General features: G+C 69.9%; 55 protein-coding genes, 2 tRNA genes and 1 riboswitch (1 of these 58 running past the window's edge). Of the genes, 37 read left to right on the top strand and 20 right to left on the bottom strand.

The genetic code is table 11. From position 1 onward, the window contains the following. Positions 1-133, bottom strand: the 5' end (the start) of a protein-coding gene (locus PARN5_RS0105140) for a ribonuclease T2 (protein WP_017998704.1). 491 nt of this gene lie to the left of the window's left edge; only the first 133 of its 624 coding nucleotides appear in the window; the start codon lies at positions 131-133; its stop codon lies beyond the left edge, outside the window. 160 nt (positions 134-293) lie between these two features. Here PARN5_RS0105140 and PARN5_RS0105135 point away from each other — a divergent pair, with 160 nt between their 5' ends. Beyond that, the gene (locus tag PARN5_RS0105135) at positions 294-1,037 is read left to right on the top strand and encodes a cell cycle transcriptional regulator TrcR (protein WP_017998703.1); all 744 of its coding nucleotides are present in this window, start codon (positions 294-296) and stop codon (positions 1,035-1,037) included. Between the two features lie 48 nt (positions 1,038-1,085). Here PARN5_RS0105135 and PARN5_RS0105130 read toward each other — a convergent pair whose 3' ends face one another. Both PARN5_RS0105130 and PARN5_RS0105125 read right to left on the bottom strand, forming a co-directional pair. After that, positions 1,086-2,558, bottom strand: coding sequence for an NAD-dependent succinate-semialdehyde dehydrogenase (locus PARN5_RS0105130; protein WP_017998702.1), 1,473 nt, complete (start codon positions 2,556-2,558; stop codon positions 1,086-1,088). Positions 2,559-2,840: 282 nt separating this feature from the next. Then, a complete protein-coding gene (locus tag PARN5_RS0105125) occupies positions 2,841-3,635 on the bottom strand; it encodes a VOC family protein (protein WP_036744733.1) in 795 nt (264 codons plus the stop codon). Between the two features lie 159 nt (positions 3,636-3,794). Here PARN5_RS0105125 and PARN5_RS0105120 point away from each other — a divergent pair, with 159 nt between their 5' ends. From PARN5_RS0105120 to PARN5_RS0105110, 3 genes are read left to right on the top strand one after another with little or no spacing between them, the layout of a single operon-like run. Then, positions 3,795-4,973, top strand: a complete 1,179-nt coding sequence (locus PARN5_RS0105120) for a class I SAM-dependent RNA methyltransferase (protein WP_157403932.1) — start codon at positions 3,795-3,797, stop codon at positions 4,971-4,973. Beyond that, a complete protein-coding gene (locus tag PARN5_RS0105115) occupies positions 4,952-5,467 on the top strand; it encodes a hypothetical protein (protein ID WP_198289567.1) in 516 nt (171 codons plus the stop codon). Before PARN5_RS0105120 ends, PARN5_RS0105115 begins: the two co-directional genes overlap by 22 nt. Before the next feature lie 3 nt (positions 5,468-5,470). Beyond that, positions 5,471-5,956: a hypothetical protein gene (locus PARN5_RS0105110; RefSeq protein ID WP_036744559.1), complete on the top strand. Its 486-nt coding sequence runs from the start codon at positions 5,471-5,473 to the stop codon at positions 5,954-5,956. Between the two features lie 4 nt (positions 5,957-5,960). Here the strand turns inward: PARN5_RS0105110 and PARN5_RS21650 are convergent, their stop codons facing one another. Together PARN5_RS21650 and ribA are read right to left on the bottom strand one after the other, a co-directional pair. After that, entirely contained in the window at positions 5,961-6,491 is a 531-nt protein-coding gene (locus PARN5_RS21650) for a L,D-transpeptidase family protein (RefSeq protein WP_036744731.1), read from the bottom strand. Then, complete coding sequence (gene ribA / locus PARN5_RS0105100; protein ID WP_017998696.1) at positions 6,491-7,552, bottom strand: GTP cyclohydrolase II; 1,062 nt, start codon at positions 7,550-7,552, stop codon at positions 6,491-6,493. Before ribA ends, PARN5_RS21650 begins: the two co-directional genes overlap by 1 nt. A gap of 133 nt (positions 7,553-7,685) precedes the next feature. On the opposite strand from ribA, the gene PARN5_RS0105095 reads away from it, so the two are divergent. From PARN5_RS0105095 to PARN5_RS0105075, 5 genes are all read left to right on the top strand, one after another. After that, positions 7,686-8,372 (top strand): response regulator transcription factor, encoded by a 687-nt coding sequence (locus PARN5_RS0105095; RefSeq protein ID WP_017998695.1) that lies wholly within the window; start codon positions 7,686-7,688, stop codon positions 8,370-8,372. 311 nt (positions 8,373-8,683) lie between these two features. Next, entirely contained in the window at positions 8,684-9,469 is a 786-nt protein-coding gene (locus PARN5_RS0105090) for an exodeoxyribonuclease III (protein ID WP_017998694.1), read from the top strand. Positions 9,470-9,553: 84 nt separating this feature from the next. Further along, the gene (locus tag PARN5_RS0105085) at positions 9,554-10,465 is read left to right on the top strand and encodes a tetratricopeptide repeat protein (protein WP_017998693.1); all 912 of its coding nucleotides are present in this window, start codon (positions 9,554-9,556) and stop codon (positions 10,463-10,465) included. A gap of 1 nt (position 10,466) precedes the next feature. Further along, positions 10,467-11,105 carry an LON peptidase substrate-binding domain-containing protein gene (locus PARN5_RS0105080; protein WP_017998692.1) on the top strand — a complete coding sequence of 213 codons (639 nt, stop codon included), beginning with the start codon at positions 10,467-10,469 and terminating at the stop codon, positions 11,103-11,105. A 38-nt stretch (positions 11,106-11,143) separates the two neighbouring features. Next, positions 11,144-11,299: a Trm112 family protein gene (locus tag PARN5_RS0105075; protein WP_085999851.1), complete on the top strand. Its 156-nt coding sequence runs from the start codon at positions 11,144-11,146 to the stop codon at positions 11,297-11,299. Between the two features lie 56 nt (positions 11,300-11,355). Here the strand turns inward: PARN5_RS0105075 and PARN5_RS0105070 are convergent, their stop codons facing one another. From PARN5_RS0105070 to PARN5_RS0105045, 6 genes are all read right to left on the bottom strand, one after another. Then, positions 11,356-11,697, bottom strand: coding sequence for a DUF779 domain-containing protein (locus tag PARN5_RS0105070; protein WP_017998690.1), 342 nt, complete (start codon positions 11,695-11,697; stop codon positions 11,356-11,358). Further along, the gene (locus PARN5_RS0105065) at positions 11,694-12,752 is read right to left on the bottom strand and encodes a DNA topoisomerase IB (protein ID WP_017998689.1); all 1,059 of its coding nucleotides are present in this window, start codon (positions 12,750-12,752) and stop codon (positions 11,694-11,696) included. Before PARN5_RS0105065 ends, PARN5_RS0105070 begins: the two co-directional genes overlap by 4 nt. Positions 12,753-12,853: 101 nt before the next feature. Next, positions 12,854-14,380: an aldehyde dehydrogenase gene (adh, locus tag PARN5_RS0105060; protein WP_017998688.1), complete on the bottom strand. Its 1,527-nt coding sequence runs from the start codon at positions 14,378-14,380 to the stop codon at positions 12,854-12,856. A 105-nt stretch (positions 14,381-14,485) separates the two neighbouring features. Next, on the bottom strand, positions 14,486-15,457 hold the full coding sequence (locus PARN5_RS0105055) for a GAF domain-containing protein (RefSeq protein ID WP_017998687.1): 972 nt from the start codon (positions 15,455-15,457) through the stop codon (positions 14,486-14,488). A gap of 155 nt (positions 15,458-15,612) precedes the next feature. Continuing rightward, positions 15,613-21,102: an alpha-2-macroglobulin family protein gene (locus PARN5_RS0105050; RefSeq protein WP_017998686.1), complete on the bottom strand. Its 5,490-nt coding sequence runs from the start codon at positions 21,100-21,102 to the stop codon at positions 15,613-15,615. Between the two features lie 57 nt (positions 21,103-21,159). After that, complete coding sequence (locus tag PARN5_RS0105045) at positions 21,160-22,221, bottom strand: quinoprotein relay system zinc metallohydrolase 2 (protein ID WP_017998685.1); 1,062 nt, start codon at positions 22,219-22,221, stop codon at positions 21,160-21,162. Between the two features lie 139 nt (positions 22,222-22,360). On the opposite strand from PARN5_RS0105045, the gene pqqA reads away from it, so the two are divergent. The 6 genes from pqqA (at position 22,361) to PARN5_RS0105015 (ending at position 26,400) form a co-directional block, all read left to right on the top strand. Continuing rightward, positions 22,361-22,453, top strand: coding sequence for a pyrroloquinoline quinone precursor peptide PqqA (gene pqqA / locus PARN5_RS0105040; RefSeq protein ID WP_017998684.1), 93 nt, complete (start codon positions 22,361-22,363; stop codon positions 22,451-22,453). Between the two features lie 70 nt (positions 22,454-22,523). Next, positions 22,524-23,414 (top strand): pyrroloquinoline quinone biosynthesis protein PqqB, encoded by an 891-nt coding sequence (pqqB, locus tag PARN5_RS0105035; protein ID WP_017998683.1) that lies wholly within the window; start codon positions 22,524-22,526, stop codon positions 23,412-23,414. Beyond that, entirely contained in the window at positions 23,411-24,187 is a 777-nt protein-coding gene (gene pqqC, locus PARN5_RS0105030) for a pyrroloquinoline-quinone synthase PqqC (RefSeq protein ID WP_017998682.1), read from the top strand. The genes pqqB and pqqC overlap by 4 nt, the downstream gene beginning before the upstream one ends. Further along, the gene (gene pqqD, locus PARN5_RS0105025; RefSeq protein WP_017998681.1) at positions 24,184-24,513 is read left to right on the top strand and encodes a pyrroloquinoline quinone biosynthesis peptide chaperone PqqD; all 330 of its coding nucleotides are present in this window, start codon (positions 24,184-24,186) and stop codon (positions 24,511-24,513) included. Before pqqC ends, pqqD begins: the two co-directional genes overlap by 4 nt. Next, a complete protein-coding gene (gene pqqE, locus PARN5_RS0105020; RefSeq protein ID WP_017998680.1) occupies positions 24,503-25,639 on the top strand; it encodes a pyrroloquinoline quinone biosynthesis protein PqqE in 1,137 nt (378 codons plus the stop codon). Before pqqD ends, pqqE begins: the two co-directional genes overlap by 11 nt. Next, the gene (locus PARN5_RS0105015) at positions 25,636-26,400 is read left to right on the top strand and encodes a quinoprotein dehydrogenase-associated SoxYZ-like carrier (protein WP_017998679.1); all 765 of its coding nucleotides are present in this window, start codon (positions 25,636-25,638) and stop codon (positions 26,398-26,400) included. Before pqqE ends, PARN5_RS0105015 begins: the two co-directional genes overlap by 4 nt. Here PARN5_RS0105015 and PARN5_RS0105010 read toward each other — a convergent pair. From PARN5_RS0105010 to PARN5_RS0105000, 3 genes are read right to left on the bottom strand one after another with little or no spacing between them, the layout of a single operon-like run. Beyond that, on the bottom strand, positions 26,388-26,978 hold the full coding sequence (locus PARN5_RS0105010) for an ATP-binding cassette domain-containing protein (protein WP_017998678.1): 591 nt from the start codon (positions 26,976-26,978) through the stop codon (positions 26,388-26,390). The two genes, PARN5_RS0105015 and PARN5_RS0105010, sit on opposite strands and share 13 nt — an antisense overlap. After that, on the bottom strand, positions 26,968-27,738 hold the full coding sequence (locus PARN5_RS0105005; protein ID WP_017998677.1) for an ABC transporter permease: 771 nt from the start codon (positions 27,736-27,738) through the stop codon (positions 26,968-26,970). Before PARN5_RS0105005 ends, PARN5_RS0105010 begins: the two co-directional genes overlap by 11 nt. Positions 27,739-27,741: 3 nt before the next feature. Further along, on the bottom strand, positions 27,742-28,728 hold the full coding sequence (locus PARN5_RS0105000) for an ABC transporter substrate-binding protein (RefSeq protein ID WP_017998676.1): 987 nt from the start codon (positions 28,726-28,728) through the stop codon (positions 27,742-27,744). A 191-nt stretch (positions 28,729-28,919) separates the two neighbouring features. On the opposite strand from PARN5_RS0105000, the gene PARN5_RS0104990 reads away from it, so the two are divergent. The 10 genes from PARN5_RS0104990 to PARN5_RS0104945 all read left to right on the top strand — a co-directional run bounded on the left by PARN5_RS0104990 (position 28,920) and on the right by PARN5_RS0104945 (position 38,939). Continuing rightward, positions 28,920-29,630, top strand: coding sequence for a response regulator transcription factor (locus tag PARN5_RS0104990; RefSeq protein ID WP_017998675.1), 711 nt, complete (start codon positions 28,920-28,922; stop codon positions 29,628-29,630). Continuing rightward, positions 29,627-30,808, top strand: a complete 1,182-nt coding sequence (locus PARN5_RS0104985; RefSeq protein ID WP_017998674.1) for an FIST N-terminal domain-containing protein — start codon at positions 29,627-29,629, stop codon at positions 30,806-30,808. The genes PARN5_RS0104990 and PARN5_RS0104985 overlap by 4 nt, the downstream gene beginning before the upstream one ends. 3 nt (positions 30,809-30,811) lie before the next feature. Then, positions 30,812-32,140, top strand: coding sequence for a hybrid sensor histidine kinase/response regulator (locus tag PARN5_RS0104980; RefSeq protein ID WP_017998673.1), 1,329 nt, complete (start codon positions 30,812-30,814; stop codon positions 32,138-32,140). Between the two features lie 84 nt (positions 32,141-32,224). After that, positions 32,225-32,842, top strand: a complete 618-nt coding sequence (locus tag PARN5_RS0104975; RefSeq protein WP_017998672.1) for a hypothetical protein — start codon at positions 32,225-32,227, stop codon at positions 32,840-32,842. Continuing rightward, on the top strand, positions 32,842-33,177 hold the full coding sequence (locus PARN5_RS0104970; protein WP_017998671.1) for a hypothetical protein: 336 nt from the start codon (positions 32,842-32,844) through the stop codon (positions 33,175-33,177). The genes PARN5_RS0104975 and PARN5_RS0104970 overlap by 1 nt, the downstream gene beginning before the upstream one ends. A 60-nt stretch (positions 33,178-33,237) precedes the next feature. Beyond that, positions 33,238-34,020 carry an SDR family oxidoreductase gene (locus tag PARN5_RS0104965; RefSeq protein WP_017998670.1) on the top strand — a complete coding sequence of 261 codons (783 nt, stop codon included), beginning with the start codon at positions 33,238-33,240 and terminating at the stop codon, positions 34,018-34,020. Between the two features lie 68 nt (positions 34,021-34,088). Further along, positions 34,089-34,177, top strand: a riboswitch (glycine riboswitch). A 132-nt stretch (positions 34,178-34,309) separates the two neighbouring features. Continuing rightward, a complete protein-coding gene (gene gcvT, locus PARN5_RS0104960; protein WP_026155181.1) occupies positions 34,310-35,422 on the top strand; it encodes a glycine cleavage system aminomethyltransferase GcvT in 1,113 nt (370 codons plus the stop codon). A gap of 10 nt (positions 35,423-35,432) precedes the next feature. Continuing rightward, a complete protein-coding gene (gcvH, locus tag PARN5_RS0104955) occupies positions 35,433-35,789 on the top strand; it encodes a glycine cleavage system protein GcvH (RefSeq protein ID WP_017998668.1) in 357 nt (118 codons plus the stop codon). Between the two features lie 137 nt (positions 35,790-35,926). After that, positions 35,927-38,752 carry an aminomethyl-transferring glycine dehydrogenase gene (gene gcvP, locus PARN5_RS0104950; RefSeq protein WP_026155179.1) on the top strand — a complete coding sequence of 942 codons (2,826 nt, stop codon included), beginning with the start codon at positions 35,927-35,929 and terminating at the stop codon, positions 38,750-38,752. 111 nt (positions 38,753-38,863) lie between these two features. Continuing rightward, a tRNA-Ala gene (locus PARN5_RS0104945) sits at positions 38,864-38,939 on the top strand. Positions 38,940-39,117: 178 nt separating this feature from the next. Here the strand turns inward: PARN5_RS0104945 and PARN5_RS24065 are convergent. The 3 genes from PARN5_RS24065 to def all read right to left on the bottom strand — a co-directional run bounded on the left by PARN5_RS24065 (position 39,118) and on the right by def (position 40,502). Further along, on the bottom strand, positions 39,118-39,339 hold the full coding sequence (locus PARN5_RS24065) for a hypothetical protein (protein WP_157403931.1): 222 nt from the start codon (positions 39,337-39,339) through the stop codon (positions 39,118-39,120). A 103-nt stretch (positions 39,340-39,442) separates the two neighbouring features. After that, positions 39,443-39,988 (bottom strand): peptide deformylase, encoded by a 546-nt coding sequence (locus PARN5_RS0104935; RefSeq protein ID WP_017998665.1) that lies wholly within the window; start codon positions 39,986-39,988, stop codon positions 39,443-39,445. Further along, positions 39,981-40,502 carry a peptide deformylase gene (def, locus tag PARN5_RS0104930; RefSeq protein WP_017998664.1) on the bottom strand — a complete coding sequence of 174 codons (522 nt, stop codon included), beginning with the start codon at positions 40,500-40,502 and terminating at the stop codon, positions 39,981-39,983. The genes PARN5_RS0104935 and def overlap by 8 nt, the downstream gene beginning before the upstream one ends. Positions 40,503-40,578: 76 nt before the next feature. Here def and PARN5_RS0104925 point away from each other — a divergent pair, with 76 nt between their 5' ends. From PARN5_RS0104925 to PARN5_RS0104910, 4 genes are all read left to right on the top strand, one after another. Continuing rightward, a complete protein-coding gene (locus tag PARN5_RS0104925) occupies positions 40,579-41,763 on the top strand; it encodes a MalY/PatB family protein (protein WP_017998663.1) in 1,185 nt (394 codons plus the stop codon). Beyond that, entirely contained in the window at positions 41,760-42,401 is a 642-nt protein-coding gene (locus tag PARN5_RS0104920) for a L,D-transpeptidase family protein (protein WP_017998662.1), read from the top strand. Before PARN5_RS0104925 ends, PARN5_RS0104920 begins: the two co-directional genes overlap by 4 nt. Before the next feature lie 89 nt (positions 42,402-42,490). Beyond that, positions 42,491-43,867 carry an MATE family efflux transporter gene (locus tag PARN5_RS0104915; RefSeq protein ID WP_017998661.1) on the top strand — a complete coding sequence of 459 codons (1,377 nt, stop codon included), beginning with the start codon at positions 42,491-42,493 and terminating at the stop codon, positions 43,865-43,867. Between the two features lie 31 nt (positions 43,868-43,898). Next, positions 43,899-44,135 (top strand): Lrp/AsnC ligand binding domain-containing protein, encoded by a 237-nt coding sequence (locus tag PARN5_RS0104910; protein ID WP_017998660.1) that lies wholly within the window; start codon positions 43,899-43,901, stop codon positions 44,133-44,135. Between the two features lie 440 nt (positions 44,136-44,575). On the opposite strand, the gene PARN5_RS0104905 is transcribed toward PARN5_RS0104910, so the two are convergent. Further along, positions 44,576-44,651, bottom strand: a tRNA-Lys gene (locus tag PARN5_RS0104905). 97 nt (positions 44,652-44,748) lie between these two features. On the opposite strand from PARN5_RS0104905, the gene dapF reads away from it, so the two are divergent. From dapF to PARN5_RS0104865, 8 genes are all read left to right on the top strand, one after another. Then, complete coding sequence (dapF, locus tag PARN5_RS0104900) at positions 44,749-45,576, top strand: diaminopimelate epimerase (protein ID WP_026155178.1); 828 nt, start codon at positions 44,749-44,751, stop codon at positions 45,574-45,576. Positions 45,577-45,581: 5 nt separating this feature from the next. Continuing rightward, on the top strand, positions 45,582-46,835 hold the full coding sequence (gene mtaB / locus PARN5_RS0104895; protein ID WP_026155177.1) for a tRNA (N(6)-L-threonylcarbamoyladenosine(37)-C(2))-methylthiotransferase MtaB: 1,254 nt from the start codon (positions 45,582-45,584) through the stop codon (positions 46,833-46,835). A 165-nt stretch (positions 46,836-47,000) separates the two neighbouring features. Continuing rightward, a complete protein-coding gene (locus PARN5_RS0104890) occupies positions 47,001-47,918 on the top strand; it encodes a histone deacetylase family protein (RefSeq protein ID WP_017998657.1) in 918 nt (305 codons plus the stop codon). Beyond that, positions 47,915-48,151 carry an exodeoxyribonuclease VII small subunit gene (locus PARN5_RS0104885; RefSeq protein ID WP_017998656.1) on the top strand — a complete coding sequence of 79 codons (237 nt, stop codon included), beginning with the start codon at positions 47,915-47,917 and terminating at the stop codon, positions 48,149-48,151. Before PARN5_RS0104890 ends, PARN5_RS0104885 begins: the two co-directional genes overlap by 4 nt. After that, positions 48,151-49,014 (top strand): farnesyl diphosphate synthase, encoded by an 864-nt coding sequence (locus tag PARN5_RS0104880; protein WP_017998655.1) that lies wholly within the window; start codon positions 48,151-48,153, stop codon positions 49,012-49,014. Before PARN5_RS0104885 ends, PARN5_RS0104880 begins: the two co-directional genes overlap by 1 nt. Positions 49,015-49,038: 24 nt before the next feature. Beyond that, positions 49,039-50,964 (top strand): 1-deoxy-D-xylulose-5-phosphate synthase, encoded by a 1,926-nt coding sequence (gene dxs / locus PARN5_RS0104875; RefSeq protein WP_017998654.1) that lies wholly within the window; start codon positions 49,039-49,041, stop codon positions 50,962-50,964. After that, a complete protein-coding gene (locus tag PARN5_RS0104870; RefSeq protein WP_017998653.1) occupies positions 50,961-51,893 on the top strand; it encodes a restriction endonuclease in 933 nt (310 codons plus the stop codon). The genes dxs and PARN5_RS0104870 overlap by 4 nt, the downstream gene beginning before the upstream one ends. Before the next feature lie 16 nt (positions 51,894-51,909). Then, positions 51,910-52,536 (top strand): SH3 domain-containing protein, encoded by a 627-nt coding sequence (locus tag PARN5_RS0104865; protein WP_017998652.1) that lies wholly within the window; start codon positions 51,910-51,912, stop codon positions 52,534-52,536. Here PARN5_RS0104865 and PARN5_RS0104860 read toward each other — a convergent pair. Both PARN5_RS0104860 and PARN5_RS0104855 read right to left on the bottom strand, forming a co-directional pair. Then, positions 52,533-53,390 (bottom strand): SDR family oxidoreductase, encoded by an 858-nt coding sequence (locus PARN5_RS0104860; protein WP_017998651.1) that lies wholly within the window; start codon positions 53,388-53,390, stop codon positions 52,533-52,535. The genes PARN5_RS0104865 and PARN5_RS0104860 overlap by 4 nt on opposite strands. Continuing rightward, complete coding sequence (locus PARN5_RS0104855) at positions 53,387-54,373, bottom strand: LLM class flavin-dependent oxidoreductase (RefSeq protein ID WP_017998650.1); 987 nt, start codon at positions 54,371-54,373, stop codon at positions 53,387-53,389. The genes PARN5_RS0104860 and PARN5_RS0104855 overlap by 4 nt, the downstream gene beginning before the upstream one ends. Between the last annotated feature and the right edge of the window lie 67 nt (positions 54,374-54,440).

The raw sequence follows: 54,440 nt of genomic DNA, 5'->3' as shown, positions 1-54,440 counted from the left end.
CCTCGCCCTCGGCCTGGCACCAGCTGGGCGACCAGCTCAGCGACAGCAGGTAATAGTCGAACCGGCCCGCGACATCCTGGGCATGGCCAGGGCCGGGCAGCAGCAGGGCGGCGAGCAGGGCGAGCGTTCTCATGCCCCGAACCTAGCCGCGCCGACCGGCCTACGCCACGAAATTCAGGCTTTATTTCGCCCCGTTCTGGCCCTATATAGCCAGTCAATCCCCCTGAAAATGGAATGGCAGCCGCCGAAAGCCGTTTTCCCCGGCCGGAAGAGATATTGTTAAGGAGAAGGTCATGAACAAGCCGCTGATGGCCAAGGCCACCGCTGTCTGGCTGGTCGACAATACCACGCTGAGCTTCAAGCAGATCGCCGATTTCTGCGGCATGCACGAGCTCGAGGTGCAGGGCATCGCCGATGGCGACGTGGCGGCGGGCGTCAAGGGCTTCGACCCGGTCGCCTCGAACCAGCTCGATGCCGGCGAGATCGAGAAGGGCCAGAAGAACCCGCTGTATCGGCTGAAGCTGAAGCACAACCCCGCCGCCGAGGGCGAGGAAAAGCGCCGCGGCCCGCGCTATACGCCGCTCAGCAAGCGCCAGGACCGGCCGAATGCCATCCTGTGGCTGGTCAAGTTCCACCCGGAACTGGCCGATGCGCAGATCGCCAAGCTGGTCGGCACCACCAAGCCGACCATCGCCTCGATCCGCGAGCGCACGCATTGGAACATCCAGAACATGCAGCCCATCGACCCGGTCGCCCTGGGCCTGTGCCGGCAGTCGGAGCTGGATGCCGCCGTGCAGAAGGCCGCGAAGAAGAAGGCGGCCGAGGGCGGCGCCATGACCGATGACGAGCGTCGCAAGCTGCTCTCGACCGAGACTTCGCTGGCGATGTCGGACGAGCCGCGCCTGCCCTCGAGCATCGCCGGGCTCGAGAACTTCAGCCTCAGCAAGGATGAGGACAAGCCCCAGGCCGAGGATCTGGACGCCGACAGCTTCTTCAACCTGCCCGAGGCGGATGACGACGAGGACGAGGACAACTGATCCCGTCCGGAAGATCGGCCCCCGGAGCCTGGCTCCGGGGGTTTTTCGTCAGATCGACAGGCAGATGTATTTCATCTCCAAGTAATCCTCGATGCCGTGGCGCGAGCCTTCGCGGCCCAGCCCGGATTGCTTGACGCCGCCGAAGGGCGCCACCTCGGTCGAGATGATGCCGGTGTTCACGCCGACGATGCCGTATTCCAGCGCCTCCTGCACGCGGGTGATGCGGCCGATGTCGCGGGCGTAGAAATAGGAGGCGAGGCCAAAGATCGTGGCATTGGCGCGTTCGACCGCCTCTTCCTCGGTCTCGAACTTGAACAGCGGCGCCAGCGGGCCGAAGGTCTCCTCGGTCGCGACCTTCATCTTGTCGGTGATGCCGGTGACGACGGTCGGGTCGAAGAACAGCCCCTCGCGCGGCTTGCCGCCCGTGACGACGGTGGCGCCGCCCGCCACCGCGTCCTGGATATGTTCCTCGACCTTCTCGACGGCGTCGCGGTTGATCAGCGGGCCGGTGGTCACGCCCTCTTCCAGCCCGTCGCCGACGCGCAGCTTGTCCACGGCCGCCGCCAGCCGTTTCGCAAACTCGTCATAGACCCCGGCCTGCACATAGATGCGGTTGGCGCAGACGCAGGTCTGGCCGTTGTTGCGGAATTTGGAAGCCATGGCCCCTTCCACCGCCGCATCCAGGTCGGCATCGTCGAAGACGATGAAGGGCGCGTTGCCGCCAAGCTCCATCGAGCATTTCAGCACCTGGTCGGCGGCCTGGCGCAGCAGGATGCGGCCGACCTCGGTCGAGCCGGTGAAGGTCAGCTTGCGGATCAGCGGGTTCTCGCAGAACTCCTTGCCGATGTCCGAGGACCGCGACGAGGTAACGATGCTGAACAGCCCCTTGGGCACGCCGGCGCGCTCGGCCAGCACGGCCAGCGCCAGCGCCGAAAGCGGCGTTTCGGCAGCGGGGCGGCCGACGAAGCCGCAGCCGGCGGCGATGGCCGGGCCGCATTTGCGGGTGATCATCGCGTTCGGGAAGTTCCAGGGCGTGATCGAGCCCACGACCCCGATCGGCTGGCGGATCACCGTCAGCCGCTTGTCGGGCTGGTGGCCGGGGATGGTCTCGCCATAGATGCGCTTGGCCTCCTCGCCGAACCATTCGATGAAGCTGGCGCCATAGGCGATCTCGCCCTTGGCCTCGGGCAGCGGCTTGCCCTGCTCGGCGGTCAGGATGCGGCCCAGGTCGTCCTGGTTCGCCATCATCAGGTCGAACCACCTGCGCATGATCTGGGCGCGTTCCTTGGCGGTGCGGGCGGCCCAGTCCTTCATCGCCGCGGCGGCGGCCGAGATGGCGCGGGCGACTTCAGCGCGGGACAGGTCGGCCACCTCGGCGATGACGTCGCCGCGCGCCGGGTTCACCACCGCAAAGGTCTTGCCGTCGTCGGCATCGATCCATTCGCCCGCCACATAGGCCCGCGTTTCCAGCAGCGAAGGGTCCTTCAGCATCATCCTCAGGTCGGTCGGTTGCGTGTTCATCGTCGGTCTCCTTGCGGCGGGATTCGGCGCAGGCTTGCGCTTTTGCCAGGCCAAAGCAAGGAAAACCGGGGCGCCCCGGCTTCGCGCAATCGTGATGAACCCGAAGCGCGCGACGGGCGTTGCCCCTCCATCGTCAGGTTTTCCCTCTTGGCGTGTGAGACTGGGGCGGCGCATCTCTCTCGCGCCGCCCCTTTTTCTTTCTTGCCGAAATATCCCGGGGGGGCGCCTCTGCGGCCCCATCGAGGGGCCGCAGAGGCGCGGGGGCAGAGCCCCCGGGCCGGCTCAGCCCTTGGCGGCCACGCGGATCCGGGTGCCCCAGGGATCGGTGAAGTCGCGCGCGCCGAGCGCCGCCAGGGACGGGGCGTCGGCGGCCAGCACCACCTCGGCCAGGCCGGTGGCATCGGCGCTGCGCAGCCCGGCGCCGCGGCTGTTCCAGATATTGCCCGCCAGGTGGTGGTGATAGCCGCCGGTGGCAAAGAAGCTGGCGCCGAAGAGATGCGCGCTGCGGTCCATGCCCAGCCGGTTCATGTAGAAGGCCTCGGCCTCGGCGACATTGCCGACCTGCAGGTGGACATGGCCGATCACGCTGCCTTCGGGCGCCCCGCGCCAGGGCGCATCCGCCCCGCCCGCGAGTTCGTTCAGGTCCAGCGCGAGGGTGTCCATGCGCACCTCGCGCCCGTCGGTCTGCCAGCTGCTGCGGGGGCGGTCGGCATAGACCTCGATGCCATTGCCCTCGGGGTCGCGCAGGTAGAGCGCCTCGCTGACCAGGTGATCCGAGGCCCCGTCCAGCCCGATCTGCCGGTCCGCGACATGGCGCAGCCAGCGGCCCAGCGCCTTGCGGTCGGGCAGCAGGAAGGCGGTGTGGAACAGCCCGGCCTCGCGCGGGCGGTGGCGCGCGGCCCTGTCGCGGCGCAGCACGACCAGCGGCTGGCCGCCGGCGCCCAGCACCCGCTCCTCGCCGCTGCCGGAAAGCCGGTCGAGCCCGATCACCGACTGGTAGTAATCCCCGACGCGGTCGAGGTCGTTGACGACCAGCGCAACCTGGCCGATCTGGATGGGGGCGTCACTTGTGGCCATGATGATCTCCTTGTGCTGCATGGAAGATAGCCCCGGCCCGCCGGCCACGAAATGGCGCCAATCGGGGAACACTGTCGCCCGGATGCAGACAATACCGCCGGATGGACTTTGCCCGTGGCAGGGCGCATGATGCGGGGCCTTTCGCCTTCCCGGATCCCGATGACGCCCCGCCAGACCAAAGCCGCCCGCAAGCCCGCCGCCGTCGCGGCACCGCCCGAAGCCGCACCGCTGGCCGCCGACCCGGCCCGGATGGAGATCTTCCTGGTCGCCACCCCGGGTCTCGAGGAACCCCTGGCCGCCGAGGCGCGCGCCCTGGGCTTCGACGCGCAGGTCCAGCCCGGCGGCGTGACCTTTACCGGCGGCTGGCCCGAGGTCTGGCGCGCCAACCTGCATCTGCGCGGCGCGACCCGGGTGCTGGCCCGCATCGGCGCCTTTCGCGCCATGCATCCGGCGCAGCTCGACAAGCGCGCGCGCCGCTTTCCCTGGGCCGACTGGCTGCGCCCCGAGGTGCCGCTGCGGCTGGAGGCCACCAGCCGCAAGTCGCGCATCTATCACGCCGGCGCCATCACCCAGCGCGTCGAGGCCGCGATCCGCGACAGCATCGGCGCCAGCGTCGCCGACGACGCGCCGGTCACGCTGAAGATCCGGCTCGAGGACGATCTCTGCACGCTCAGCCTCGATACCTCGGGCGAAAGCCTGCACAAGCGCGGCCACAAGCAGGCGGTCGGCAAGGCGCCGATGCGCGAGACCATGGCGGCGATGTTCCTGCGCCAATGCGGCTTCGACGGGCGCGAGCCGGTGCTGGACCCGATGTGCGGATCCGGCACCTTCGTCATCGAGGCGGCCGAGATCGCGTCGGGCCTTGCCCCCGGCCGGCTGCGCGGCTTTGCCTTCCAGCATTTCCCCGGTTTCGACGCCGCCGGTTTCGACGCCTTGCGCGGGACCGCCCCGAAAGCACCGGCGCTGCTGTTTCACGGCAGCGACCGCGACCCCGGCGCCATCCGCATGAGCCGCGAGAATGCCGAGCGCGCCGGCGTCGCGGCCCTGACCCGCTTCGAGACCTGCGCCTTTGCCGACCTGCAACGCCCCGACGGCCCGCCCGGCCTGGTCGTCATCAACCCGCCCTATGGCGCCCGCATCGGCAACAAGGGGCCGCTCTTCGGCCTGCACGCGGCGATGGGCGAGGTGCTGCGCACGCGCTTTTCCGGCTGGCGCGTCGGCCTGGTGACCAGCGAGGCGCCGCTGGCCCGCGCCACCGGCCTGCCGTTCCGCGAACCGGGGCCCTATGTCGCCCATGGCGGGCTGAAGGTGCGGTTGTGGCAGACGGGGGCGCTGTGACCGGCCGCGCCGGAAGCCGGGGCATCGCCGCCCTGATCCTGGCGCTGGCCGCCGGCCCGGCACTGGCCGATTGCGCGCAGCCGGGCGACTTGCTCTTTGCCTGCGAATTCCCCGAGCGCAAGGCGCGGGTCGAGATCTGCAGGCTGCCCGGCGGCGCGCTTGACTATGCCTATATCTCGCCCAAGGGCCGCGAGCTGAGCTTTCGGGCCGACAGCGGCATCGGCGGCGTCAAGGACCATGTGCAGGGCATCCATGGCCCGGCCTATGCCACCGCGCTGTCGAACGGCGGCACGGTCTATGCGGTCTTCGTGGACGGTGCCTTGATGAACCTTGACGGCGAAGGGCAAGAGCTGAACTCGCCCAACCCGGCGGTGCTGCAGGTCTATGGCTCGGAACAGGATTTCAACGAATACAGGCAGGACAGGCCGATCCAGCGCAGGGTCTGCTATCCTCCCTCGATCAGGATCGACGATGAAAATTTCGGGCCGGGCTAAGCGATGACGGCGGCAAGGCAGTTTCTTGCCGGATTGGGCCTGGCCTGCCTGGCCGGGCAGGCGGCGGCGAATTGCGGGCCGGGCATGATGCCGGTGCTGACCTGCGACATCCTGACCGCCGACCAGCGGGTCGAGTTCTGCGCCGAACGGCCGGACGCCAAAGGGCAGTCGAACCGCTACAGCTACAATTTCGCCGAGGCCCTCGATGCACCCGAACTCTATTTCGAGGACACGGGCTATTACTTCTCGACCAAATATTACCAGCCCAGCCAGGATGCCGAAAATACCCAGGGCTTCGGCCTGGCGCATGGCCAGCATGTCTATGCCTTCTTCGTGACCGGGGTGGACGGCGGCCATGTCCGCATGGCGCAGCTGCATGTCTACGACAGCCTCGACGCCTTTCAGAGCGACCGGGGCGAGACCGAGAGCCTGCGGCTTTATTGCGAACCGCGCTCGATCCGGGTGAACTGGGACTTCATTCGCCCCTGACGGCCTAGTCCTTGCCGATCCTGGCCCTGCGGCGGCGGGCCGGCCAGCGCGGCAGGTCCGGCACCTCCAGCAGCTCGCCCGGCCGCACCACCGAGGCGAGCCAGCCTAGGTCGCGCCGGGCCATGGCGATGCAGCCCGCGGTGGGAAAGCCCGGCCGGCGCCATTGGTGCAGGAAGATCGCCGAGCCGGCGCCCGGCCGCGCCTGCGGAAAGTTCCAGTCGGTGACCAGCACGATGTCGTAAAGCGGATCGGCCCGCCGCATCGCCTCGTGGCTGGGGGCGAAGGGCGCGCGCACCGGCTGGTTATAGGCCGGATCCCCCGAGGCATCGCACCACAGGTCGCCCGGCAGGATCGGCCGCGCCCAGCCCGAGGGCCGCGCCACCCGGTCGGGACGATAGAGCAGCCCGACGATGCGGTGCCGGCCGATGGGGGTCGCGCCGTCGCCTTCGCGCTTGGCGCGCGTCAGCCCGCCGCGCCCGACCGAACAGGGCAGCAGCCGGCCGCGCGCCCACAGCCCCAGCGGCGTCAGCCGGATCACAGCAGGTGCCCCGACTTGGCGGCCTTGACGTCCAGGTAGCCGGTGTTGTGGCGGTTGCGCGGCGTGACCAGCGGCACGCGCTCGGCGACCCGGATGCCGTGGCCCTCCAGCATGGCGACCTTGCGCGGGTTGTTGGTCATCAGCCGCACCGATTGAAAACCCATCTCGCGCAGGATGCCGGCGCCGATGCGGAAGTCGCGCTCGTCGTCGTCGAAGCCCAGCCGGTGGTTGGCCTCGACCGTGTCGAAGCCCTGGTTCTGCAAGGCATAGGCCCGCATCTTGTTCGCGAGGCCAATGCCGCGCCCCTCCTGGTTCAGATACAGCAGCACGCCCGAACCGTTCTGGCCCATCGCCTGCAGCGCGGCATTGAGCTGCGGCCCGCAATCGCATTTCAGGCTGCCCAGCACGTCGCCGGTGAAACAGGCCGAATGCAGCCGGGCCAGCACCGGCGCCTCGCGCGGGGGGGCGCCGATCTCGACGGCGTAATGCTCGGCCTCGCCATTGTCGGGGCGGAAGATGTGCAGTTTCGAATTCTCGGCCGCGAGCAGCGGCAGCCGGGCGGCGGCGACCGGCGCCATGGCGGCCTCGGCCGCCATCTGCGCCAGCGCGGGGCCGGGCGAGAGCCGGGTCAGCCCCTCGGGCGCGGCCGCCACCGGGACGACCAGCACCGCCGGCAGCAATTGCGCCGATTTCGCCAGCGCGATCCCGGCGCGGTGCGCCGCGGTATCGCCGCCACGCGGGCTTTGGAACGGCCCCTTCATCGGCGTCATCAGATCGCCCGCCGGATCGGCGACGGCGCGCAGCCAGCCGAGGTCGGCGTCCCCCGGCACCGCGATCCGCGCCAGGTCGCCGTCATAGACCCGGACCTTCAGCGTCTCGGCCCGGGGCAAGGTGATGGCCAGTGTGGCGGGGCCCAGCGCGCGCATCGCCGCCAGCCGGTCCGGGCGCAGCGTCTCGACCGCGGCGACCAACTGGTCGCCGACCACCACCGGCAGGCCCATGCGCAGGTCGGCGCGGGCGCGCGACAGGGTCTCGGTCAGGGTCGGGATCAGGGTCATGGCAGCCGCGCGGTTGAAACAAACTGAAACATAGGGCGGATTCCCGACAACTCCATGTGAGAATTGCTGCAAGGCGCTGGACGCCCGCCCCAGGCCTCATCACCTTTCCGCCATAAAGCCAAAGGAGGCAAGAATGGCCGGACTGAAAAAGATCCTGCTCGTCGATGACGAGGACGACCTGCGCGAGGCCCTGGCCGAGCAACTGACCGCGACCGAGGACTTCGAGGTGCTCGAGGCCGGCTCGGGCCATGAGGCGGTGGAACGGACCAAGGGCGCGATCTTCGACCTGGTCGTGCTGGACGTGGGCCTGCCCGATACCGACGGGCGCGAGCTGTGCAAGAAGCTGCGCAAGCAGGGCGTGAAATGCCCGATCGTCATGCTGACGGGCCACGATACCGACGCCGACACCATCCTGGGGCTGGATTCGGGGGCGAACGACTATATCACCAAGCCGTTCAAGTTCCCGGTGCTGCTGGCGCGGCTGCGGGCGCAGCTGCGCACGCATGAACAGTCCGAGGATGCCATCTTCCAGCTGGGCCCCTATACGTTCAAGCCGGCGATGAAGATGCTGATCGACGGCAAGGACCGCAAGATCCGGCTGACGGAAAAGGAAACCAACATCCTGAAGTTCCTCTATCGCGCCCAGGACGGCGTGGTGCCGCGCGACGTGCTTCTGCACGAGGTCTGGGGCTACAATGCCGGCGTGACCACCCACACGCTGGAAACCCACATCTACCGCCTGCGCCAGAAGATCGAGCCCGATCCCTCGAACGCGCGTCTGCTGGTGACGGAATCGGGCGGCTATCGCCTGGTGGCTTGATAAAGGCTAAGCGGCGGAACCGGGCGCGCCGCTTGGGGTTCTGTCTGCGAAGCCCAGTGGCCGGTGGATGCGGCCACACGACCACCCGGCCCCCGAACAGGTGGCCGGGTTTGTCTTTGCCCTGCCGCAGCCGGGGGTTTCACACCCCCGGACCCCCGTGGGATATTTCCACAAGAGAGAAACACCGAGCCTGGTTCTTTCTTGCGGAAATATCCTCTGGGGGTCCGGGGGGCGAAGCGCCCCCGGCGCCGGGCGTGGTGGACAAGCCGGGCCGTGCCGCCTAGGCTCCGCCCGCGAAAAAGGAGCCGCCCATGTTCACCATCGCCACCTGGAACATCAATTCCGTTCGTCTGCGCGAGGCGCTGGTGACGCGGCTTCTGACCGAGGAGGCGCCCGACATCCTGTGCCTGCAGGAGATCAAGAGCCCGGTCGAGAAGATCCCGCTGGAGGGGTTCCATGCCCTGGGCTATCGCCACATCGTCGCGCGCGGGCAAAAGGGTTATAATGGCGTCGCGATCCTCTCGAAGCTGCCGATCGAGGATGCCGGCGACCGCGACTATGCCAGCCTCGGCCATGCCCGCCACGTTGCCGCACGGCTGGAGAACGGCGTGACCATCCACAATTTCTACGTTCCGGCGGGCGGCGACATTCCCGACCGCGAGCAGAACGTCAAGTTCGGCCAGAAGCTGGATTTCCTGACCGAGATGCGCGACGCCTTCCATGCCGACCTGCCGGCCCGCGCCATCATGGTGGGCGACCTGAATATCGCGCCGCGCGAGGATGACGTCTGGAACCACAAGGCGCTCTTGAAGATCGTCAGCCATACGCCGGTCGAGATCGAGCACCTGGGCGCCGCGCAGGACGCCGGCAAATGGGTCGACATCACCCGCAAGGACATCCCCGACGGCCGGCTTTTCAGCTGGTGGAGCTATCGCGCCCGCGACTGGGATGCGGCCGACAAGGGCCGGCGGCTGGATCACATCTGGGCGACGCCCGACATCGCCAATGCCGGCCATGGCAGCCGCATCCTGCGCCCGGTGCGCGGTTGGGAGCAGCCCAGCGACCACGTCCCGGTGCTGGCGCGCTTCGACCTCTAGCCGCGGGCTGCGGCGGCGAGGCGGCTTGCATCGCCCCGGTCGCTGCTCCATCTAGAAGGCAATCCATTCGCAAGAGGAATCCCGATGCTCGAGCTTGGCCAAGCCCCCGCCGACAAAGCCCCCGCCGACATCATCAAGGACGTGACCGAGGCGACCTTCATGGCCGATGTCATCGACGCCTCGATGACGGTGCCGGTCATCGTCGATTTCTGGGCGCCCTGGTGCGGCCCCTGCAAGACCCTCGGCCCGCAGCTGGAGGCCGAGGTCGCCCGCCACAAGGGCCGCGTCCGCATGGCCAAGATCAATGTGGACGAAAACCAGATGATCGCCGGCCAGCTGCGCGTGCAGTCGATCCCGACCGTCTATGCCTTCTTCCAGGGCCAGCCGGTCGATGCCTTCCAGGGCGCGGTGCCGCAGAGCCAGGTCAAGCAATTCGTCGAGAAGCTGGCCGCGATGGGCGGCGATGACGGCGGGCTGGCCGAGGCGCTGGACGCGGCCGAGGCCATGCTGGCCGAGGGGGCCGCCGAGGACGCGGCCGAGACCTTTGCCGCCATCGCCGAGGAAGAGCCCGAGAATGCCGTGGCCTGGGGCGGGCTGGTCCGCGCCCTGGTGGCGGCGGGCGACACCGCCCGGGCCGAGCAGGAACTAGCCCGGGTGCCGGCCAGCGTCGCCGGCGCCGCCGCGGTCGAGGCCGCCCGCGCCCAATTGCAGCTGGCCCGGCAGGCCGCCAATGCCGGCCCGCTGGACGAGCTGCGCGCCAAGGTCGAGGCCGATCCCGCCGACCAGCAGGCCCGGCTGGACTATGCCACCGCGCTGCATGCCGCCGGCCAGGTCGAGGAGGCCATCGACCAGCTTCTGGACGCCTTCCGCCGCGACCGCGACTGGAACGACGGCGCCGCCAAGGCGCAGCTGCTGACGATCTTCGATGCGCTGAAACCCACCGATCCGCTGGCGCAGAAGGGCCGGCGCCGGCTGTCCTCGCTGATCTTCGCCTGAGATGTCGCGCGGCATCGACTTGCCCGAGGTCATCGCGCTGTTCCCGCTGCCCGGCGCGGTGCTGATGCCGCGCACCCGGCTGCCATTGCAGATCTTCGAGCCGCGCTATCTGCAGATGGTCGAGGACGTGCTGAAGACGCCCTCGCGGCTGATCGGCATGATCCAGCCGGCAGCGGCCGGGCTCGACGCCCTGGCGCAGGTCGGCTGCGCCGGGCGCATCGTCGCCTTTTCCGAACTGGACGACGGCCGGCTGATGATCTCGCTGAAGGCGATCTCGCGCTTCCGGCTGATCGAGCTGCGGCCGGGCTTCACCCCCTATCTGCGCGGGCAGGTGGACTGGGCGGACTATGCCTCGGACCTCAGCCCCGAGCCGGAGCAGGACCCGGGCTTTCACCGCGCCGAATTCATGGCGCGGCTGGGCCGCTACATGGAGCAGCGCGGCCTGTCCACCGACTGGGAATCCGCCGAGGCGACCGACGACGAGACGCTGGTGAATTCCATGGCGATGCTGTTGCCGCTGGCGCCCGAGGAAAAGCAGGCCCTGCTGGAACGCCAGACCCTGGCCGGGCGCCGGCAGCTGCTGGACGGCTTGCTGGAATATGCCCTGCACGGCGGCGACAACGAGGAGACGATCCAGTGAGCGAAGACACCACCACCGAACGCGGCTTCGACCGCCACATGCTCGAGGCGCTGGTCTGCCCGGTCACCCATGCCGGGCTGCGCTATGACGCGGCGGCGCAGGAGCTGATCTCGGACGCGGCGGGGCTGGCCTTTCCGATCCGCGACGGCATCCCGATCATGCTGATCGACGAGGCGCGCCAGACCCGCGCCTGAAGAGACGGGGGCGCACGGAAATCCTGGGGGAGGCCCGTGCGCCCGCGCCCGCGCGGTCAGACGCGGCAGATGTCCGACCGCACGAGAAAGCGTTTCTCGCGCCCGTTGTCCAGGCTGAACATGCCGCCCCGGCCCGGCACGACATCGATGGTCAGGATGGTGTGCTTCCACGCCTCGTATTGGCTGGCCGAGATGTAGAAGGGCATGCCGCCGATCTCGCCCAGCTTCACGTCGCGCGCGCCGATGCGGAACTCGCCCTGCGGATAGCACATGGGCGAGGACCCGTCGCAGCAGCCGCCGGACTGGTGGAACAGCACCGGCCCGTGATCGGCGACGATCTCGGCCAGCAGCTCCAGCGCGGCGGGGGTGGCGCTGACCTGGTCCAGGGCCTGGGTCATGGTTTCAGCCTTTTCTTCAGCAGGCGCAGGACCTGGCGTTCCTCGTCGCGCAGGTCGGTGTCGCCCAGGGTTGCGTCGATTTCCGCGCGCAGGATGATCTTCAGCTCATCGGCCAGATAGGCGTCGATGATCGCGGGATGGACATAGCACTTGCGGCAGATCGCCGGCGTGTTGCCCAGCGTGGCCGCGACCGTGGCGATGGCGTCGCGGACATTGCGTTTCGCCGCCGCTTCGCTGTCGACGGCCTCGGATGCGGCCAGCGCCATGGCGGCCAGCACGGTGCCGGTCCAGGTGCGGAAATCCTTGGCCGTCACCGCGCGGCCGGAAATCTCGCGCAGGTAGTCGTTCACCTCGGTCGAGGTGACGCGGCAGCGTTCGCCCGCTTCGTCCAGATACTGGAACAGCTGCTGGCCGGGCAGGTCCTGCACCTTGCGGATGATGGTCGCGACGCGGCGGTCGCGCAGGCCCAGGTCCCATTCCTTGCCGCCCTTGCCCTTGAAGCGGAAGCGGACCGTGCTGCCCTGGGTCCGGGCGTGGCGGTTGCGCAGCGTGGTCAGCCCGTGCGACTTGTTCTCGCGCGCATAGCTGTCGTTGCCGACCCGGATCATCGTGGTTTCCAGCAGGTGCACGATGGTCGCCAGCACCTTTTCCGCCGGCAGGCCGCGCCGGCCCATGTCGGCATCGACGCGGGCGCGGATCCGCGGCAGGCTGGCGGCAAAGTCCAGCATGTGCTCGAACTTGGCGCTGTCGCGGAATGCGCGGAAACGCGGGTGATAGCGGTATTGCTTGCGGCCGCGCGCATCGCGCCCGGTCGCTTGCAGATGCCCGCGCGGATTGGCGCAGATCCAGACGTCGCGCCAGGCCGGCGGGATCGCCAGCGCCCGGATGCGGGCCAGCATCCGCGGGTCGCGGATCAGCGCGCCCTTGGCGTCGCGATAGGAAAAGCCCTTGCCGCTGCGGCGGCGGCCGATGCCCGGCATGTCGTCGCTGACATGGACCAGCCCGGCAACCTGGGCCGCCTCCTCGGGGTCGACGATGACAGAGTCCTTGGGCATGGCGGTGATCCGGCTTGCGGCGCGATGTGGTGGAACGCCGCAAGGCCGGTCCCGGTTCAGCGGGGTAGCCGGGCGACCGGCAAGGGCCGCCCGCCCGCGCATCAGAAGAAGCCCAGCTTCTTCGGCGAATAGCTGACCAGCATGTTCTTGGTCTGCTGATAATGGTCCAGCATCATCTTGTGCGTCTCGCGCCCGATACCCGACTGCTTGTAGCCGCCGAAGGCCGCATGCGCCGGATAGGCGTGATAGCAGTTGGTCCAGACCCGGCCGGCCTTGATGCCGCGGCCCATGCGGTAGCAGGTATTGGCATCGCGCGACCACACGCCCGAGCCGAGGCCATAGAGCGTGTCATTGGCGATGGACAGCGCCTCGGCCTCGTCCTTGAAGGTGGTGACCGAGACGACCGGGCCGAAGATCTCCTCCTGGAAGATCCGCATCTTGTTGTGGCCACGGAAGATCGTGGGCTGGATGTAGAAGCCGCCCGACAGCTCGCCGCCCAGATCGGCGGCGGCACCGCCGGTCAGCACCTCGGCGCCTTCCTTCCTGCCGATGTCGAGATAGCTCAGGATCTTTTCCTTCTGCTCGCTCGACGCCTGGGCGCCGATCATGGTCGCCGCATCGCGCGGGTCGCCCTGCTTGATCGCCTCGACCCGTTTCACGGCGCGTTCCATGAAACGGTCATAGATCGATTCCTGGATCAGCACGCGCGACGGGCAGGTGCAGACCTCGCCCTGGTTCAGCGCGAACATGGCGAAGCCTTCCAGCGCCTTGTCGAAGAAATCGTCATCCTCGCGCGCCACGTCGGCGAAGAAGATGTTCGGCGACTTGCCGCCCAGCTCCAGCGTGACCGGGATCAGGTTCTCGGCCGCGTATTGCATGATCAGCCGGCCTGTCGAGGTCTCGCCGGTGAAGGCGATCTTGGCGATGCGCGGGTTCGAGGCCAGGGGCTTGCCGGCCTCCAGCCCGAAGCCGTTCACGACGTTCAGCACGCCCGGCGGCAGCAGGTCGCCGATCAGGTCGATCCAGACCATGATGCTGGCCGGGGTCTGCTCGGCGGGCTTGATGACGACGCAGTTGCCGGCCGCCAGCGCGGGCGCCAGCTTCCAGCAGGCCATCAGCAGGGGAAAGTTCCAGGGGATGATCTGGCCCACGACGCCCAGGGGCTCGTGGAAGTGATAGGCGATGGTTTCGCTGTCGATTTCCGAGATGCTGCCTTCCTGGCTGCGCAGCACGCCGGCGAAATAACGGAAATGGTCGATGGCCAGCGGCACGTCGGCGGCCATGGTCTCGCGGATCGGCTTGCCGTTGTCCCAGGTCTCGGCGGTGGCGAGCAGCTCCAGGTTCTGCTCCATGCGGTCGGCGATGCGCAGCAGGATGTTGCTGCGTTCGGCCGGGGCGGTGTGGCCCCATTTGTCCTTGGCGGCATGGGCGGCGTCCAGCGCCGCCTCGATGTCGTCGGCGTTCGAGCGGGCGATCTCGCCGATCTCGGCGCCGGTGATCGGGGTGGTGTTGGTGAAATACTTGCCGGATTTCGGCGCGACCCAGGTGCCGCCGATATAGTTGTCATAGCGCTTGGCGAAAGGCAGGACGTTCACGCCCTTGAAGTCATGCGTCTGGTCGTTCGGCATCGTTTCCTCCTGTCAACCCGGCTCCTCCAGCCGGTTCGTCCAGAAGGGTGGGCCGAGCGGCCTCGCAAATCAACGCCGCAGCCGCGGCGCTGCGCCGAATGTGTTTCAGGGCCGAGACAGTCGCCCCGGATTTTCGTCGATCCCCAGCCGCTGCATGCGGCGATAGAGCGTCGCCCGCCCGACCCCCAGCGCGCGCGCGGCGGCCGAGACATTGCCCTCGGCCCGCGCCAGGGCCCGAATCACCGCGGCGCGCTCGGCCTTCTCGAAGCCGGTGGCCTCGTCGTCGCGGCCCAGCAGGTCCGAGGCGGGACGCGGCCGCAGCCGGCCCTCGCGCTCCAGCCCGAAGGCGCGGCGGGCGGCGCGGTTGGCGCCGATGGCCAGGTCGTCCTTGTCCACGGCGATCAGCAGCGTCGCATCCTCGGCCCCCTCGGCCTGGGCGGCGATGATGCGCGCGCCGGGGAAGCTGACGCGGAAGAAGGCCGCCTCGATGGCGCGCGCGCTATGGGCGACCTGCGCCGCAATCAGCGCATTCCAGCGCTCGGTATGGTCGGACCGGGCCGAGCTCACGTCCAGCGCCGCGATCAGCCGCCCGTCCGGGCCCCAGATCGGTGCGTCCATGCAGGAAAGGCCGGTATTGCGGGCATAGAAATGCTCGTCGCGGTGGATGGTGACCTGGCGGCCCTCGGCCAGGCAGGTGCCGATGCCATTGGTGCCCTCGGCCTGTTCCGACCAGTCGGTGCCGGCGCACAGGCCCCAGTCGCGAAACACCGCCGCATCGGCGGCATTGGCGCGTTGTTCCAGCACGATGCCGGTGGCGTCGGTCAGCAGCACGTTGCAGCCGGTCGGGCAGACCAGCTGGAACAGCTGGTCCAGCTGCGGCCGGGCCACGGCGATGAATTCGTCCAGCCGCCCGCGCCGCTCGGCCAACTCGCGCGCGGTCAGGCGGCGCAGCTGCGGCGGACGGGCCGGGTCCAGCCCGTGCTTGACCATCGAGCGGCGCCAGCTTGCGGCCAGCCGCGTCACCGCCCCCGGCGATTGCGAGGCCGAGGCGACGCGATCCTCATGGCGTTCGGGCAAGGTCTCCTCCCCTCCCTGTCGGTCGCGGGATTATTGCGCGCGGACGGCCATCCGGCAAGCAATGCTTTCCCGCCGCGACCCAGCGCCGCGCCTCCCTCAGTCTTCTTTGCTCCCCAAATACCCACCGGCACCGTGCCACCGGCGCCATGCGGTCCTCAGGGCGTGACGGTCACGCTGCCGCCCTCGCTCCAGGCGCGGAACTCGGGGCGGTACATATCCTCGACGCTGGCGGCCGGGTGGCGGAACTGCCCGGGCGTCACCGCGCGGACGATATAGGCCAGCCGGAAGCTATCGGCCGAGGTCCAGGTCAGCGCAGCCGCGAAACGGTCGGCGCGGAACTCGGTCATCTCGGCCGAAGTCTGCCCGTCCAGCCAGTCCAGCGCCGAGACATCGCCGGCGCGCAACAGGTTCGGGTTGTCGATCTCCCATCCCGCCGGCAGCGGGTCGGCGATGACCAGCCGGCCGCCGCCCTCGGATTGCGGCGCGATTTCCAGCTCGACCACCATGCGGGTGCCCTGGCTGACGCTGGCGGGGTCCAGCGCCTCGCCCTCCATGCTGTAATAGCGCCGGGCGATGCTGTAGCCCTTGCCGCCCGCCGCCACCTGGCCGCGGGGCTTGCCGGTGGCGGTCAGCGTCACCTCCAGCGCCTGCGCGCCGTTGTTGGCCAGGCTCGCATCGGCATCGGGCAGGCTGGTGACCGGCTGGGTCAGCGCCACGCCGTTCAAAGCCGCGGGTGGCACCGATTGCGACAGCGCCTGCGCGGCCATCACCGTCCAGAGCGATTCCTGGGTGGAGAGGCTGCGGCCGTCCTCCTCGGCCCGCTGGATCTGTTCGGCGATGCGGCTGGTCAGGTCGGTCTCGTCCACCGCCCGGCTTTTCGCCTCGGCCGCCAGGGCCAGCACCGCCGTCGCGTCGCGCAGCCGCGTGCCATAGTCGGCGCGGAAGACCTGCGGCTCGGGCGCGCCCAGGTTCAGCAGGTTGCGCGCCTGGGTGAACATGCGGTCCGCCCGCGCCTGATCGCCATATGAGGCCAGCGCCGCGCCCAGATTCGCCGCAGCCATCGGCGTCGAGAACGACCCCGCCGCCGTGTCGGCGTAATAGCGCAGATCGCCCACCGTCGCTGCCCGCTCGCGCGCCAGCACCGCCAGCGCATAGGCCAGCGCCGCGTTCTCCTCGGCCGAGGCGGCGCCGGGTTCGGTGGCGTAATTGGCGCGGTTCCTCAGGTTGTCCACCGCCAGCCGGAAGCCGGTGTCGGGCACCTGATAGCCGGCCGCGCGCGCCCGCGACAGGAAGTCGGTGACATAGGCTTCCAGCCACAGGTCGCCCGAATCGGCAGACCACAACCCGAAGCCGCCATTGCTGCCCTGCCGGGTCAGGATCTGGGTGATCGCCTTTTGCACCTGCTCGGCCGTATCGCCGCCGTCCACGCCCTCCAGCGCGGCCAGGCCGGGCAGATACAAAAGCGGCATCGCGCCCGAGGTCAGCTGCTCGGTGCAGCCATAGGGATAGCGCGAGAGCCGCGCCAGCGCGCCCGCCACGTCCAGCCGCGCATAGGGCCCGACCGCCGCCGTCAGCAGCGCGCCGGGCAGCATGCCTTCGGTCAGCGTCGGCGGCACGGCGATGCTCTGCCCCGGCTGGACCAGGATGCGGTCCTGGCGCTGGATGTCGGCTTCGTTCAGCGCCACCGGGATGGTGATGTCCTTGGTCAGCGCCTGGCCGTCGGGCGTGGTCAGCGTCAGGCGCAGATCGGCATGGCCCAGGGCCTCGCCGGCGGTGACCGGCATCTGGACCTGCGCCTCGGCCTTCTCGGCCAGGGTCACGCTGTCGGTGGGCAGGCTGGTCGTCAGCGGCGCGGCGCCGCCGACCTGTTCGACCGCCAGCCTGACCTCGCCCGCGGGCCCCGAAGCATGGGTCAGCCGCAGCCCGACCTGCGCCCGGTCGCCCGGCGCCAGGAAGGCCGGCGCGGTCACGGTCATCACCACCGGGTCGCGCACCAGCACGCTTGCATCGGCCTGGCCCACGCCCTTGCCGGACCAGACCACGGCCATGACCCGCACCTCGCCGTTGAAATCGCCCACCGGCACCTCGACGGTCGCGGTGCCGTCCGCGCCAACGGTCACCGGGCCGGAAAACCAGCTCATCAGCTTTTCGGTCGGCGGCGGTGCCTCGGCCGTGGCCTGCATGGCGTCGCCGCCGGTCCGCAGCGCGCCGTCCGGGGCGCCGGTCGACAGGATCAGCCGGCCGTAAAGGTCGCGCAGCCCCACCCCCAGCCGGCGCTGGCCGAAGTAATGGTCGGACGGGTTCGGCGGCTGGAAGCCGGTCAGGTTCAGGATGCCCTGGTCGACGGCGGCGATGGTGGCCTGCACCGTCTCGCCCGCCGCGCCATCGACCTTCAGCGTGACCGGGATCACGCCGCGCGGGCGGGTCTCGGCCGGGGCCTCGATGCTGGCGGCCAGCTTGCGCGCGCCGGGATCGACGGCGGCATGGGCCAGGCCCAGCGCCCGCACCGGGGTGCGTTCGGCCTTGGCCTCGCCCAGCGGACGGATGGCGCTGACGGTGACATAGACCCCGGCGCCCCAGGCGTCGGTGACCGGCAGGTCCAGGCTGTTTTCGCCCGCCTTCAGCACCACGGTCTGCATGGACACCAGCCGGTTCGACAGCACCGAGACCAAGCCCAGCCCGTCGGCCAGCGCTTGAACCTTGACCCGGGCGGTGTCGCCGCTGCGATAGGCGGGTTTGTCCAGCACCACCTGCAAGCGGTCCGGCGTCTGCGTGCCGGCATTCGCCACCGCGCCCCAGCCGGCATAGAATTGCGTCGAGCTTTGCCCGCCCTGACCCGAGGCCGGCTCGGCCACCAGCTCGTACTGGCCCCATTCGACGGCGGCGGCGATCTCGGCCGGGGCCTCGCCCGGCTCGGCCACACCTTCACCCACCCGGGTGCGGGTGGTGATCGCCTCCCAGTTCCATTGCCCGCCCAGCGAATACCATTGATAGTCGGTGTCGATGCGGTTCAGCACCCAGCGCACCGGGGCCGCGGCCGGTTTCAGGTCGGGGCCGACCGCGAGCAGCGCGAAACGCGCTTCCGAGCCTTCGCCCACGATGTCGCCTTCGAACAGCGGCTTGATGCCGATCACCGGCGCCTCGGGCATGACCACGCGGGATTCCACGCGCTCGACCGGGCGGCCGGCGCCCTCGCGGATGTCCAGCACCACTTCGGCCTCGAACGGGCGCGGGCCAAGCTCGGTGGCGGGGGGCAGGGTGATCTGCGCCTGGTAATGGCCCTGCGCATCGGTCTGGCCGGGCGGCAGGCTGTCCGTGACGGGCGAGGTATCGTCATCCTCGCGTCCGAAGACATAGCCGTCGAAGCCGGCCAGCGCGCGGGTCGGGGACAGGCGCAGGCTGCCCTCGACCGGCAGGTTCGCGGCCGGCGCCCCGAACAGCCAATGCGCGTTCAGGCTCAGCGCCAGCTCGCCGCCGGCCCGGGCCGGGCCCTCGGGCAGTTTCGGGGTGAAGTCGATGCGCTCGGGCAGGAAATCCTCGACCAGCAGGCGGGCCGTGGCCAAGGCCGGGCCTTCGGCTTCGGTGCGCAGTTCCAGCCGCCAGGTGCCGCGCGGGGCGTTGCCGGGGATGGCCCAGCTGACCACGCTGCCGCCGGCGCCGGCGGGGGTCGCCGGCATCCGGGTCTGTTCCACCCCGTCGGGGCGCAGGATCACGGCGGTCAGCGGCAGGTCCGGCAAGGCGCGCGATTCGGCGTCGCGGGCCAGCACGGTGGCGTTCACCGTCTCGCCGACGCGATAGGCGCCGCGGTCGGTGGTCAGGAACAGGTCGATGGGCGGCGCCGGCGGCTGGCCCTCGACGCCGCGGTCCGACAGGTCGAATTCGGGATCCGACAGCGACAGGAAGGCCATGTCGCGCGGCGCGCGCGCAGCGCCCTCGCCCTGCCAGTCGGTCACCGTGACCAGCGCCGGCGCCGCGCCGTCCTTGCCAAGCGCCAGGCCCGGGGCGAAATGTGCGATGCCCTGGTCGTCGGTCGCGGCCTTGGCCAGCACGTCGTTCGAGCGGCTGACCAGCGCCACCTCGGCCCCGACCTTGGGCGCGGTGTCGTTCAGGCTGCGCACCGCCACGGTCAGCCCGTCGGTGCCGCTGAAGGTGGAAATCCCGAAATCCGAGATCACGAACCATTGCGTCGCCAGCCCGCTGTCCGAGGCGTTCTCGGTCGCGACGCCGGCCTCGACGATATAGATGCCGGGCTCCAGCGGGCCGGCCTCGGCCGGGATGGCGAGGCTGGTGGTCAGCTCGCGGTTCAGGCCGTCCTGGCCCACGGGCTTGGCGACCTGCGCGGTGCCCTTCCAGATCTCGCGTGCCATGCTGTCGCTGAAATAGTTGCTCTGCCAGCTGTCGAGCGGCGTCGCGAACATATCCTCGGCCATGGCGCGGATCAGGTTGCGGTCCGAGATGCGCAGCAGGCGCAGGTCGACCGCATCGGCATTGACCGTGACCATCGACAGCCGCTGGTCGCCCGAGGCGGGCAGGACATAGGCGCGGCCGGGGAAGCGCACCTCGGGGCTGCGGTCGCGGACATAGCCCTTGAGCGTCACGTCGCGGGCCAGCACCTCGCCATCGGCCGAGGGCAGGCCGGCGCGCAAGGTCAGCTCGACCTCCTGGCCGTGGGTCAGCCCGGCGACGCAAAGCCGGTCGTCATTGGCCTCGACCGTCAGGTCGCGGCCGGGCAGGCGCAGGAAGGGCGCGTAATCGGTGCTGGTCGACAACGCGCGCGACATGACGGCGCAGAAGCGCGGCGTCTTGCCTTCGGATTCGACCTGGGTGTCGGTGACGCGGAAACCGTTGCGGGCCTCGGATTCCTCCAGCGCCGAGGCGATCTCGCTGTCGGCGGGCGACAGTTTCGCCGCCAGCCGCAGCGCCGCCAGCGCGTCGCGGCCCCGGCCCTGGCGTTCCCAGGCCATGGCCAGCCAGGACAGCGCGCGGCCTGCGACGGCATCTTGGCCCGCGCGCAGATAGCCGTTGATCGCCATCGCGGCGACCGCGTTCGAGGCGTCGCTGTCGTTCTGGTCGCCGGTGTAAAGCGTCAGCCGCGCGAGATTGGTCCAGTCCTCGGCCCGGTCATAGCGCGCGGCCTCGGAGGCGGTGATGCGGGCGGCCAGCGCCAGGTCGCCGCCGCTTTCGGCCGCCTGCGCGCTGCCCTGCGGATAGTCGGCCATCGGCGGGTGCAGCGCCGGGAAGGAACGCGCCTGTGCCTGCGCCTGGGTCAGGTCCTGCGGCGCGATGAAGGGGGCGGCGGCGGCGCGGGACTGCGCGCGCAGCCGCGCTTCGCTGTCCAGCGCCACGACATGGCCCGAGATCGCGCCGACGAATCCCGCGGCGGCGCCGGTGCCTTCGCCCTTGGGGAAACAGGCGCGGGCGCGTTCGTTATAGGTCAGCGCGGTGCAGGCGTCGTTCGCAACGCAGGCCTGCACGCAGGCTTGCAGCGTGGTGTCGAAGATCGGGCCCAGGTCGCCGCCGGGCAGGTCGGTGTCGGCCTGCAGCGACAGCCGCCGCTCGGGCACCGGCGCCTCCTCTGCCTGGGCGTTTCCGACCAGCAGCAGGGCGGCGAGCGCCGCTGCGATGAAACCGTGCCGAGGTGCCATGACCTTCCTCCCGATGCGCTCGGCATAGTTGTGGCATCGGGGCGCGGGCGAGGCAATCTATTCCCATTCCAGCTCGGCGAAGGCCGTGGCGGCATTGCGCGCGGTGACGGCCTGGAAATCGGCCCAGCCTTCCGAGAACGGCCGCATCTCCTGCACGATGGCGGGAATCGCGGCGGACAGCGCCAGCCCGTGCGACAGGGCCTGCCGCGCGGCGTCGCGCAGCGCGGTCAGGTATTGCCGCTCGGGCGCGGTGGCGTCTTCCCACAGTTCGGTCACGGGACCATGGCCGGGCACGATGCGCGCGGGGGCCGGATCGGGCGGCTGGCCCAGCCAGCCCAGCCAGCCCGCCAGCGAGCCGTCGAGCGAGGGCGTCAGCCCCAGGAACACCAGGTCGCCCGCGAACAGCGTGCCGCTGTCCTGGTCCAGCACGGTCAGGTCGCTGTCGGTATGGGCGGGCGGCACCGGCACCAGCCGCAATTCGCGCCCGCCCAGCGAGATCGTCTCGGGGGCCGTCACCGGATGATCGACGGCGGCGATGCGGGTGCCGGCGAAATTTCCCGCCCCGATCTGGCGCGGGACCGAGATCATCCAGGCCTCGGCCCGCAGCGCCACCGCCTGCGGCAGGCGGGCGTCGGCGGTGACGGTGGCGCCGGCCTCGGCAAAGACCTCGGCGCCCAGGATGTGGTCGGGGTGCATGTGGGTCAGGATCAGGTGGCTGACGGGCAGGTCGGTGACCTGGCGGATCGCGGCGTAAAGCGCCTCGCCCTCGGCCCGGCTGCCGCCGCTGTCGATGACCGCCACCGTGTCGCCGACGACGAAGCCGGAATTGGCGATTCGGCCGCGATTCTGCGGCGAAAGCTGGTCCATGGCGCCCTGGTGCAGATGCACCCCGGCGGCGATTTCCTGCATGGACAGGGCGGGCAGCTCGGCCGTCTCGACGCAGCGGGTGCCGCTTTCGCCCGCGGCCAGGTCGGGATGGCGCGCCAGCCAGTCGCGCGCGATCGCCGCGGCGCCCGCTTCGCAGGCCTCGCGCGCGGGCGCGTCGCCGGCCGGCAGAAGCCGGCCCTCGCATACCCCCGGCTGGGCCGCGAGACAGGCGCTGAGGATCAGGTGAAACATGGCCCGCATCCTTTCGCGCGCAGCCTAGCACCACGGGGCGGGCGCGGTCATCTACGACCTTTGGCGCGTTGACTGGCCGGCGGACCGGCCTAGCATCCAAGGGACCGCGACATGCGGTGAACTGGAGGAGGAGATCTATATGGCCTGGACCAAACCCGCGCTGACGGAAATCGCCTGCGGCATGGAAATCAATATGTATGCCCCGGCCGAGGACGAGCCGGTTCTGTTCTGACCTGACCCGGCGATTTCCGGGCCCGGCTGCCTGGGCAAACGGGCGGCCGGGTCTGCCGGAAGGGGCAAACATGCGTATCGTGATCCTTGGCAGCGGCGCAGGCGGCGGCCTGCCGCAATGGAATTGTGGCTGCCGCAATTGCGATGCCGCACGCGACGGCCGCATTCCGGCGATGAGCCAGAGCGGCATCGCCATCTCGGCCAATGGCCGCGACTGGGCGCTGGTCAATGCCTCGCCCGACCTGCGCCAGCAGCTTGCCGGCTCGGTCCACCTGCGGCCGCAGCGGCTGCGCGGCTCGCCCATCCGCTCGGTCTTGCTGACGAATGGCGACATCGACCATGTGGCCGGCCTTCTGACCCTGCGCGAGGGCCAGCCCTTCGACCTTTACGCCACGCCCGCCCTCCATGCGGTGCTGGCCGCCAACCCCATGCTCTCGGCGCTGGACCCGCAGGTGGTGACGCGCCGCGACCTGGCGCTGGACCAGCCGTTCCAGCTGGTGCCCGGGCTGATGGCGACGCTGTTCGCCGTGCCGGGCAAGGTGCCGCTCTACCTTGAAGGAGACGAGGTCGACACCGGCCTGATGGGCGAGCAGACCGTGGGGGTCGAGCTGTCCGCGGACGGCCGGCGGGTGTTCTATATCCCCGGCTGCGCCTCGGTGCCCGGCTGGCTGCGCGAGCGGATCGCGGGCGCGGATGCGCTGCTGTTCGACGGCACGCTGTGGAGCGACGACGAGATGCTGCGCGAGGGGCTGGGCCGCAAGACCGGCCGCCGCATGGGCCATGTCTCGGTCTCGGGGCCCGAGGGCAGCCTGGACGCGCTGCGCGACGTGCCGCTGCGCGCCCGCATCTATGTGCATCTGAACAATTCCAACCCGCTGGTCGATCCCTCCAGCCCCGAACGCGCCGCTGCCGAGGCGGCGGGCTGGCAGGTCGGCCGCGACGGCATGGAGATCGTGCCATGAAGCTCGCCGACCACCGCGCCCAGAGCCGGGCCGAATTCCACGAACGCCTGCGCCGCATCGGCGCCGAGCGTTATCACGACCGCCACCCGTTCCACAAACGCCTGCACGGCGGGGAATGCTCGCCCGACGAGGTGCGCGCCTGGGTCATCAACCGCTGGCAATACCAGTCGCGCATCCCGATGAAGGACGCGGCCTTCCTGTCGCGGCTGGACGACCCGCAGATGCGCCGCATCTGGCGCAGCCGCATCGAGGATCACGACGGCGGCGTCGATGAGGGCGGCGGCATCCGGCGCTGGCTGGCCCTGGCCCGTGCCGTCGGGCTGGACCCGGATTATGTCGCGGGCGGCGCCGGCGTCATGCCCGCGACGCGATTCGCCGTCGATGCCTATGTCCGCTTCGTGCGCGACATGCCCTTGCTCGACGCCGTGGCCGCCAGCCTGACCGAGATGTTCGCCCCCAAGATCCACGCCGAGCGCATCGAGGGCCTGCTGAAGCATTATGATTTCGCCGACGAGACCAGCCTGTCCTATTTCCGCAAGCGCCTGACCGAGGCGCCCAAGGACGTGGAGTTCGGGCTGAACTACGTGCTCGACCATGCCGATACGCTGGAGAAACAGGACGCGGCGGCGGCGGCGCTGGTCTTCAAGACCGACGTGCTCTGGGCGCAGCTCGACGCGCTGTGGCACGGCTATGTCGAGGGCCGCATCCCGCCCGGCGCCTGGCGCCCGGGCGAGGGGCTGCTGGCCCGGCCCGCGCAGGCGGCCGCCTCATGACCGGGCATCGCATCAGCGGCGGCTGCGTGCCCTATCTGCCCCGGGGGGTGCGGCTGCATGACGACCGGGTGCGCGGCATGCGGGTGCTGCTGGCGCCGGAACGGGCCATGCAGCTGGACCCGGTGGGCGACGCGATCCTGTCCGAGCTCGACGGCCGGCGCAGCCTGGCCGAGGTGGTCCTGACGCTGTGCCAGCGCTACGCCGCCCCCGCCGAGCAGATCGAGGGCGACGTGCAGGAGTTCATCCGCGGCCTCGTCGACCGGCGCATGGTGTTCCTCGCCTGTGCCGAGGGCGACGCGCAGCAGGGGTGCCAGGATGAAGGATGAGCCGATCCCCCGCGACATCGACGGCCATCCGGTCCGCGTCGGCCTGCCCATGGCGATGCTGGCCGAGCTGACGCATCGCTGTCCCCTGGCCTGTCCCTATTGCTCGAACCCGGTCGAGCTGACGCGGGTGCAATCCGAACTGACGGCGGCGGAATGGGCCGACGTGTTCCGGCAGGCCGCCGATCTGGGTGTGCTCCAAGTGCATCTGTCGGGCGGCGAGCCGGCCTCGCGCCGCGACCTGGCCGAGATCGCGCATTCGGCGCGGGACGCGGGGCTTTACGTCAATCTCATCACCTCGGGCATCGGGCTGACGGAATCGCGGCTGCGCGAACTGGACGGCGTGGTCGATCATATGCAGCTGTCGCTGCAAGGCATCGACGCCGAGATGGCGGACTGGATCAGCGGCTATGGCGGCAGCTTCGCGCGCAAGATGCAGGTGGCGGAATGGATCGGCGCCATCGGCTTTCCGCTGACCCTGAACGCGGTGGTGCATCGCCAGAACCTGGACCGCCTGCCCGAGATGATCGACCTGGCCGAGCGGCTGGGCTGCCGCCGCATCGAGGTCGCGACCGTGCAGTTCCACGGCTGGGCCGACCTGAACCGCCGGCCGCTGATGCCGACCATGGCGCAGGCGGCCCGCGCGCGCGAGGTGGTGAACGCCGCCCGCCAGCGGCTGCGCGGGCGCATGGTCATCGACTATGTCCCCGCCGACCACCATGCCATCTATCCGAAAAGCTGCATGGGCGGCTGGGGCTCGACCGGGCTCAACATCGCGCCCGACGGCACGGTGCTGCCCTGCCACGCCGCGCAGACCATCACCGGGCTGCATTTCGACACGGTGCGCGAGCTGCCGCTAGCGCGGATCTGGCGCGACGGCGCCGCCTTCAACGCCTTTCGCGGCACCGCCTGGCTGCCCGAGCCCTGCCAGTCCTGCGACCGGCGCGAGGTGGATTTCGGCGGCTGCCGCTGCCAGGCCATGGCCATGGCCGGCGATGCGCGCGCCACCGACCCGGTCTGTTCGCGCTCCAGCCTCAATGCGCGGCTGCGCGCCGAGGCCGAGGCCGATGCGACCAGCGACGACACCGCGCTGGTCTATCGCCGCATGGCGAAAGAGAGGCGGATATGAGACTTGCGCTGATCCTGACCCTGCTGGCCGCCCCCGCCCTGGCGGCCGAGGTGGAGAACCCGATGCTGCCCTCGCCCCTGTGGGACGACCTGCGCTCCAGCATCATCGGCACCGAGGAAGAGCCGCCGGTGGACCCGGCGGTCTTCGACCTCGACGCGCCGAAGCGGGCGGACAATCCGGCGCTGGTGCCGGTCCATGTCACGCAACCGCCCGGCGCGCCGGCGATCACCGCCCTGACGCTGGTGGTGGACGGCAACCCGGCCCCGGTCGCGGCCGAGTTCACCTTCGGCAAGGCGCTGATGCCCTTGGATTTCGAGGTGCGGGTGCGGGTCGACAATTACTCCGACCTGCGCGCCATCGCCACGCTGGAGGACGGGCGCAAGGTCATGGCCGGGCGCTATGTCAAGGCCTCGGGCGGCTGTGCGGCGCCGGCCGGGAAAAGCATGGACCAGGTGCGCGCCACCATGGGCGAGATGCGGTTCCGCCAGACCGAAGAGGCCGGCCGGCAGATCGGCACGCTGATGATCCGGCATCCGAATTTCTCGGGCCTGCAACGCGACCAGGTCACGCTGCTGACCATCCCGGCCGAGTTCATCCAGACGCTGGAGGTCAAGCAGGGCGATGCGGCCCTCTTCACCATGGACGCCGGGATCTCGATTTCCGAGGATCCGGTGTTCCGCTTTGCCTATGCGCCGGGGCAGGGGCCGGTGACGGTCCATGCCCAGGATACCGACGGCAGGGTCTGGGATCAGTCGTTCTGAAGCCGCGCCGGGCTGCCCGACAGATGCAGCGGCCGGGCGGCCAGCGCCTGCGCCTCGGCGGCATCATGCGTGACCAGCACCAGCCCGGCGCCCGAGCGGTCCAGCAGCGCGCCGGTCAGCGCCAGCATCCGCGCCCGCGTGTCCTCGTCCAGCGAGGCGAAGGGTTCGTCCATCAGCAGGATGTCGGGCCCGGCGGCAAAGGCGCGGGCCAGCGCCAGCCGGCGCTGCTGGCCCAGCGATAGCTGGCGCGGGAACTTGTCCTCGTGCCCGGCCAGCCCGACCTGTGCCATCCAGTCCCGCGCCGTCGCCGCGTCGCAGCCCGTGGGCAGGGTGATGTTAGCGACCGCATCGCGCCAGGGCAGCAGCACGGGTTCCTGGAACACCACGGCCAGGCGGTCGCCGCCCTGCAACCGGCCGCGATAATCGCTGTCGAGCCCGGCCAGGATGCGCAACAGCGTCGATTTCCCGATGCCCGAGGGGCCGAGCACCGCCAGCCTTTCGCCGCGCCCGACCGCCAGCGACAGCGGACCCAGCACCGCGCGGCTGCCGAAGGACTTGTCCTGCAGATCAAGCCGCATCCTGCCTCCAGCGGTTGGCGCGCGACTCCAGCGGGCGCAGCAGAAACAGGTCGATGGCCAGCATGACCGCGACGAAGGCCAGCGCCCAGGCCAGCACGCCCGTCACGTCGAAGCTGGAGAACAGCAGGTGGATCTTGAAGCCGACCCCGTTCGAGCGGCCAAGGAACTCGACCACCAGCACGATCTTCCAGATCAGCGAGATGCCGGCCCGGGCCGAGGCCGCGATCTGCGGCGCAAGCTGCGGCAGCACGACATGGCGCAGCCGGGTCAGGGGCGCCATGCGGAACGCCCGCGCCATGTCGTCGAGGTCGGGGCGCAGCGCGCGCGTGCCCTCGCGGATCATCACCGTGACCACCGGGATCTTGTTCAGCGCCACGGCCAGGATGGCGGCGGTCTCGTTGAGCCCGATCCAGATATAGCACAACACGATCACCACCAGCGCCGGCACGTTCAACAGGATGATGAGGCCCGGATTCAGCCAGTCGTCGGCGGTGCGCGACCGGCCCATCCACAGGCCCAGGGCCATGCCCACCACCATGGCCAGCGCAAAGCTGGCGGCGACGCGGAACAGCGTCATGCCGGCGTTCAGCCACAGCTCGCCGCTGGCCGCGAGCCCGGCGATGCGCGCGGCGACATGCCAGGGCGCGGGCAGGGTCTGCGGCCGGTCGGTCAGCTGCGAGGCCACGGTCCAGAGCAGCAGCATCGCCGCGACGGACAGCAGCCCCGGCAGCAGGGCGCGAGAGGGGCGGCCGGGGCGCATGGGTTACTCCGGCGACCAGAACAGGCCTTCGGGCAGGGCGGCGACGCCACCGGTCAACTCGTCGCCGCCCAGGCGGGCCATGGTGGCGAACATGGCTTGCGCATTGGCGACATCGACCGGGCCCGGCACCGGGATGCCGGCGCGCCAGCCGGCGCGCAGCGCCTGGAATTCGGCGTCGTCCCTGGCCTCCATCAGCGGGCGCAGATCCTCCCAGGCGGCATCGTCGCTGGCCAGCAGTTCCTTGGCGGCGCGCGAGGCGCGCGCGAGGCCGGTGGCCAGCGCCGGATTGGCGGCGATCCAGTCGTCGCGCAGCACATAGCCCAGAAGCGGCGTGGCCGGGTCCAGCCCCAGCGCCTCGGCCGCCGTCGCGACCGAGATCAGCTCGCGCATGCCCCGCGCCTGCATCTTGGCCTGGAAATGCCAGAAGTTGATCGCGGCATCGACCTCGCCGGTTTCGGCGGCGTTCAGGATCATCGGCGGGGCGCCGAAGACCTGCTGGGTGATGTCGGCCAGGTCCTCGCCCAGCTCCTCGCGCGACCAGGCGCGCAGGATCAGCCAGCTCTTGTCCACCGGGCCGCCGGCGATGCCGATCTTCTTGCCGCGCAGGTCGGCGAGCGTCCTGGCCGGGCTGTCGGGGCGCACCATCAGCCCGCCCACGGCGGTGGAATAGGGCAGGAAGGCGAAGCCGGTGCCGCGCGCGCGCTGCTGCGCCACCCAAAGCCAGTCCGAGACGATGGTATCGACCTCGGCCCCCTGCATGGCGACCTGGGTCGCGGGGTTGCCGGCCAGCACCATCGGCACCAGCCGAAAGCCGTTCGCGCGGTCGAAGCCGCGCTTGATGATGGTCTGAAGCTCCCAGCTGACGGTGCCGTTCTCCAGCGTGCCGACCCGGATCGCCGGCAATGCGGCCTCTTGCGCGCGGCCCGGAAGCGCGGCCGAGGCGCCGGCCAGGCCAAGGCCGATCAGGGCCGTCCTTCTGGTAAGTTGCATGCGATTTTCCCCCTTGGCTTCCGGTCAAATTGCCACCTGTCCGCGCCGGGGCCAATACATCCGAAGTCGCAGGCCGGCGCCAGCCCCCGCGACCAACGGGCTTGCGCTGCCGCCCCGGGGCCGTAAGATGGACGGGAACGGGCCGCGGGCGAACACGCCCCGCCCCCTGTCGTTTCTTTGGGAGGAGAACGATGGCCTCAGCCGAAATGCAGTCGCAGGACCGCGCCGCATCGCCAAGGCTCACCGCCGACCGGGTCCGCGAGATCCTGATCGTCGATGACCATCCGCTGATGTGCGACGCGCTGGCCCTGACGCTGAAGATCAGCTTCGGGCTGCGCAATGTCCGCACCGCCCGCAGCCTGGCGGCGGCCCAGGAACAGATCCGCGCGCAGGGCGCGCCGGACGCGGTGATCCTGGACCTGAACCTGCCCGATGCCAAGGGTGCCGAGGGGCTCGTCACCCTGCGGCGCCAGATCCCGGACGTGCCGATCACCATGATCTCGGCCGATCTGGAAAACGCCATGATCTCGGCCGCGATGGCGGCGGGGGCGCAGGGCTATGTCAGCAAGTCGCTGGGCCGCGAGGCGCTGGTCGACAGCCTGCGCCGCATGTGGGAGGGCGAGCGGGTGACCCCCGACAGCTATCAGCCCGACAGCGTGGGCGAGGAGGACGCCGCCCGCGTCGAACTGGCCCGCCGCTTCGCCAGCCTGACGCCGCAGCAGATGAAGATCCTGCGGCTGATCTGCCAAGGCAAGGCGAACAAGGAGATCAGCTACGAGCTGTCCATCGCCGAAGCGACGGTCAAGACCCACATCACCGCGATCATGTCCAAGATCAACGCTCGCCGTCGCACCCAGGCGGTGCTCCTGGCCAATAGCGTCAGGCTGTTCGAGCCGGCATGACCAGCCAGGCCGCGCCCGCGCCCTGGCCGGGCGGCGCCCGTCCGGGGGATGCGGCGCAGCCGCCGGGGCCGCGGGTGCTGTCGGTCGCGGCCGCGGCCGGGGACATCGCCGCCCGCATCGCCGCCGAGATGGCGCCGCTGGAGCCGGCGCTGGTGCTGCTGTTCGGCATGCCCGCGTGCGGCATGCCGGCACTGGGCGGCGAACTGCGCGAACGCCTGGGCACGGGCTGCCGGGTCGTCGGCTGTTCCTCGGCCGGCGAGATCGGCCCGCGCGGCTATTGCGCGGCGACGGTGACGGCGGTCGGCTTTCCCTCGGCCAGCTTCCGGGTCGGGGTCTGCGTGCTGCGCAACCAGGCGCTGGTGCCGGCCTCGGAATGGATGGCGACGCTGCGCCGCTTCCACGCCGATTTCCGGCCCGACCTGCGCCGCTCGGTCTTTGGCGTGGTGCTGCCCGACGCCCATGCCCGGCAGGAGGACGTGCTGACCGCGACGCTGGACGCGGCGATCCCCGGCCTGCCGGTGGTCGGGGGCTCCAGCGCCGAGGGCATCCTGTTCGCGCCCAGCTGCCAGATGGTCGACGGCGCGGCGCATGAGGGCGCGGCGCTGTTCCTGCTGCTGGAAACCGACCTTGCCGTGGCCGAGGTGCTGTTTTCGCATTTCAGCCCGACCGACAAGCGGGCGGTGGTGACGGCCGCCGATCCGCACAACCGCATCATCCTGGAGTTGAACGCCGAGCCCGCGGCGCAGGAATACGCCCGGCTGGCCGGGCTGGCGCCCGAGGCGCTGACGCCGACGGAATTCGCCCGCCACCCGCTGCTCTTGCGCACCGGCAAGCGCCACCATGTCCGCGCCATCCGCGCCGTCACGCCCTCGGGCGGCTTGCAACTGATGTCGGGGACCGAGCCGGGCCATATCCTGACGCTGGGCCGGGCCATGGACATGACCCGCGGCTTTGCCGAGGTGATGGACGCGCTGCCGCGCCCGCCGCTGATGGTGCTGGGCTTCGACTGCATCCTGCGCCGGCTGGCGCTGGAGCGCGCCGGCATGATCCCGCAGATGTCGGAACTGCTGGCCCGCTATCGCGTCGCCGGCTTCAACACCTATGGCGAGCAGCACAGCGGCATGCATGTGAACCAGACCTTCGTCGGCATGGCGCTGATGCCGCCCGAGGCGGGCTGAGCCATGTTCCTGCGCGAGGACGAGCCCCCCGCCCGCCGGGCCGAGAAGCTGGCCCGCATCGCCGATGTGCTGGTCGATCGCATCGACCGGCTGGAGGAATCGCGCGGCTCGGCCTGGTCGATGTTCCAGGCCGCCGTGGCGCTGGAGCGCGAGGTGCAGGTCCGCACCCGCGAGCTGGAAAAGGCGCTGGCCGACCTGTCGGAGCGCAACCGCGAGCTGGCCGTGGCCCGCGCCTCGGCCGAAGAGGCGAACCGCTCGAAGACCCGCTTCCTGCGTGCCGCCAGCCACGACCTGCTGCAACCGCTCTCGGCCGCCAAGCTGTTTCTGTCGGCCCTGAAGGACACGGCCCTGGACGAATTCCAGCGCGAGTTGACCGACCGGCTGTCCGGCGCCTTTGATTCGGTCGAGGAGCTGATGCATGCGGTGCTGGACATCTCGCGGCTCGACAGCCAGCGCATCGAGTTCCAGCGCAAGCCGGTGGACCTGGGCGATATGTTCCGCCGGCTGGCGGTGGAATATGCACCGATGGCCGAGGCCAAGGGGCTGCGGCTCAGCTTCGCGCCGACCTCGGTGCTGGTCGAAAGCGACCCGACCTTCCTGCGGCGCATCGCGCAGAACCTGGTCTCGAACGCGATCAAATATACCGACCGCGGCGGGGTGCTGGTCGGGGTCAGGCGGCGCGGCGAACGCGCCTGGCTGGAAATCTTCGACACCGGCATCGGCATCGCGGCGACCGACCGCGCCCGCATCTTCGACGAATTCCAGCGTATCGGTCGCGAGGGCGGCGGCGTGCCGGGCATGGGGCTGGGCCTGTCCATCGTGCGCCGCGCCTGCGCCAAGCTGGGCCATCCCATCGCCATGGACAGCGAGCCGGGGCGCGGCACGGTGTTCCGCGTCAGCCTGCCCCTGGTCGCGCCCTGCGCCGAGCCCGCCCGCAGCGAAGGCGCCCGCGCCGGCCCGTCGCTGCGCGGCCGCGTGGCGCTGGTGGTGGAAAACGACGACGCCATGCGCCGGGCGCTGGAGCTGGTGCTGAAGGACCGGCTGGGCATGGTGCCGCGCGTCTCGGGCGGCATCGCCGAGGCCTTGGCCCAGATGGGCGACGAGCCGCCGGACGTGGTGATCGCGGATTATAATCTCGACAATGGCGACAATGGCTTGCAGGCGATCCAGGCGCTGCGGCAGGCGGCGGGCCAGCCCGTGCCGGCGATCCTGGTCACGGCGCAGCGGGCGCCGGAACTGGCCCGCGCCAGCCATGCCATCGAGGTGCCGCTGCTGGAAAAGCCGGTGCGGCCCGAGGATCTGGCCGCCATGCTGCAACAGCTCTTGGCCTAAGACCAAAGCCGGATAAAGCCCGACGCGGACTTTCCCGCGGCCGGGCCAGGGGGCAAGTTCCCCGGTGGGAGAAGGAAGACGTTCATGAGGTTTCTGAGCCGCATCGCCCTTTTGGCGCTGGTCGCCGCGACGCCGCTGATGGCGGACGAAGCGGGCGATCTGGTCTTTGCCGAGCGCGGCCCCTGGCAGCTGGACGGCAAGCCGCTGGTCTGGACGCTGACCCAGACCGGCCCCGAGGTCGAGGGCTTCACGCCGCTGGGCCAGGGCACGATCTCGCTGACCCAGACCACCGACGCCTCGGACGGCAAGCCGGTGCTGGAACTGGTGGAAAAGACCGCGCGCATCGACCGCAGGATCGGGCCGTTTCCGGTCTCGGGCGGCGATCCGGCGCTGACCTTCTTCCTGGAAACCGTGTCGCGCGACATGGCGGCGCTGACCGGCGGCAGCCCGTTCTATATCCGCAACCGGCTGAAGGACGCGCTGTTCCGGGGCGGCGAGGTCCGGCGCGAGGACGGCGCCACCGTCGCGGTCTTCGTGCCGTTCCGGGGCGACAAGAACAGCGCCCGCATGATGGGGTTCGAGACGCTGGAGCTGCGCTTCACCCTGGGCGAGCCCAAGGCACCGATCCGCGCCATGGCGGCGCGCACCGGCCCCCTGGCGGGCGGGCAGCCCGCCTATGACAGCGCGATGGTGTTGAAATGATGCTGCGACCTATCCTGACGGCGGCGCTTGCGATCTGGGCCGGCTCGGCCGGGGCGCAGGCGGTGAACGACTATCCCACCAATGCCCGGGCCGATTACGTCTTCGTCTGCATGGCGGCGAACGGCCAGACCCGCGACATGCTGGAAAAATGCAGCTGCGCCATCGACCAGATCGCCTCGGTCCTGTCCTATGACGACTACGTCAAGGCCGAGACGGTGCTCTCGATGCGGCAGATGGGCGGCGAACGCTCGGCCGCCTTCCGCGGCATGGGCAGCAACGACATGGTCGCGAATTACCGCCGGGCCGAGGCCGAGGCCGAGATCCTCTGTTTCTGAACTGGACAATCGCCCGTGCCCGCGCTTCCCTGTCGGCCGACCGACAGGGAAAGGAACGCCATGGATCTGGGCATCAGGGGCAAGAAGGGGCTGGTCTGCGCGGCCTCGAAGGGGCTCGGCCGCGGCTGCGCCGAGGCGCTGGCCGAGGCCGGGGTCGAGCTGGTCATCAACGCCCGCGGCGCCGAGGCGCTTGAGGCCACCGCCCGCGACATCGCCGAACGGCATGGCGTCCGGGTGACGCCGGTCGCGGCGGACATCACCACCGAGGCGGGCCGCGCCGCCGTGCTGGAGGCCCTGGGCGGGCAGGCCGACATCCTGGTCAACAATGCCGGCGGTCCGCCGCCCGGCAGCTGGACCGACTGGTCGCGCGAGGATTTCATCCGGGCGCTGGACGCCAACATGCTGACCGCCGTGGCGCTGATGCAGGCGCTGGTGCCGGGGATGATGCAGCGCGGCTGGGGCCGGGTCGTCAACATCACCTCGCAATCGGTGCGCACGCCCATCGCCATCCTGGGCCTGTCGAACGCCGCCCGTGCCGGGCTGACCGGCTTCGTCGCCGGCATGTCGCGGCAGGTGGCGGGCTCGGGCGTGGTGGTGAACAACCTGCTGCCCGGGATCCATGCGACCGAGCGGGCCTATGCGCTGGACAAGGGCGTGGCCCAGGCCGAGGGCATCGAGATCACCGAGGCCCGCCGCCGGCGCGAGGCGACCATCCCGACGCACAGCTATGGCCTGCCCGAAGATTTCGGCGCCGCCTGCGCCTTCCTGTGCAGCCAGCACGCCCGTTTCATCGTCGGCCAGAACCTGCTTCTGGACGGCGGCGCCTCGAATATCTCGATCTGAGCCATGGAACCGATGCGACAAAACGGTGCAGGGCTCTTGTCAGGTCAGCGCGTGACGGCTACGACTTAAGTCGGAAATCGGGAGACGCTGGCGCAAGCCAGGGCCGAAGGAGCAACCGCCCCGGGAATCTCTCAGGCAAAGGGACCGTTTTCCGCCGAAGACTCTGGAGAGAGGCGGCCCTGGGCCGTCCGCCGAAGGGATAACGATCTCAGGCGCCCCGATCGGGGCAGGGACAGAGGGGGCATCTGATGCGGGCGGGATGACCCTGTCCGGGAAACAGGAGATGCCCATGGCCGAGCTACAGCGCACGCCGCTTCACGATCTGCACGTCGCGCTGGGCGCGCGCATGGTGCCCTTTGCCGGCTGGGACATGCCGGTGCAATATCCCATGGGCGTGCTGGCCGAGCACCTGCATACCCGCGCGCGGGCCGGGCTGTTCGACGTCAGCCACATGGGCCAGGTGATCCTGCGCGGACCGGACGTGGCGCGCGCGCTGGAAACCCTGGTGCCCGCCGATGTGCAGGGCCTGGCCGAAGGGCGGCAGCGCTACGGCCTGTTCACCAATGCGGCGGGCGGCATCCTCGACGACCTGATGATCGCCAACAAGGGCGATCATCTGTATCTGGTGGTGAATGCCGCCTGCGCCGACCAGGACATTGCGCATCTGCGGCAGCTGGAAGCCTTGGGCGTGACGGTCGAGCCGGTGACGGATCGCGGCTTGCTGGCCTTGCAGGGCCCCGAGGCCGAGGCGGTGCTGGCGCGGCTGCTGCCGGGCGTCGCCGCGATGCGCTTCATGGATGTGGCCGAATTCGACTGGCAGGGCGCGCGGCTCTGGATCAGCCGCTCGGGCTATACCGGCGAGGACGGGTTCGAGATCTCGGTGCCGCTCGGGCAGGTCGAGGCCTTGGCGCGGGCGTTGCTGGACCAGCCCGAGGTGGCGCCCATCGGCCTGGGCGCCCGCGACAGCCTGCGGCTGGAAGCCGGGATGCCGCTTTACGGGCACGACATGGATGCCGGGACCACGCCGGGGGCGGCGGGGCTGGGCTGGTCGATTCCGAAGCTGCGCCGCATGGGCGGTGCGCGGGCGGGCGGTTTTCCGGGCGCCGATGCGGTGCTGGCGGAACTGGCCGCGGACCCGGCGCAGGTCCGGCAGGGCCTGCGCCCCGAGGGCCGGGCGCCGATCCGCGAAGGCGTCGCGATCTTCGATGCGGCCGAGGGCGGGGCGCAGATCGGCACGGTCTGTTCCGGCGGCTTCGGCCCCTCGGTCGGCGGGCCCATCGCCATGGCGATCCTGCCGGCGCATCTGTCGCCCGGCGATACGGTCTGGGCCGAGCTGCGCGGCAAGCGGCTGCCGGCGACCGTCACCCCGCTTCCTTTCCACCAACCCGGCTACAAGCGTTGAGAGGCCAGAGATGCTGAAATTTACCGAAGACCATGAGTGGTTGAAGCCGGAGGGCGACGAGATCACCGTCGGCATCACCGCCCACGCCAGCGAGCAGCTGGGCGACGTGGTGTTCATCGAGCTGCCCGAGGTCGGCCGCGCGGTCGAGGCCGGCGAGGAGATCGTGGTGATCGAATCGGTGAAGGCGGCCTCGGATATCGTGGCGCCGCTGGCGGGGGTGATCACCGCGGTGAACGAAAGCCTGCCCGACAATCCCGGCGCGGTGAACGACGATGCGATGGGCACCTGGTTCTTTCGCATCAAGCCGGTCGATGCCGATCTGTCCGGCTTCATGGACGAGGCCGCCTATCAGGCGCTGATCGGGTGATCATTTGCCGGGCCTGACGGCCCGGCGATGGCGGGGGCGCTTCGCCCCCCGCACCCCCAGAGGGTATTTCTGAAACGGAGAAGGCCGGGGCTTCCCGGGCGGTTTTCCAGGGCAATGTTATTCCGACGAGGCCGATGATGGGCAAGTGGACGCCGACTGACTACAACCCCGACGATTTCGCCAACCGGCGCCATATCGGGCCGTCCCCGGCCGAGATGCAGGCGATGCTGGCCGCCGTGGGGGTCGAGAGCCTGGACGAACTGATCGCGCAGACCGTGCCCGCCGGCATCCGCCAGGCCGAGGCGCTGGACTGGCCGGCGCTGTCCGAGGCTGCGCTGCTGGCGCGGATGCGCGAGGTGGCGGGGCGCAACAGGGTGATGACCAGCCTGATCGGGCAGGGCTATTACGGCACCGTCACCCCGCCGGCGATCCAGCGCAATATCCTGGAGAACCCGGCCTGGTATACCGCCTATACGCCCTATCAGCCCGAGATCGCCCAGGGGCGGCTGGAGGCGCTCTTGAATTTCCAGACCATGGTGTCGGACCTGACAGGCCTGCCCGTCGCCAATGCGAGCCTGCTGGACGAGGCGACGGCGGCGGCCGAGGCGATGGCCATGGCGCAGCGGGTGGCGAAGTCCAAGGCGCGCGGCTTCTTCGTCAGCGACGGGCTGCACCCGCAAACCGTCTCGGTGATCGAGACCCGGGCCGCGCCCCTGGGCATCGAGATCCTGCGCGGCGAATACGATCCGGCGGCGGTCTTTGGCGCGATCTTCCAGTATCCCGGCACCTTCGGCGAGATCCGCGACCATAGTGCCGAGATCGACGCTCTGCACCAGGTCGGCGCGGTCGCGGTGATGGCGACCGACCTGCTGGCGCTTTGCGTGCTGAAGGATCCGGGCGCGATGGGTGCCGATATCGCCGTGGGCTCGGCGCAGCGTTTCGGCGTGCCCATGGGCTATGGCGGGCCGCATGCCGGCTTCATGGCTTGCCGCGACGAGATGAAGCGGGCGATGCCGGGGCGCATCGTCGGCGTCTCGGTCGACGCCAAGGGCAACCGCGCCTATCGCCTGTCGCTGCAGACCCGCGAGCAGCATATCCGCCGCGAGAAGGCGACCAGCAACGTCTGCACCGCCCAGGCGCTGCTGGCGGTGATGGCGAGCTTTTACGCCGTGTTCCACGGGCCGGTCGGCCTGCGCGCCATCGCCCAGCGGGTGCATCTGAACGCGGTGACGCTGGCGGATGCCCTGCGCGCCGCCGGGGCCGAGGTGGCGCCGGATTCGTTCTTCGACACGCTGACCGTGCGCGTGGGCGTGGGGCAGGCCGGCATCCTGGCCGCCGCCCGGCATCGCGGCATCAACCTGCGCAAGGTGGGCCGCGACCGGGTCGGCATCTCGGTCGACGAGACCACGGATGCGGGCGTCATCGCGCGGGTGCTGGACGCCTTCGGCATTTCGGACCCGGCGCTGCCGGCCCGGGCGCCGGCGATCCCCGAGGGCCTGCTGCGCGAAAGCGATTACCTGACCCATCCGGTCTTTCACATGAACCGGGCGGAATCCGAGATGATGCGCTATATGCGCAGGCTTAGCGACCGCGACCTGGCGCTGGATCGGGCGATGATCCCGCTGGGCTCCTGCACGATGAAGCTGAACGCGGCGGCCGAGATGATGCCGATCACCTGGCCCGAATTCGCTGCGCTGCACCCCTTTGCCCCCGAGGACCAGGCCGCCGGCTATCACGAGGTCTTTGCCGACCTGACCGAAAAGCTCTGCGCGATCACCGGCTATGATGCGTTCTCCTTGCAGCCGAACAGCGGCGCGCAGGGGGAATATGCCGGGCTCTTGACCATCGCCGCCTATCACAAGGCGCGCGGCGAGGATCGCGACATCTGCCTGATCCCGGTGTCGGCGCATGGCACCAACCCGGCCAGCGCGCAGATGGCGGGGATGAAGGTCGTGGTGGTAAAGTCGGCGCCGAATGGCGACATCGACCTCGAGGATTTCGCCGCCCAGGCGGCGAAGGCCGGGGACAGGCTGGCGGCGGTGATGATCACCTATCCCTCGACCCATGGCGTCTTCGAGGATACGCTGCGCGAGGTCTGCCGCATTACCCATGACCATGGCGGCCAGGTCTATATCGACGGCGCCAACATGAATGCGCTGGTCGGGCTGGTGCGGCCGGGCGAGATCGGCGGCGACGTCAGCCACCTGAACCTGCACAAGACCTTCGCCATTCCGCATGGCGGCGGCGGTCCCGGCATGGGCCCGATCGGGGTCAAGGCGCATCTGGCGCCCTTCCTGCCGGCCGATCCGCGGGCGGGGGCGGGCGCGGTTTCGGCGGCGCCCTGGGGCTCGGCCTCGATCCTGCTGATCTCCTGGGCCTATATCCTGATGATGGGCGGGGCGGGGCTGACCCAGGCGACGCGCGTCGCGATCCTGAACGCGAACTACATCGCCAGCCGGCTGGCCTCGGCCTATCCGGTGCTGTTCATGGGCAACCGCGGCCGGGTCGCGCATGAGTGCATCCTGGACATGCGGCCCTTTGCCGAGCATGGCGTGACCGTGGACGACATCGCCAAGCGGCTGATCGACAACGGCTTCCACGCGCCGACGATGAGCTGGCCGGTCGCCGGCACGCTGATGGTCGAGCCGACCGAATCGGAAACCAAGGCCGAGATCGACCGGTTGATCACCGCCTTCCTGGCGATCCGCGACGAGATCGCCGCGGTGGCCGATGGCCGCATCGCGCCCGAGGCCTCGCCGCTGCGCCACGCGCCGCATACGGTCGAGGATCTGGTCGCCGGTTGGGACCGTGCCTATTCGCGCGAACAGGGCTGTTTCCCGCCCGGGGCGTTCCGGGTGGACAAGTACTGGCCTCCGGTCGGGCGGGTGGACAATGCCTATGGCGACCGCAACCTGGTCTGCACCTGTCCGCCGCTGGAAAGCTATGCCGAGGCGGCGGAATAGGGGCGCCCGGCGGCCGGTCGGCGGGGGTGCGTGCTGGGAAAAAAGAATGCCGGCGATCCCGGCATTCCGCCCTTGACAACCCCCGGGCCTTGGGCGAGATAGCAGCCGGATGGGGCCGTAGCTCAGTTGGTAGAGCGCATCGTTCGCAATGATGAGGCCAGGGGTTCGATTCCCCTCGGCTCCACCAAGTTCTCTCAAAGCTTTGAAATCTAAATAGTTTCCAGCAATGCTTGGGTGAATTTCGGCTTGTGTCACGCAGGGGTGTTACAGTGGAAAGGCTGATCGTGCGCCAACCGGGGGCATGATCCGCTGATGTGTCTGCTGGTTTGCTTGGGCCTATCCGGCGAGGGCCTCGGCCAGCCTGTTCAATTCCTCGGCCAGTGCGTCAGCCCCCGCAGCGCGGTTTCGGTCCGGTCATCGGCCAGTTCCCGCAGCATCTCGGCGGTTTCATTTCGGCCCGTCCACTCCTGCGTCTCGGCCTCGCTGCGCAGGGCTTGGGCGGTCTTGATCTGGCGCACAATCTGCACAGCCAAAAATTTTCCAGCAATGCTTGGCTGGTCTGCTGGGCATGAGGACGGCGCCACCATCCCCGCACGTCATTGACGCACCCCGCGGGTAAAGACCGCAGCGGGGCGCAGGGGCCGTCACGGTCAGGCGGGGCAGATGGCCGCCACGGGCGATGCGCAACCTTCAGCGATCGGCCTGGCCCGCGAAGTCCAGGATCAGACGGCCATCCAGGTGGTCGGCCTCGTGCTGGGCGATGCGGGCCTCGATGCCCGACAGGCACAGCGTCAGCAGGGTCCCGGTCAGATCGAAGCAGCGCATGGATATCACTGCGGGCCGCGTCACGGTGACGGGATGGTCGGGGATCGACAGGCAGCCTTCCTCGAGCGTCTCGGTCTCGGTGCCGAGCGCGGCGATGTCGGGGTCGAGCACGACGCGGGGCAGCGGCGTGCCGGCCTTCCAGCCGTGGTCCATCACGAAGATCCGCCAGGGCTCGCCGATCTGCGGCGCGGCCAGGCCGCGGCCGCCGGCGTCATACATCGTCGCCAGAAGATCCGCCGCCAAGGGCAGGATGCGGTCCCAGCCCAGCCGGCCGACCGGCAGGCAGACCTGCCGCAGCAGCGGGTCAGGATGGATCAGGATCGGCCGCACCCGGCCCAGCCCGGCCAGCGCCGCCGGGTCCGGGCCCTGCGGTGCGGCGGCCCGATCCTCGCCGTCCAGCGGTTCAGGCACGGGCGCGCTCGCGCTTCAGCTTGACCATCTTGCGGGTGATCATCTGGCGCTTGATCGGGCCGAGATAGTCGATGAACAGCTTGCCGTCGAGATGGTCGATCTCGTGCTGGGCGCAGGTGGCCCAGAGCCCGTCGAACTCGCGCTCCTGCGTCTTGCCGTCCAGGCCCAGCCAGCGCACCCGCACCTGGGCCGGTCGCGTCACGTCGGCGTAATGGTCGGGGATCGACAGGCAGCCCTCTTCATAGGTGTTCAGCGCCTCGGAACGCCAGGTGATCTCGGGGTTCAGCATCACGACGGGTTGCGGCGCGGCCTCGGGATCCTTGTTGCAATCCATGACATAAAGCCGCGACAGCACGCCCACCTGCGGCGCCGCCAGGCCCACGCCCGGCGCGTCATACATGGTGGCCAGCATGTCGGCGGCCAGGGTCTCGATCTCGGGCGTGATGCGGGCCACGGGCTCGCACGGCTTTTTCAGGCGCGGATCGGGGTGAAGGATGATGCTGCGCAATGTCATGACCGTGATCTAGGGCAAGCCTTGGCCTTGCGCAACAACGCGCTATGGTGGCCGGGCATTGAAAATGAGAGGGACCATGGCCCAGCCCGATTTCGACGAGATCATCGACCGCACCGGCACCGCCTGTTCGAAATGGGACGACATGCAGGCGAGCTATGGCGTTTCGCCGAAGGGCGGCATCGCCATGTGGGTCGCGGACATGGACTTCCGCCCGCCGGCCTCGGTCCAGCGCGCGGTCGAGCGGATGGCGGCGCATGGCGTCTATGGCTATCCCGGCGCGAACCCGGCCTATCTGCAGGCGATCCGCTGGTGGATGGCGAACCGGCACGGCTGGGCGATCGAGCCGGACTGGATCCTGACCGCGCACGGGCTGGTCAACGGCACCGCGATCTGCGTCGATGCCTTCACCGAGCCCGGCGACCGGGTGATCGTGATGACGCCGGTCTATCACGCCTTTGCCCGGGTGATCCGCGCCTCGGGCCGCGAGGTGGCGGAATTCCCGCTGGCCATCGAGGACGGCCAATACCGCATGGACTGGGACGGCTGGGCCCGCCAGCTGACCGGGCGCGAGCGCATGCTGATCCTGTGTTCGCCGCACAATCCCGGCGGCCGGGTCTGGTCGCCCGAAGAGCTGCGCCAGGTCGCCGATTTCTGCACCGCGCATGACCTGATCCTGGTCTCGGACGAGATCCACCACGACCTGGTGATGCCCGGCGCGCCGCGCCACACGGTCATGGCCAAGGCGGCGCCCGGGATCGCGCCGCGGCTGGTGACGCTGACGGCGGCGACCAAGAGTTTCAACATCGCCGGCGCCCATATCGGCAATATCATCGTCGCCGACGAGGCGCTGCGCAAGCGGCTGCAAGGCCGGATGATGGCGCTGGGGATCTCGCCCGGGCTCTTCGGCATCGGCATGGTCGCCGCCGCCTATTCGCCCGAGGGGGCGGCCTGGGTCGATGCGCTGGTGGCTTACCTCGACGGCAACCGGCGCATCTTCGACGCGGGCATGGCGGCGATTCCGGGGCTGCGCTCGATGCCCCTGCAGGCGACCTATCTCGCCTGGGTCGATTTCTCGGGCACCGGCATGGAGCGGGCCGAGTTCACCCGTCGGGTCGAACAGGGCGCCCGCATCGCCGCCAACCACGGCGGCAGTTTCGGCAGCGGGGGCGAGGACTTCCTGCGCTTCAACCTCGCCACGCCGCGCGCCCGGGTGACCGAGGCGGTGGCGCGGCTGCAAGAGGCGTTCCGCGACCTGCAATGAAACGGCTGGGCGGGCTTTTCTCGGCGCTGTGCCTGGCGGCGCTGGTCTGGGGGCTGTGGACGCTTTGGGCGCCGCAGCCCGCGCCGCCGCCGGTGCCGCCGCCGGCGCAGGGCTGGCACTGGCCGCGTCTGCCGGACTGGCGGTTGCCGGAATGGCGCCTGCCCAGGCTGCCGCCGGTCTTGCCGCGCCCGCCCGCGCGGCCCGAGGCGCCCATCGCCTCGCCCGTCGAGCGCATCCTGGTCGAGAAATCCGCCCGCCGCATGACCGTCTGGCAGCGCCAGGGCGGGCCGCGCCGCTTCCGCATCGCGCTGGGTTTCGCGCCCGAGGGCGACAAGAGCCGCCAGGGCGACGGCCGCACCCCCGAGGGCATCTTCCGCATCGACCGGCTGAACCGGCAAAGCGCCTATCACCTGTCGCTGGGCCTCGACTATCCACGCGCGCACCACCGCGCGGCGGCGCGGCGCGGCGGCTACGACCCGGGCGGCGACATCATGATCCACGGCCAGCCGAACCAGGTGCCCGACGGCTACAAGGTCAAGGGCGACTGGACCGCCGGCTGCATCGCCGTCACCAATGCCGAGATCGAGGAGATCTTCGCCCATGCCGCCATCGGCACCGAGGTCGAGATCCGGCCCTGACGGCCGGCGGGGATCCGGCCCAACCTGCCGTCGCGGCAAATATGTCCAGACATCTTGCCGCCCCGACTGCCCAGAGATAAGGCAGAGGCATGACTCTTGCCCGTTACGCCCCGCATCTGCGCGCCACCCTGGCGCTGGGTCTGCCGCTGGTCGGCAGCCATCTCGCGCGCATGGCGATCCATGTCGCCGATACGGTGATGATGGGTTGGTATGGCGTGACCGAGCTGGCGGCGCTGGTGATCGCGGTCAGCTTCTTCAACATCCTGTTCTTCCTGGGCATGGGCTTCGGCATCGGTGTCATGGGCCTGATCGCCGCCGCCATCGCCCGCGGCGACGAGGTCGAGGTGCGCCGCGCCGCCCGCATGGCGCTGTGGCTCTCGATCGTCTTCGCGGTGCTGATGCTGCCCGCCCTGTGGCATTCCGGCCCCATCCTGCTGGCCCTGGGCCAGGCGCCCGAGGTGGCCCGGCTGGGCCAGGACTATCTGCGCATCGAGGGCATCGGGCTCATCGCCGTGCTGTGCCAGCTGACGCTGAACAGCTATCTCGCCGCGATGGAGCGCACGCAGGTGGTGCTGTGGATCACGCTGGCCGGCCTGCCGCTGGTCATCGCGCTGAACTGGGTGCTGATCTTCGGCAACCTCGGCGCGCCCGAGCTTGGCGTGCGCGGCGCCGCCATCGCTGCCGTGATCGTACAGTTCAGCCAGCTTCTCGCCATCGTCGCCTATGCGGCCTGGCTGCCCGCCGCCCGCAAATACCACCTGTTCCAGCGTTTCTGGCGCCCGGACTGGGTGGCCATGCGCCAGGTCTTCCTGCTGGGCATGCCCATCGGCCTGACCATGGTGGCCGAGGGCGGGCTCTTCGTCGGCTCGAACGTGATGATGGGCTGGATCGGCACGCGCGAGCTTGCGGCGCATGGCATCGCGCTGCAACTCGCCTCGCTGACCTTCATGCTGCATCTCGGCATGTCCAATGCCGCGACCGTGCGCGTGGGCCAGGCCAAGGGGCGCGGCGACGCGGCCTTCATGCGCGACGCGGCGGCGACGGTGACCGCGGTCTCGATCGTCTGGGCGCTGATGGCGGTGGCGGCTTTCGAGCTCTTCCCGCGCCAGCTGGTCGGGCTCTACCTCGACGCCACCCACCCCGAGACGCCGGCCATCGTCGCGCTGGCGGCGGGGCTGCTGTTCTATGCCGGGCTGTTCCAGCTGATGGACGCGATGCAGGTGATCGGGCTGGGTCTCTTGCGCGGCGTGCAGGACACCCGCGTGCCCATGGTCATCGCCGGCATCAGCTATTGGCTGGTCGGCATCCCGGTCGCCTGGGGCCTGGCCTTCCCGGCCGGTCTGGGGCCGGCGGGGCTGTGGCTGGGGCTGGTTGCCGGGCTCAGCTTCGCGGCGGTGCTGCTGATGCGGCGTTTCTGGCTGGGCCTGCGCCGCGGGGACTGGACCCGCGCGGCGCCCGCGGTCTAACCTGCCGCCGCAGAAGTCAGGAGGCCCGCTCATGCGCCCGGTTTTCGTCCAGTTCCGTTGCACCCCCGGCAAGACCTACGAGGTCGCCGACGCGATCTATGACCGCGAGATCGTCAGCGAGCTTTACTCGACCTCGGGCGAATACGACCTGCTGGCCAAGATCTATGTCCCCGAGGACAAGGACGTGGGCCATTTCCTGTCGGAAAACCTGTTCGACATCCCGGACATCGTGCGCACGCTGACCACGATGACCTTCAAGGCGTTCTGACGGCGGCGTGGCTGCGGTCGGCCGACCAGCCCTGCGCGCTCGGAGGGGCCGAATCGCAAACCGCTTCTATCCGGGAACCGGCCGTCGTCGCGGCCCGACGCGCCATCGTCCGCGTGGTCCGGTTGACGCATGGGCTGTAATCCATCGAGGCAATGCCTTCCGCGACCGCTGGGCGATGGCTGCCCGATCAAGAGCAGCATCTCCAAAAAGGGCGAACGAATCTATCACACGCCCTGGTCGCCGGCCTAAGCAGAGGCGAGCGCTGGTTTTGCGATGAGGCCGAGGCCATTGCCGCCGGTTGGCGCGCGGCGCGCTGGCTCGAATCTACCGCCAGGGCATCACCGTGAAAATGCCCGCTGGCTATCCGCTGACGCCTTGTTGGCGCTAAAACCGCCTCGCAGGCAGTTTCTCGTAACCGCTTGTCATGTAAGGAAGTTCAGTGGTGAGCCCGACAGGATTCGAACCTGTGACCCACTGATTAAAAGTCAGTTGCTCTACCAACTGAGCTACGGGCCCATCGCACGGGGGGCTAACTACGGTCGGCGGCTGACAGGGTCAAGCGGAAAAAACGCCGCCTCTGGCAAAAACTTCGCGGCGGGCGTAAAGGGGCTGCATGGAACACCAGCAAAACCCCGGACTGGGCACCTCTCGGCCCTTCATGAAGATGCACGGGCTCGGCAATGATTTCGTGGTCGTCGACGGCCGCCGCACCGGCGCGCTGCCCGATGCCGCGACCGTCGCCGCCATGGCCGACCGCCACCGCGGCGTCGGCTTCGACCAGCTGGCCGTCATCCTGCCCGGCGAGAATGCCGATGCGCGGCTGGTGTTCTTCAATGCGGACGGCTCGCGCTCGGCAGCCTGCGGCAATGCCACGCGCTGCGTCGCGCGTTTCCTGATGGACGAATCGGGCGCCTCGGCGCTGCGGCTGGCCACCGACCATGCCGTGCTTGCGGCCGAGGATGCGGGCAACCGCCTGACCCGCGTCAACATGGGCGCCCCGGTGCTGGACTGGGCGCGGATCCCGCTGGCCGAGGATGTCGATACGCTGCACCTGCCCGTCGAGGGCAATCCGGTGGCGACCGGCATGGGCAATCCGCACATGACCTTCTTCGTGCCCGACGCGGCGGCGGTCGAGCTGGACCGTTTCGGCCCGGCGCATGAGCATCATCCGCTTTACCCGCAGCGCGCCAATGTCGAGCTCGTGCAGGTCGTCTCGGACAGCGAGATCATCCTGCGCATCTGGGAACGCGGCACCGGCATCACCCTGGCCTCGGGGTCCTGTTCCTGCGCGGCGGTGGTGGCGGCGGCGCGGCGCGGGTTGACCGGGCGGCGGGTCAGGGTGAACGTCCCCGGCGGGCAGCTGGAAATCGACTGGCGCGAGGACGGGGTCTGGATGACCGGCCCGACCGCGCATGTCTTCGACGGGGTCTGGCGCGGATGAAGGATCTGAAGGCGCCCGTGTTCGCGACCCTTGGCTGCCGGCTGAACGCCTATGAGACCGAGGCGATGCGCGAGATGGCCGAGGCCGCCGGGCTGGGCGGGGCGGTGATCGTGAACACCTGCGCGGTGACGGCCGAGGCGGTGCGCAAGGCGCGGCAGGAAATCCGCCGGCTGGCGCGCGAGAACCCCGGCGCCCCGGTCATCGTCACCGGCTGCGCGGCCCAGACCGAGCCCGAGACCTTCGCCGCCATGGCCGAGGTCAGCCGGGTCATCGGCAACCATGAAAAGATGCTGCCCGAGACCTGGCAGCGGATGCAGGCCCCCGACCTGATCGGCAAGACCGAGAAGGTGCAGGTCGACGACATCATGTCGGTCAAGGAAACCGCCGGCCACCTGATCGACGGCTTCGGCCGGCACCGGGCCTATGTGCAGGTGCAGAACGGCTGCGACCATCGCTGCACCTTTTGCATCATCCCCTATGGCCGCGGCAATTCACGTTCCGTGCCGGCGGGGGTGGTGGTGGACCAGATCAGGCGGCTGCGGGATCGCGGCTTCAACGAGGTGGTGCTGACCGGGGTGGACCTGACCTCATGGGGGGCGGACCTGCCGGGGACGCCGCGGCTGGGCGATCTGGTGATGCGCATCCTGCGGCTGGTGCCGGACCTGCCGCGGCTGCGGATTTCCAGCATCGATTCGATCGAGGCGGATGAGAACCTGATGCTGGCCATCGCCTCGGAGCCGCGGCTGATGCCGCATCTGCACCTGTCCCTGCAGGCCGGCGACGACATGATCCTGAAGCGGATGAAGCGCCGGCACCTGCGCGACGACGCCATCCGCTTCTGCGAGGATGCCCGCAAGCTGCGGCCGGGCATCGTCTTCGGCGCCGACATCATCGCCGGCTTCCCGACCGAGACCGAGGCGATGTTCGAGAACAGCCTGAAGCTGGTCGGCGATTGCGGCCTGACCTTCCTGCATGTGTTTCCCTATTCGGCGAGGAAGGGCACGCCGGCGGCGCGGATGCCGCGCGTGCCGGGACCGGCGATCAAGGAGCGTGCCGCCCGGCTGCGGGCCGCGGGTGACGCGGCGCTGCTGCGGCATCTGGCGGGCGAGATCGGGCAGAGCCGCATGGTGCTGACCGAGGGGCCGCGCCTGGGCCGGACCGAGCATTTCACCGAGGTCGCCTTCGACCGCGACATGCCCGAGGGCACGCTGGTCGAATTGCGCATCGCCGGGCATGACGGGCAGCGGCTGACGGCCTGATCCTTCGCCGTCGCGCCGGGGGTCCTCGGACCCCCGGACCCCCGAGGATATTTGCACAAAAGAGAACAAGTCCCGGGGGCCGCGGTTCAACCCCGGGGCGTCGATTTCGGCAGGTCGCGGAAGATTTGCTTGCCGGGGCGGGGGGCGGCCCATAATCCTTGGCCGATGACATTGCTTTACACCCATGCCTCGGGACAGGCGCATGTGACGCCGCCCAGCCACCCCGAGCAGGTGGCGCGGCTGGATGCGGTCCTGGCGGCCCTGGACGGGCTGGAACTGGAGCGGCGCACGGCACCGGAGGCGGCCGAGGCCGACCTGCTGCGCGCGCATCCGCCGGAATACCTGGCCATGCTGCGCCGCAAGCAGCCGGCCGAGGGCTGGGCGATGCTGGATTCGGACACCTATCTGGCGCCGGGCAGCCTGCTGGCGGCGCGCCATGCCGCGGGCGGGGTCTGCGCCGCCGTCGATGCCGTGCTGGCGGGCCAGGCGCCCAATGCCTTCATCGCCATGCGTCCGCCCGGCCATCATGCCGAGCGCATGAAGCCGATGGGCTTCTGCATCCTGTCCTCGGTCGCGATCGGGGCGAAGCGGGCGCTGGAGCATCACGGGCTGGACCGCGTGGCGGTGCTGGATTTCGACGTGCATCACGGCAACGGCACCCAGGACGTGCTGTGGGACGAGGCGCGGGCGCTGTTCGTCTCGACCCACCAGTCGCCGCTTTACCCCGGCACCGGGGCCGCCTCGGAGACCGGGGCGCATGGCCAGGTGGCGAATGTGCCGCTGGCCGCCGGCAGCGGCGGCGATGCGGCGCGCGCGATCTGGCGCAGCCTGTGTGCCCGGGTCGAGGCCTGGCGGCCGCAGCTGATCCTGGTCTCGGCCGGCTTCGATGCCCATGCCGAGGATCCGCTGGCCGGGCTCATGTGGGACGAGAGCGATTTCACCGCCATTACCCGGATGATCTGCGATACCGCCGCCGCCTGTTCGGCCCCGGTGGTGTCTGCGCTGGAAGGCGGCTATGATCTCGGCGCTTTGGGCCGCTCGGCGCGTGCCCATGTCGCAGTGCTGAGGGAGACCGCCGCGTGACCGAGATCGAGATGATGTCCTTTGAAGAGGCGATGAAGGAGCTTGAGGCCACGGTCGGCCGGCTGGAGCATGGCGAGGCGACCTTGGAGGAATCCATCGCGCTTTACGAACGCGGCGCCAAGCTGCGCGCGCATTGCGACAAGGTGCTGCGCGCCGCCGAGGAGCGGGTCGAGAAGATCACCCTGGCCGCCGGCGGCCAGCCCACCGGGACCGTGCCGGTCGAGGGGCTGTGATGCAGGACCGGCTCGAGGATGTGAAGGCGCAGGTCCAGGCCGCGCTGCAAGAGGCCATGGCCGGCCTGCCCTCGGGCGACCTGGCCGATGCGATGCGCTATGCCTGCATCGGCGGCAAGCGCGTCCGGGCGCTTCTGGTGATGGAATCGGCCCGGCTGTTCGGCCTGCGCGACCGGGAATCGCTGCCGGTGGCGGCGGCGGTCGAGGCGCTGCATGCCTATAGCCTGGTCCATGACGACCTGCCGGCGATGGATGACGACGACCTGCGCCGCGGCCTGCCCACCGTGCATGTGCAATGGTCCGAGGCGACGGCGATCCTGGCCGGCGACGCACTGCAATCGCTGGCCTTCGGGCTGTTGACCGATCCGGCGGTCGGCTCGGCCGAGGTGCGGCTGGCGCTGGTGCGCGGCCTGTCCGAGGCCATCGGCGCGCGCGGCATGGTCTGGGGCCAGGCGCTGGACATCGCCGCCGAGACCGCGCTGGAGCCCCTGGACATCGTCGCGATCAAGCGGTTGCAGGGCGCCAAGACCGGCGCGCTGATCCAGTTCTCGGCCACGGCGGGGGCGGTGATGGCGGGCGAGGATGCGGCGCCGCTGGCGGACTATGCCAAGAACCTGGGCCTGGCCTTCCAGATCCAGGACGACATCCTGGACGTGACCGGCAACGAGGAAGAGACCGGCAAGCGCACCGGCAAGGATTCCGCCGCCAACAAGGCGACCTTCGTGTCGCTCTTGGGCCTCGAGGGCGCGCGCGACAAGGCCCGCAAGCTGGCGCGCCATGCCGAGGCGGCGCTGGACCCCTATGGCGAGCTCGCCGGAAACTTGCGACAGCTCGCGCGTTTCGTTATCGAACGCGACGCCTGAAGCCCGCCCGGAAAGGGGCAAGCCATGACCCAAGACGACCACCGCCCCGCGACTCCGGTTCTGGACCGGGTGACCCTGCCTTCGGACCTGAAGGCGCTGACGGATCGCGAATTGCGGCAGCTGGCCGAGGAATTGCGCGCCGAGACGATCAGCGCGGTCTCGGTCACCGGCGGCCACCTGGGCGCGGGCCTCGGCGTGGTCGAGCTGACCGTGGCGCTGCATGCCGTCTTTGACGCGCCGCGCGACAAGATCATCTGGGACGTGGGCCATCAGTGCTATCCGCACAAGATCCTGACCGGGCGCCGCGACCGCATCCGCACCCTGCGGACCGAGGGCGGGTTGTCCGGCTTCACCAAGCGCAGCGAAAGCGCCTATGACCCATTCGGGGCCGGGCATTCCTCCACCTCGATCAGCGCGGCCGTGGGCTTTGCCATGGCGCGCGAACTGGGCGGCGATCCCGGCGATGCCGTGGCGGTGATCGGCGACGGCGCCATGAGCGCCGGCATGGCCTTCGAGGCGCTGAACAACGCCGGCCACCTCGGCAAGCGGCTGTTCGTGATCCTGAACGACAACGAGATGTCCATCGCGCCCCCGACCGGGGCGCTTTCGACCTATCTGACCCGGCTCTATACCCGCGGCCCGTTCCAGGATCTCAAGGCCGCGGCCAAGGGCGCCGTCAGCCTGCTGCCCGGCCCGATGCAGGAAGGCGCCAAGCGTGCCAAGGAAATGCTGAAGGGCATGACCGTCGGCGGCACCCTGTTCGAGGAGCTGGGCTTTTCCTATATCGGCCCGGTCGACGGCCATGACCTCGACCAGCTGCTGCCGCTTCTGCGCACGGTCAAGGCCCGCGCCGACGGGCCGGTGCTGATCCACGCCGTGACCCGGAAGGGCAAGGGCTATGCCCCGGCCGAGCGCGCCGCCGACAAGGGCCATGCCACGGCGAAATTCGACGTGGCGACCGGCACCCAGGCCAAGGCGAAATCGAATGCGCCCAGCTATACCTCGGTCTTTGCCCGCGCCCTGGTCGACCAGGCCAGCCGCGACGACAAGATCGTCGCCGTGACGGCGGCGATGCCGGACGGCACCGGGCTGAACCTGTTCGCCGAGCGTTTCCCGCGCCGTTGCTTCGACGTGGGCATTGCGGAACAACATGCCGTGACCTTCGCGGCCGGGCTGGCGGCGGGCGGGATGAAACCCTTCTGCGCGCTCTACTCGACTTTTTTGCAGCGTGGTTACGACCAGGTGGTGCATGACGTGGCGATCCAGCGCTTGGCCGTGCGCTTTGCCATCGACCGCGCCGGGCTGGTCGGCGCCGATGGCGCGACCCATGCCGGCGCCTATGACATTGCCTTCCTCGCGAACCTCCCCGGTTTCGTGGTGATGGCCGCCGCCGACGAGGCCGAGCTGGTGCATATGGTCGCCACCGCCGCCGCGCATGACGAAGGCCCCATCGCCTTCCGCTATCCGCGCGGCGAGGGCATGGGCGTCGAGATGCCCGAGCGCGGCATTCCGCTCGAGATCGGCAAGGCCCGGGTGATCTGCGAGGGCAAGCGCGTCGCGATCCTGTCCTTCGGCACCCGCCTGGCCGAGGTGATGCGCGCCCGCGAATCGCTGGCGGCGCGCGGCGTCGCGCCGACGGTGGTCGATGCGCGCTTTGCCAAGCCGCTGGACCGCGAGACGATCCTGCGCCTGGCCCGCACGCATGAGGCGCTGATCACCATCGAAGAGGGCGCGGTCGGCGGCTTCGGCTCGCTGGTGGCGCAGCTGCTGTCCGACGAGGGCGTGTTCGACGGCGGCTTGCGCTTCCGCCAGATGGTGCTGCCCGACACCTTCATCGACCACGCCAGCCCCGAGGCCATGTATCGCTGCGCCCGCATGTCGGCGCCCGACATCGAGGCCAAGGTGCTCGAGGTGCTGGGTGTCGCCCGGATCGGGGAAAAGCGGGCGTGAGCGGGGCTGATCTGCCGAACTATCAGGATTTCATGCTGCCGGTCTTATCGCTGATCGGTGAGCAAAGAGAGCGTCTGGATCAGGCACTGCCCGATTTGCAGAAGTATTTCTCCTTGTCCGACGAGCAGATGGAGCGGTTGCTGCCCAGCGGCAAGGCCTATGTGGCTGATCGGGCCGGATGGGCACGAACCTATCTGGTCAAGGCTGGTCTTGTCGAAAAGATCGGTCGCGCACGCTACGCCGTGACACCGCGGGGGCGTGAACTCCTTGGCCGCAATCCAAAGAAGATCAGCAAGAACGACTTGCTCCAATATCCCGAATTCCAAGCGTGGCTGAACTCAAGCCGCAATGGAGGCGAGACGCTGGTCGCGACGGTGGCAAAGACACCTGCTGAGAGTGGAAATACCACGCCCGAAGAGGCCATGGAGTCGGCATTTTCCGAGATCGACTCGGCACTTGCCGAAGACCTGCTGGAACAGGTTCTCTCCCTCACCCCCGCCCGCTTCGAGCGTCTGATCGTCGAACTGCTGCTCGCCATGGGCTATGGCGATGGCCGGGCCGAGATGGGGCAGGCCATCGGCAAATCCGGCGACGGCGGCATCGACGGCGTGGTGAACGAGGACAAGCTCGGCCTCGACGCCGTCTATATCCAGGCCAAGCGTTACGCGCCCGACAATACCATCGGCCGCCCGGCGCTTCAGGCCTTCATCGGCTCGATGACCGGCGAAAGCGCCACCAAGGGCGTTTTCGTCACCACCTCGTCCTTTTCCAAGGACGCGCGGGACTACGTCCGCCGCGTCCAGCAGCGGGTGGTGCTGATCGACGGCGCCCGGCTGGCGCGGCTGATGATCGACCACGGCGTCGGCGTGCGCATCGACAAGACCTATGTCCTGCGCTCGATCGATGCTAATTTCTTCGATGTGACCTGAACCGACACGGTGCCCGATGAACCTGTTGACGACCCTTCTGGCCGGCCTGGCGCTGGCGGCTCCGGCGGCGGCCATGGCCGAGGACTATCTGCCGAATCTCTTCGACGTGACCGTGGTGGAAACCTGGGACACGCTGAACGTGCGCGAGGCGCCGGATGGCAAGGCCAGGATCGTCGGCACGCTGCCCTCGACCGCCAAGGGGGTCGAGCTGCTGGCCCATGACGGCTCGGGCAAATGGGGCCGGGTCAATGTCGGCGAAACCACCGGCTGGGTGGCGCTGCGCTTCCTGAAGCCGCAGCCCTCGGCCTGGAAGCCGAACGCCCTGCCGCTGACCCTGCAATGCAGCGGCACCGAGCCCTTCTGGTCCTTCAAGACCGTCGAGAAGGGCCTGGTGTTCAGCGAGCCCGACCAGCCCGAGCGCCCGCTGTCGCTGCGCAAGGTCATGGACCGCGGCATCGAGGGCGAGCCGATGCGCGGCATGATCGCCGGCGACGACAAGGGCCGGCTGACCGCGGTGATGCAGCCCCGGCAATGTTCGGACGGCATGTCGGACCGCGGCTTCGCGCTGGCGGTCACGGTGATCCTGGACGGGCAGGACCAGCCGTCGCGCATGCTGACCGGCTGCTGCTCGATCGCGCCCTAGATCAGCCCCTCGGCCCGGGCCAGCGCCGCCAGCCCGGCGCGATAGTCGGGATAGCGCAGCGCGACGCCCAGCTCGCGCTTGATGCGGTCGTTCGCCACGCGCTTGCTTTCGGCATAGAAGCTGCGCGCCATCGGCGTCATCGCGGCCGTGGCGAAATCCTCGGCCGGGGGCAGGGGCAGGCCCAGCAGGTCGGCGGCATGGCCGATCACCGCCTCGGGCGGGGCCGGGTCGTCGTCGCAGACATTGTAGACCGCGCCGGGGCAGGGCGCCTTGATCGAGGCCAGCAGCACCCGCGCGATGTCCTCGGCATGGATGCGGGAAAACACCTGGCCCGGCTTGACGATGCGCCGCGCCGTGCCGGCGCGCAGCTTGGCGAAGGGCCCGCGCCCCGGGCCATAGATCCCGGCCAGGCGAAAGATGTGCAGGGGCAACCCGTGTTCCGCCGCCAGCCGCTGCCAGCCCTGTTCGGCCGCGACCCGCTCGCGCCCGCGCCGGGTCGTGGGGGTGCAGGGGCTGTCCTCATCGACCCAGCCGCCGTCCCGGTCGCCATAGACCCCGGTGGTGGACAGATAGCCCAGCCAGCGCGGCTGCGCGCGACCGATCTCGGCGCCGAACGCCGCCAGCACCGGGTCCGCGCCACCCTCCGGCCCGACCGAGACCAGGATCGCATCGGCCGCCGCGATCTCCTGCCGCACGGCCGCATCGTCGCCGGGCCAGAGCAGCGGCGCCGCCCCCGCCGCCGCCACGCGCGCCGGATTGCCGCGCGTGGTGCCGGTGACCTGCCAGCTCTCGGCCACGAGCAGCGGCGTCAGGAAGCCGGCGGAATAGCCGTGGCCGAAAACCAGCGCCCTCACGCCCGGCCCCGCAGGATCTCGGCCGCGATGGCAAAGGAACGGTGCCGCGCCGCCTGGTCGTAGATGTTGCCGACCAGGATCAGCTCGTCCGGGCGGTATGTCGCGATCAGCGCGTCGAGCTGCCTGGCGACCGTCTCGGGCGCGCCGACGGCGCTGACCGACAGCGCGTGCTCGACCATCGGCAGCACCGCGGCCGACACCGCGTCATGGATGTCGTCGACCGGCGGCGGCAGCAGCCCCGGCATGCCGCTGCGCAGCCGGGCAAAGGAAATCATCTGGCTGCTGCGCAGGCGCTGTGCCTCGGCGTCGGTGTCGGCGGCGATGACGTTCACCGCCAGCATGAAGCGCGGGCGGGTGCCGAATTCGGTCGCCTCGAACCGCTCGCGGTAAAGCCCGACCGCCTGCTCCAGGTCGCCGGGCGCGAAATGGCTGGCGAAGGCATAGGGCAGGCCCAGCACCGCGGCGAGGCTGGCGCCGTAAAGCGACGAGCCCAGGATCCAGACCGGCACATTGGTGCCCTCGCCCGGATGGGCGGCGACCGGGGCGCCGGGGCGCGGCGGGCCCAGATAGCGCAGCAGCTCGACCACGTCGTTCGGGAAATCGTCGTTGCGCTGCATCCCCCGGCGCAGCGCGTGCATCACCGCCCCGTCGCCGCCCGGCGCGCGGCCCAGGCCCAGGTCGATGCGGTCGCCATGGATCGTCGCCAAGGTGCCGAATTGTTCGGCAATCGCCAGCGGCGCGTGATTGGGCAGCATGACGCCGCCGGCGCCGACGCGGATCGTCTGCGTATGCCCGGCGACATGGCCGATCAGCACCGCGGTCGCGGCACTGGCGATGCCGGGCATGTTGTGATGCTCGGCCAGCCAGAAGCGGTGATAGCCCCAGCCCTCGGCGGCCTGGGCCAGCGCGACCGAATTGGCGATGGCCTGCCGGGCGTCCGCGCCCTCGGTGACGACGGCAAGATCGAGAACGGAAAATTCCATGCGGATCACTCCTTTGCCTCCCCAGATAGGCACTGGGCCAGCCGCTTGCCAGTGGCGGGGCGCGCTG

This window comes from Paracoccus sp. N5 (assembly GCF_000371965.1).
Lineage (GTDB): Bacteria > Pseudomonadota > Alphaproteobacteria > Rhodobacterales > Rhodobacteraceae > Paracoccus.
The sequence above is the reverse complement of the archived record's forward strand: the minus strand, read 5'-3'. Positions and strand labels throughout refer to the sequence as shown.

Excerpts from the sequence above, each read along its gene's own strand:
- PARN5_RS0104990 (WP_017998675.1), top strand. The coding sequence starts at position 28,920 with ATGGCCTCAGCCGAAATGCAGTCGCAGGACCGCGCCGCATCGCCAAGG.
- PARN5_RS0105125 (WP_036744733.1), bottom strand. The coding sequence starts at position 3,635 with ATGGCCACAAGTGACGCCCCCATCCAGATCGGCCAGGTTGCGCTGGTC.
- PARN5_RS0104925 (WP_017998663.1), top strand. The coding sequence starts at position 40,579 with ATGGCCCAGCCCGATTTCGACGAGATCATCGACCGCACCGGCACCGCC.
- PARN5_RS0104980 (WP_017998673.1), top strand. The coding sequence starts at position 30,812 with ATGTTCCTGCGCGAGGACGAGCCCCCCGCCCGCCGGGCCGAGAAGCTG.
- PARN5_RS0104970 (WP_017998671.1), top strand. The coding sequence starts at position 32,842 with ATGCTGCGACCTATCCTGACGGCGGCGCTTGCGATCTGGGCCGGCTCG.
- PARN5_RS0105050 (WP_017998686.1), bottom strand. The coding sequence starts at position 21,102 with ATGGCACCTCGGCACGGTTTCATCGCAGCGGCGCTCGCCGCCCTGCTG.
- PARN5_RS0104985 (WP_017998674.1), top strand. The coding sequence starts at position 29,627 with ATGACCAGCCAGGCCGCGCCCGCGCCCTGGCCGGGCGGCGCCCGTCCG.
- PARN5_RS0105130 (WP_017998702.1), bottom strand. The coding sequence starts at position 2,558 with ATGAACACGCAACCGACCGACCTGAGGATGATGCTGAAGGACCCTTCG.
- PARN5_RS0105080 (WP_017998692.1), top strand. The coding sequence starts at position 10,467 with ATGTCGCGCGGCATCGACTTGCCCGAGGTCATCGCGCTGTTCCCGCTG.
- PARN5_RS0105110 (WP_036744559.1), top strand. The coding sequence starts at position 5,471 with ATGACGGCGGCAAGGCAGTTTCTTGCCGGATTGGGCCTGGCCTGCCTG.
- pqqE (WP_017998680.1), top strand. The coding sequence starts at position 24,503 with ATGAAGGATGAGCCGATCCCCCGCGACATCGACGGCCATCCGGTCCGC.
- PARN5_RS24065 (WP_157403931.1), bottom strand. The coding sequence starts at position 39,339 with ATGGTGGCGCCGTCCTCATGCCCAGCAGACCAGCCAAGCATTGCTGGA.
- pqqB (WP_017998683.1), top strand. The coding sequence starts at position 22,524 with ATGCGTATCGTGATCCTTGGCAGCGGCGCAGGCGGCGGCCTGCCGCAA.
- dapF (WP_026155178.1), top strand. The coding sequence starts at position 44,749 with ATGGAACACCAGCAAAACCCCGGACTGGGCACCTCTCGGCCCTTCATG.
- PARN5_RS0105070 (WP_017998690.1), bottom strand. The coding sequence starts at position 11,697 with ATGACCCAGGCCCTGGACCAGGTCAGCGCCACCCCCGCCGCGCTGGAG.
- PARN5_RS0104920 (WP_017998662.1), top strand. The coding sequence starts at position 41,760 with ATGAAACGGCTGGGCGGGCTTTTCTCGGCGCTGTGCCTGGCGGCGCTG.
- PARN5_RS0105045 (WP_017998685.1), bottom strand. The coding sequence starts at position 22,221 with ATGTTTCACCTGATCCTCAGCGCCTGTCTCGCGGCCCAGCCGGGGGTA.
- dxs (WP_017998654.1), top strand. The coding sequence starts at position 49,039 with ATGACCCAAGACGACCACCGCCCCGCGACTCCGGTTCTGGACCGGGTG.
- PARN5_RS0104915 (WP_017998661.1), top strand. The coding sequence starts at position 42,491 with ATGACTCTTGCCCGTTACGCCCCGCATCTGCGCGCCACCCTGGCGCTG.
- PARN5_RS0105010 (WP_017998678.1), bottom strand. The coding sequence starts at position 26,978 with ATGCGGCTTGATCTGCAGGACAAGTCCTTCGGCAGCCGCGCGGTGCTG.
- PARN5_RS0105090 (WP_017998694.1), top strand. The coding sequence starts at position 8,684 with ATGTTCACCATCGCCACCTGGAACATCAATTCCGTTCGTCTGCGCGAG.
- PARN5_RS0104890 (WP_017998657.1), top strand. The coding sequence starts at position 47,001 with ATGACATTGCTTTACACCCATGCCTCGGGACAGGCGCATGTGACGCCG.
- PARN5_RS0105095 (WP_017998695.1), top strand. The coding sequence starts at position 7,686 with ATGGCCGGACTGAAAAAGATCCTGCTCGTCGATGACGAGGACGACCTG.
- PARN5_RS0104965 (WP_017998670.1), top strand. The coding sequence starts at position 33,238 with ATGGATCTGGGCATCAGGGGCAAGAAGGGGCTGGTCTGCGCGGCCTCG.
- adh (WP_017998688.1), bottom strand. The coding sequence starts at position 14,380 with ATGCCGAACGACCAGACGCATGACTTCAAGGGCGTGAACGTCCTGCCT.
- PARN5_RS0105135 (WP_017998703.1), top strand. The coding sequence starts at position 294 with ATGAACAAGCCGCTGATGGCCAAGGCCACCGCTGTCTGGCTGGTCGAC.
- PARN5_RS0104855 (WP_017998650.1), bottom strand. The coding sequence starts at position 54,373 with ATGGAATTTTCCGTTCTCGATCTTGCCGTCGTCACCGAGGGCGCGGAC.
- gcvT (WP_026155181.1), top strand. The coding sequence starts at position 34,310 with ATGGCCGAGCTACAGCGCACGCCGCTTCACGATCTGCACGTCGCGCTG.
- PARN5_RS0104880 (WP_017998655.1), top strand. The coding sequence starts at position 48,151 with ATGCAGGACCGGCTCGAGGATGTGAAGGCGCAGGTCCAGGCCGCGCTG.
- PARN5_RS0105085 (WP_017998693.1), top strand. The coding sequence starts at position 9,554 with ATGCTCGAGCTTGGCCAAGCCCCCGCCGACAAAGCCCCCGCCGACATC.
- pqqA (WP_017998684.1), top strand. The coding sequence starts at position 22,361 with ATGGCCTGGACCAAACCCGCGCTGACGGAAATCGCCTGCGGCATGGAA.
- PARN5_RS0105120 (WP_157403932.1), top strand. The coding sequence starts at position 3,795 with ATGACGCCCCGCCAGACCAAAGCCGCCCGCAAGCCCGCCGCCGTCGCG.
- pqqD (WP_017998681.1), top strand. The coding sequence starts at position 24,184 with ATGACCGGGCATCGCATCAGCGGCGGCTGCGTGCCCTATCTGCCCCGG.
- gcvH (WP_017998668.1), top strand. The coding sequence starts at position 35,433 with ATGCTGAAATTTACCGAAGACCATGAGTGGTTGAAGCCGGAGGGCGAC.
- PARN5_RS0104865 (WP_017998652.1), top strand. The coding sequence starts at position 51,910 with ATGAACCTGTTGACGACCCTTCTGGCCGGCCTGGCGCTGGCGGCTCCG.
- PARN5_RS0105000 (WP_017998676.1), bottom strand. The coding sequence starts at position 28,728 with ATGCAACTTACCAGAAGGACGGCCCTGATCGGCCTTGGCCTGGCCGGC.
- PARN5_RS0105015 (WP_017998679.1), top strand. The coding sequence starts at position 25,636 with ATGAGACTTGCGCTGATCCTGACCCTGCTGGCCGCCCCCGCCCTGGCG.
- PARN5_RS0105065 (WP_017998689.1), bottom strand. The coding sequence starts at position 12,752 with ATGCCCAAGGACTCTGTCATCGTCGACCCCGAGGAGGCGGCCCAGGTT.
- pqqC (WP_017998682.1), top strand. The coding sequence starts at position 23,411 with ATGAAGCTCGCCGACCACCGCGCCCAGAGCCGGGCCGAATTCCACGAA.
- PARN5_RS0104975 (WP_017998672.1), top strand. The coding sequence starts at position 32,225 with ATGAGGTTTCTGAGCCGCATCGCCCTTTTGGCGCTGGTCGCCGCGACG.
- def (WP_017998664.1), bottom strand. The coding sequence starts at position 40,502 with ATGACATTGCGCAGCATCATCCTTCACCCCGATCCGCGCCTGAAAAAG.
- gcvP (WP_026155179.1), top strand. The coding sequence starts at position 35,927 with ATGGGCAAGTGGACGCCGACTGACTACAACCCCGACGATTTCGCCAAC.
- ribA (WP_017998696.1), bottom strand. The coding sequence starts at position 7,552 with ATGACCCTGATCCCGACCCTGACCGAGACCCTGTCGCGCGCCCGCGCC.
- PARN5_RS0105075 (WP_085999851.1), top strand. The coding sequence starts at position 11,144 with ATGCTCGAGGCGCTGGTCTGCCCGGTCACCCATGCCGGGCTGCGCTAT.
- PARN5_RS0104910 (WP_017998660.1), top strand. The coding sequence starts at position 43,899 with ATGCGCCCGGTTTTCGTCCAGTTCCGTTGCACCCCCGGCAAGACCTAC.
- PARN5_RS0105005 (WP_017998677.1), bottom strand. The coding sequence starts at position 27,738 with ATGCGCCCCGGCCGCCCCTCTCGCGCCCTGCTGCCGGGGCTGCTGTCC.